A 57,671-nucleotide genomic window follows, 5' to 3' on the forward strand; every position below is an offset into this window, starting at 1 on the left:
TCGCTTTTTTTGTGAGTCTACAGATTAAAGCTAAACAATATCATCCATATCTTTACTGGCTCACTATTATTACCACAACAACATTAGGCACAACCATTGCAGATTTTGTCGATCGGTCACTAGGTATTGGGTACTTCGGTGGAAGCCTGATGTTGCTTTCACTGTTATTGTGCTCACTTGCAATCTGGTATTACAGTGATCGTTCTCTTTCCGTGCAAAATATTCAATCCACGAAAACCGAGATGTTTTACTGGGTTACCATTATGTTTTCACAAACGCTGGGAACAGCTTTGGGAGACTGGGTTGCAGACACTCAAGGCTTAGGCTATTTATATTCTGCGATTATTTTTGGCAGCGTGTTATTGCTGCTAACACTGAGCTACTTTTGGACAAAGATCTCACACACCTTTCTATTTTGGAGTGCCTTCATTCTTACTCGCCCATTAGGCGCAGTTTTAGGTGATTTTCTAGATAAACCTATTTCTCATGGTGGTTTAGACCTAAGTCGTTTTGGAGCATCATTCGTTCTTATTTTATTTATTTTTATCTTTATTGTCATTTCCACACGTACTTCAAAAGCAAACTCATAAATCAAAAATAAATAAGGAGATCACACTGATTTGATCTCCTTGATTCTAAAATCGCTGGGAGTGAAGTCAACGACAGTCCAGTTGCAGAGCATTTGATAAGGACTTATATCGCTTAAGGCATTTAACTAAAAATGCCTTTGCGAAATTAAAACTGTTTAGTGCAATAGCAACCCGATTTGATAAGCTTTCGCGAAATTATCAGTCTGAGAACAAGCTCTCATAATTCTCTAAATCGAAATAAAGATGACTTAGAAAAATTAAGGTGTGTAAGTCTCTATTTTCATCGGCGTTAATAGAAAACTCATTAAGTCTCGACCCACGACTAAAGGACCTTGATAATTGACCTTAGTCCGTTGGATTAACACATCATCAGGAATACCGATAATTTTAGATGAAACTCCATTTACGATGTGACTATATACTGCCAGTTTAGGTTTGGTTTGATTAAAAATTTCACCTGCCTCTCGAGGATTGGTATGGTGAGCATACACTTGTGGCACGGCATGCGTATCTTGAAACTCAGCGACTTCATGGATCAATAAATCAACGCCCTTGCCGTATTTAAGTATATTCGCAGTGGGAATCGTATCGCCACTTATCACGACTGAACGTCCAGCATAATCCACTCTATAACCTAGCGCAGGTCGAATAGCACCATGATGGTCATGTTCAACTTTAAAGGCTGTAACGACTACGCCATTTTGATTAAAAACAACACCACCTTCTTCAGGAAATTCATGAGCAACAATATTAGTCGTCTCTTTTTTTAGCTCGCCATCTGCTACCCTGACTCGAATGTCATCCGCATGGGCTATCTTCAACCCTTCTACTAAAGCACGGACGCCAGTTGGTCCATATACTTTAAAATCACCTTGACGACCTCCAAAAGCAGGTATGTAGCCTGTCATCCACATATCACTAAGGCCATTGACATGGTCGGAATGATAATGGGTTAAAAAAACACCATCTATCTTTCCTAACGGTATACCTGCCTGGGTTAAACGAACGACTGCCCCTCGCCCTGCATCAAAAACAAGATTATATCCTCCAGCTTGTACCAATGTGGACATACCAAAACGTTGTTCACTTGGGACAGGACTACCTGTTCCCAATAAAGTTACACGCATTTCATCTTTATTTGGAGCAATATGGGCAGGATGAGTACTGGCAAGGTGCAAATATTCATTATTACTCGTTACTGCTTTAACTCTGTCTTGTGAAACGAATGTATAGGTATGAGCACAAGCAGTAAATAGTAAAGGTAGAGTGAGACCATAAACTGCTGTTACTATTGTTTTTTTATTCATAACTTTTCCTTGTTTAGCTCTTAAATACAGAGTCTGAAATCTTATATCCTTAATGGTATGACTTACTCAGAAATAGATTGTCACTTGAATAGCCACCAAAATTCTATACACATATAATCATCTTTTGATGGATCTTTTCATAATCTAATGGAGAACATTAAGCATTGGAACCATGCCTACGTTTTGAATTGTAGAACATATCAGTATATTCAAAGACATCAGATCTGGCTTCAGTTCTTGATGCGTATATTTTCTTCTTGATTCTTTCTCTCTTTAACAAATGCGGGCTTTAAGCTCATATTTTGACGTCGTATAACCTATATGATGTTAATTTACAGTTAGCCCACTTAAATGAACTAACTGATGCCATTTTGCACCGTCTTCTATTTAAAATAATACTAACCTCTAAGAGAATAGAGCATAAATTAGTGAAAAAATTATAAAAGATGTATTCTAAACACATTTAATAGTTATACAGAACTGATGCTATATGGTAACTCTATTTTTAGCGGTGGTAACACTATACTAAATAGATCTACTGCGTCGCATCCATTAAACCGTAGAGCTTGTATATTAAAAGGAATTATATGATGAATAATAATGAACTTGCTGAATTGATTATAGAACAAACTAGTGATGCAGTCATTTATGCAGATAATCATGGCAATATTCAGCGTTGGAATGATGCTGCTAGCCGATTATTTGGATTTTCTAAAGCAGAAATACTTGGGCAAAGCCTTGATGCGATAATTCCTGAGCGTTCACGTAACGCTCATTGGCAAGGCTTTAATATGGCCATCCAAAATGGAAATCTTAAATTATCAGGCAAACCTACTTTAACCCGAGCAGTTCATAAAGATGTAGATAAAAAACTCTATGTAGAAATGAGTTTTTCTTTAGTTAAAGATAATGATGGTCATGTGCAAGGAAGTGTTGCTATAGCTCGCGATGTGACAGAATCCGTTGAACAAAAAAATTTGAAGTAAAAGCTTTCATAAATTAAGTAAATTGTAATGAAAGTGGGCTGCCACCACTCTCCTAGACAAATTTCGTCTAGTCTTTTTGCATAGGAGAGAACACTATAAATGGACAACGATATACCCTCAAATTTAAAAGATGAAGCTGTTAAATTGATACTGAACACGGATATTCTGTTATTGATGTAGCAGAGCGTTTAATTGTTCGACTCAAACCTAGCTTTCCATAATAAGATATAGGGACAGAAAAATAATGAAATCGAGTCAGGATGTTGCCATCAAGTGTTCTGGTGTCACCAAGGATTATGGTATCGGTGATGCAAAAGTGACCGCATTGCGTGGTATCAATCTTGATGTTTACCGAGGTGAGTTACTCATTCTGGCTGGCCCTTCAGGCTGCGGAAAAACAACTTTGATTTCAATTATTGGCGGTATATTGAAACGCGATGCAGGCAACTGCACGATACTCGGCAAAGACTTGGAAAACATGAATACAGCCGAGCGAGCACGTTTTCGTGGAACTTCGATCGGTTTTGTTTTTCAGAATTTCAACTTACTCTCTTCATTGACCATCGCTGAAAATGTTGCTGTACCGCTATTAATCAGCGGTGAAGATCGCAAGTTTGCCCTTCAACGTGCTGGGGTCGTTCTTGAGCAGGTTGGACTTTCGGAACGCGAAGATGCACTTCCTAGCCAACTCAGTGGTGGACAACAGCAGCGTGTGGCAATCGCGCGTGCGCTTGTGCATGAGCCTAAAATCATTATTTGTGACGAACCGACGAGTAATCTGGACCACGCCACTGGGCATGCCATGATGGAGATCCTGCGAAATGTGGCGCAAGCTCCAGACCGCGCACTTGTAGTCGTAACACATGACACTCGCATTTATGAGTTCGCAGACCGCATTGCCTACATGGATGATGGGAAGATTGCCAAAGTCACGATTGAAACTGAAGAGGTGCAAGCGAAATGATGCGTAAATATTTGCTCCCGATACTCGCACTGATTGGTCTACTCCTTGCCGTCGCGGTAGTACTGATAGGTAATAGGCAATCGTCTACAACATCTCAACCGGTAGTACAGCCGCCAAAATCACCGTTTGAACGCTTTGTTGCTGGAGCTGGTATTATCGAAGCAAGCACTGGAAATATTGTTGTCGGCACGCCTGTATCAGGTGTTGTGGTTGAGCTCTATGTACATGAAGGTAGCCCAGTGGAAGTTGGTGATAAGTTGTTTAAGATTGACGATCGCGAACAGCAAGCACAACTTATCCCCGCAGTGGCGAAAATCTCAGAAATTGCTGCGCGTTTGGCACAAGCCAAGAGCCAATTTGGACTTGCGAACAGCTTATCGGACAAACGTGCAATCAGTGTTGAAGAGCTAAACAATCGGCGCTTTGCAGTCATGCTTGCCAAAGCTGAGCTGGCATCAGCTCAAGCGCAGGTCAAGCAAATTCAGATGGATATTGACCGATATACCGTACGTGCGTTAGTCCGTGGCCGAGTATTGCAAAACAAGATACGGATCGGCGCATTCATGCAAGGTGGTGCTCCGAGTGACTCTTCAATGTTGCTCGGGAATGATAATCGACTATTCGTACGTGCTGACATCGATGAGAATGATGCATGGCGGATTCAACCAGGCGCACGTGCTGTGGCATTTGTACGTGGTAATCCAACGCTACACACCGCACTGAAATTTGAACGAGTAGATCCGTATGTGTTGCCCAAAACCTCGCTGACGGGTGATAACACCGAGCGGGTCGATACCCGTGCCTTGCAGGTTATTTATAGTTTTGATCACACCACTTTGCCGATCTACGTTGGGCAGCAAGTCGATGTGTTCATTGAGGCGAAAGCGAGTAAACTTTCGAATGGCACGTATCCTCAATCCACGCCAAATCCATCTTCCATGAAGATATCGTGATGATACTGTCAGCCTGCATGCATGAAGGAGTACCAAAATGTTACGTATCGCCTTAAAAATGCTGCTCGGTGATCGTGCCAAATACGTGGGTTTAATCTTTGGAATTACCTTCACATCATTCTTGGTGACATTTGCTGCATCGTACTTCGCAGGAATTATGACGCGCGGTTACGCACCGATTGCTGAAAATAGTACAGTCGATATATGGGTGATGGATCCTGCCGTCACTTCTGTTGAGCAAACGACCAATATGTCGCTACAATCATTGGCAAGAGTCCGCAGTGTTGCAGGGGTACAGTCAGCGGTACCGCTCATGTTTGCCACAGCAGATATCCGTTTCCCAGACGGGCGTTACCAACCCTTTCAGGTTATTGGTGTCGATGACGCAACCTTGATCGGCATGCCATCCATCCAAAATGATGTGATGCCTAGCTTGCTGCGAGTACCTGATGCCGTGGTGATTGATGCGGGGGGAACTAGTGGTAAGCTAGAAACCTCATTTCAAAGTTCAGATCAATCGCCACATGGAAAATTGGATTTTGATGCGCCAACCCGTGAACTGGCAACAGGTGATGAATTACTTGTCAATGATCACAGCGTGCGGATTCTCGGTCAATCGCAAGGGCTTCCCCGATTCCCACCGCGCCCACTGCTATATACGACTTTTTCGAACGCGACTCGAATTTTACCACCAGAACGGCGTCGGCTCACATTCGTGCTTGTCACCGCTGCACCGAAGGTGAGCCCCAAAGACTTGGCGATTCGCATTGAGTCGGCAACGGGTTTGCGTGCGCGTACGTCTGCAGATTTTAAATCCGATACGGTTCATTGGTTTCTGGTTAACTCTGAAGATGTGGGTGACATCGCAGCAATGCTTACTTTGGCTATGTCAGTCGGCTTTGGCGTAACAGGAGTAATGCTCTATATGTTCACCAATGAAAACCTGCGTAACTATGCCGTACTCAGTGCAATGGGTGCCACACCGAGGCTTCTTTTAACGATGGTGTTCGCTCAGGCTGGTTTATGCGGACTGCTTGGAACTGGTCTCGGGCTTGGACTCTGTGCCATTATCGGGCAGTTGGCAATCATGGCTGGGTATCCGTTTCGAATGATGTGGTTCACGCCTTTGCTGGGTGCGATGACTGTTGTACTGGTTTGCTTGGTTGCTGCTGCGTTGAGCGTGCGCCCAGTATTAAAGCTGGAACCAAGCCAGGTATTTTCTGGACGCTGAGTGGATTTTGTTAAATATCCATGATTAGGTAGATATAAAAGATATCTATTAGCAAACAAGGTTGGAATTAAATTTATTCAGATGCAGCCATTCGCAGGCCACATCTGTTGTAACAATCAAACGGATTTCACGTTTTTTGACTGTTGTAGATTTAATCACTTCAGAATTAATACTATTGAATTGTTAATCTCTAAATAGCCAACTTTTACCAACACCTGCATCGTCTTTTTCAGATTCAAGAAGTAAGCGAAGCACTCTTTCTTTGATTTCAGGGCTATATGGAGAATGTTGGTCATTGTAGAACATCTCGATTGTACTAGCGTAACCCTGAATTGGTTTAAATCACTTGCACTACAATCTTACCAACATGCTCGCCAGTATCCATGGCCATGTGTGCCTGTTGAATTTCTGCAAACTTGAAAGTTTTGTAGATCATTGGCAAACATTGCCCTTGCGTCAATAACGGCCATACATGCTGTTGCAAACCTTGTGCAATTTCAGCTTTTTCTGCGGTATTCCGCGCACGCATGGTCGAACCAGTAATGGTCAGGCGCTTCATCATGATAGGTCCCAGTTTGGCATCTTTGACCTTGGCACCGCCCAAGAACGCGATATACACCAAGCGGCCATCCTTACGCAGTAAATTGAGATTACGCTCCCAATACGGCGCCCCCACAATATCGAGGATCACATCAACACCGTGATTGTCGGTTTTTTCATTGATATAGCTTTCAAAATCCTGAGTTTTATAGTTAATTGCATCAGTCAAATGGGCAATCGCCTGAACTTTGTCTTGTGAACCTACTGTGGCAAAGGTCTTGATACCCAAAGCCTGACATAACATCAAAGCAGTGGTACCAATACCACTATTCCCCCCATGAATCAACACAGTTTCACCCACTTTGGCCTTGCCCATCTGGAACAGGTTCGCCCAAACCGTAAAGAAGGTTTCCGGAATCGCTGCGGCCTGAGTAAAGCTGACGCCTGTCGGAATGCTCAAGGTTTGGCTGGCTGGCACCACGCAATATTCGGCATAGCCACCACCATTGGTCAAACCACAGACCTTATCTCCCACTTTAAACTCGGTTACTTCACTGCCTACTGCTTCCACGACCCCCGCCACTTCCAGCCCTGGCACTGGTGTTACACCTTTCGGCATTGGGTATAAACCTTGACGTTGCAGAATATCCGGACGGTTCAGACCAAAAGCATGGACTTTAACCAAGACTTCATTGGCTGAAGGTACTGGAATATCTGTGGTTTGTATTGCAAGTTTTTCCGGACCACCCGGTTCAGTAATAACAACCTGTTGCATTTGTGTCTGTGCCATTCACTCGATTCCTTGTTTGCTCTATTTTTTCAACCTTGATTTAAACATAAACACTAGCAGGAAAAAACACATCAGAACCCGTTATAATCCACAATCAGATCTCGGCACCATTTGGTCATCAGGAGTAATGCATGACAAGCATCGTAGAATACAACGAAAATAATTTTTCTGACTTTGAACGTTATGAAGGCATTGCCATGATTGGTTTTTATGCACCTTGGTGCGAGTCTTGTGGGCTATTAAATTTACGTCTGCAGCAGTTGGCTGCACAATTTGACGACGTTAAATTTGGTCAGGTGAATGTCGATCAGGCACCCATTGTGACCCTACGCTACAATGTATATGGTTTGCCAACGGTTCTACTTTTTAAGAATGGTGTGATTATTGAACGAATCGCGGGGTTGCAATCCCTAGCACGCTATGCAAAAGCCACCCGCACTGCACTGGCTGACAAGTAAATCCTACTCATCCACAGCCTAAAGTGTGGTTAAAAGTTTCAGGAATTATTAGGGCCTATCATCATTTAAAAAAGTAGTTTTAAAGGTTTAAAAGAGCTCTTTAAACTCTTTCATTTGTATATTTTTCAATGGTATGAATTCTAATCACAGATGATATTTGGCAACAGATTCAATGCACAATACTGTTTCATGGTTGTTACTGTTCAAAGAACAGTAGGAATATAATGAAAGCGATCTTATGGAAATTACGTACAGTTACAACATGGCATGATATTCCTGAAGAGTTTTGTCCTTGGCAAACAGCATATAATTGGTTTAATCATTAAGCAGTTAAGGAATGTTTATAATTATTGAAGCGATCTACGGTCATAGGTTGATGCAACATAAGCCAAATTCAGTCAAGAAATTCAGAAATTTCTTCAGCAGTTGTTCTCGCTGTTCTTGAAACACCAACCAGTGTTGCTGAACCTAGCCCAGTCCATTCGCCATATCCGACTAACCACAGATTAGGTTGTTTGACTGACCTTGTTCCATCAACCAGTATCGTATTGTTTTCCTCTAAGATCCCAAGAGATTTTAAATGCTCTAAGGCCGCTTTAAATCCAGTACACCAGATCACTGCATCAATCTGTTGAGAAGAGCCATCTTCCCAACTTACACCATTTTCAGTAAACGTAGAAAATGGAGGCTTGCTATGCAAAACTCCTCGTGCGCGAGCCTCTTTAACTGAGTCAATCATAACAATATCGCCCAATCCTCCAATTGGCTGATCTACTGTACGACCTTCTAGTTGAGCCTTTAAACGTTCTGTTGCACGTAAAAATAGTACACGCCCATCCACATCATCTGCTAAAAATTGAGGAGGTGTTGGGGTAATCCAAAGTGTATTTGCCACTTTAGACACCTCAGCCAAAATTTGTGCACCAGAATTTCCACCACCGACAATCATCACGTTCTTATTTTTGAAGGTTTCGGCATTCTGGTAATAGGCAGAATGTAATTGTAGTCCTTTAAAATTTTCCTGACCTGGATATGATGGAATATAAGGGTGACTCCATGTACCAGTTGTACTCACTACAGCCTTGGCTCGCCATAATCGTTTACCTGCGTAAACTCCTAAGAAGTCTCCTTCAACCTCGACACGATCAACATGCACAGGGCGAATCACAGGGAAATGATAACGTTGTTCATATTGTCTTAGATATTCAATGACTTCATTACGAGTCGGATAGGTTTGTTCGGTCTCTGGCATCATCCAGCCTGGTAAGGAACTCCAGCTATTTGGTGAAAACAGTCTCAAAGAATCCCATGTATGTAACCATGCACCACCCGCCTGCGCCTGCTCATCTAAAATGATAAAAGACACACCTTTGCGCTTTAAAAAATAAGCTGTAGCTAGTGCTGCCTGCCCCCCGCCAATGATGATAACGTCTGTTTCTGTTGTTATTGACATTTTTTCTTTCCCATAACTTCATTATTATCAAAAGTATATATCTATCTTGGTAGTTCTGCCTAAAAAACCAATATCAAGATGAACTGATATTGGGCATGTACAGCATTACCCTCTCTATTCGATTCGAGAGCAGAAAAAAGAGGTTACTTCTATTTTCTCGGCATCTAAAGCTATCATGTAGCTAAATATAGCATTTCATAACTCAAACATACTGGTGTTTGGCTTATGATCAATGGGTGTGTATTCAAACTGACTTCTTTATTATAGTTATAGACCAGTTCAATACCCATTCAATTGATTGTAGCCAATTGATCGCCGACTTGCATAACAGCAATCGGCGATGGTTTTAGTTGGCAGATGCTGATTACCGCTGCACCATAATCAGCAGAACCCAAAGAACCTAACTGAAATGATAAGTTTTGAATGGCATGCTGAGGTTTTTATATTCTCTAACAGATTAAATGTTACGTTGATTGACGCGTTTAGATAACTCTTCAGCCGATTCCTTACGTTCCGAATAACGATTGGTTAAGTAGGCACTTTGACCGCGCGTTAACAAGGTGAATTTATACAACTCTTCCATGACATCTACGATACGGTCATAGTAAGCAGATGGTTTCATCCGATCGTCTTCGTCAAACTCCAGAAATGCTTTGGCTACGGATGACTGGTTCGGAATTGTGATCATGCGCATCCAACGCCCCAAAATACGCATTTGATTCACCGCATTAAAGGATTGTGAACCACCACAGACCTGCATCAAGGCCAAGGTTTTTCCTTGAGTGGCACGAATCGCACCAGCTGCGAGTGGAATCCAGTCAATCTGTGCTTTTAAAATGGAACTCATCGAACCATGACGCTCTGGAGATGACCAAACCATGCCTTCAGCCCAAGCCAGTAGCTCATGTAATTCCTTCACTTTCGGATGGTTCATATCCGCATCTTCAGGTAACGGCAAGCCTTTCGGATGAAATATTTTCACTTCCGCACCAAAGTATTCCAGAATACGTCCCGCTTCTTGAACAGCTAAACGGCTATAAGAGCGTTCACGGTTTGAACCGTAAAGTAAAAGAATACGCGGTGGATGATCAAGTTGCTTGGCTTGTACCTGTTCAAAGGTTGGCTTTTCCAGCAAATCAAGATCAATATTTAACAGTGTCATTCGCTTTCCTTTCCCATAATTTAAGCAAAATATTTTTTCAGCCAGAAAGATACACCGATCAAAGAAATCAGCACTGGCGCTTCACCAAAAGATCAATCATGGTGATCATAAGCCTGTCCAAAAGTTGCAATCGCTACAGCCAGTGCAAACTCAAAGTTATTACCCGCGACAGTAAATGAAATCGCGGTAGTTTTGGGTAATCATGTCCCCATTGACTTTGATTGGCAATTATTTAACAAGCCATTGAACTCAATAGAGCTAGATGATGTGAAATTTTTAGTTGACTCACTTGCAGTTTATCTATGATATCAAAACACATTACTCATTACTTTCTGCGATCAGCAGAACAATACTGAGATCTATCCCACCCGATAAACATATAAAAACCTAAACGGGATTCATAGCCATTTCCCGCTTATTATTTAAATATGTGTATATCCGTATATATAGTAAAGAGTATAGCTTATAAGATGTTGATTTAAAAAATCGTCTGTTTTTCTCAGTTGTATTATCAATAAAATGCAACCATAGATAAAAGCATTTTTTGATGATGCCTGCCGCAATGCCACAGATGCTTTAGCAAAAGCAGAGAAATTACGTATAAATCTAAGTACAAATGAAGTTGAAATCAGGCTCATTAAAGCCGAAGTCTTAGCCCAAGCCATTACAAAAGTTGCTGAACAATCAAAAGTGAGCCTGATTATTATGGGATCGCATGGTAGAAAAGACATATAAAAATTAGTGCTGGGAAGTGTCGCAAAACAGGGTTTAAAATTGTCACAAGTACCCGTATTAATCGTTAAGTAATAACCAATAGATTGCGATTTATAAGATAAAGAACCAATAGTTAAGACTTCTGGTTCTTTATCAATCAAAGTGAGTGGCTTAAATTACTTATTTTTTTCAATCAGTTCAACCACCGCCTGAGCTTCCAACACTTTACCGCTCGACACAATTTTATTATCAATAATGAGACCCGGTGTACTTAACAGCCCTGTTTCCGCGATTTTCATCATATCGGTCACGTATTCAATTTCAGCTTGCACACCACTGCTCTTCACGGCTTCTTCTGTTGCTGCCAAAAGTGCCTTGCATTTACGGCAACCTGTACCAACGACTTTAATTTGCATGTTGTATTCTCCAATTTTTTATATAAGCCAGTAACCCATCATATTTAAACTATAACCAATAATTAAAATTCCGACGAATATAATCGCAACAAATAAGCTGAGTAAGGGAAGTTTCACAACCTGCTTTAACAGGATCATGGAAGGTAGGGAAAGTGCTGTGACAGCCATCATAAAAGCCAATACCGTACCTAATCCTACTCCTTTCGCTACCAATGCTTCCGCGATGGGCAAAGTACCAAAAATATCCGCATACATCGGCATGCCTACGATGGTCGCAATCAGTACTGAATACCAATGTTCTTGACCGAGAAGAGCTGTAATCCACTGTTCTGGAATCCAGTTATGTATCGCTGCGCCAATTCCTACCCCAATCAATACATAGAGCCAAACCTTACTGAAAATTTCGGCCACCTGCTCCCAAGCAAATGCTCGTCGCTCTTTGGAAGTCATGGTGAAATCTTCTTCACTTTGTATAACATGCTGCTGAGTCACAAATTCAGCTACATACTTTTCCATTTTTAAATAACTAATCAAGGAACCGCCCAGCACCGCTAGCACCAAACCCAGCAATACATAGACCATTGCAATTTTCCAGTTAAAAATACTGGCCAACAAAATAATTGAGGCTAAATCGACCAATGGCGAGGAGATTAAAAATGAAAAAGTTACACCAACAGGTAACCCCGCACGGGTAAAGCCAATAAACAGCGGAATTGAAGAACAGGAACAAAACGGCGTAATCGTTCCAAGTAATGCACCCATGATATTGGCTTTCATTCCAGTCATTTGGCCTAGAATCTGTCGGGTACGTTCAGGTGGGAAATAACTCTGAATATAAGATAGTGAATAAATGAGTACTGACAGTAGAATAAAAATCTTAAAAACATCATAGATAAAAAAATGAATACTGCCACCTAGCCAGGTTGCGACCGATAAACCAAATACATTTTCGACCAGCCAGCGCACCCCCTCTGACAACCATGTCATTTTGAGCAGGGCGTTATTCAACCAAGCAAAGAGGGCAATTATTTGATCCATTTAAATCTCCTAGTCTTGGGGAAATATAATGCTCGTGTAAATAAATATAGTTCTTAGGCACGTACAGGATAAGTGTATTAGCCCCGAATTAAAACGGACATTTCAAAATCAAGATCTAGTCATAGCACTAGGGTTAAGGAGTGTCTTATGGAACGTATTGAAGTTATTACAACAACTCAACGTCGTCGACGTTATTCAGGTCAAGAAAAAGCTCAGTTTGTTGCTTTAGCCATGCAAGCAGGCTCATCGGTTTCTTCTGTTGCCAGACAGTATGGTATTGCACCAAGTTTACTGTTTAAATGGAAAAGACTAATGCAAGATGGTGGAGTAACTGCCGTGGAAGCCAATGATCAAGTGGTCAGTGTATCTGACTATAACGTGCTCTTAAAAAAGGTCAAACAGCTAGAGCAAATGCTTGGGCGTAAAACCGTAGAAGCTGAAATTCTCAAAGATGCCTTAGAGATTGCTCAAGCAAAAAAGTACATATCGCATATACCCTTGTTACCACCCAACGATACCCAACACAACAAATAGCCCAAACCTTAAGGGTATCCAGATCCAATCTATATCGGCGACTAAAGCATCCTGAAGCAGTTTCTCGTCCACGATATTGTAAGGCGGATGATCTGATTTTATTGCCGATCATCCGAGAAATCTGTGATGAACGACCTAGCAATGGCTATCGACGGGTTACCGCCCATTTAAACCGTTATCTCAAACAGCATGGAATGCAATTGACTCAAGTTAACCCTAAACGTATTTACCGTATTATGAAGCAGAGCCAGTTACTTCTTACGCGAGCTGAACCATTAAAGAATGATCGGACGCACGATGGTCAGGTTGCAGTGTCAGTATCCAACAGCCGTTGGTGTTCAGACGGATTTGAAATTAAGTGTTGGAATGGTGAGAAAGTACGGGTGATCTTCAGTCTAGATTGTTGCGACCGTGAAGTGATGAGTTATGTTGCAACAACCACAGGCATCAGTAGTGACATGGTCTGTGATGTGCTTGTGCAGAGCATGGAAAAACGATTTGGTGTTGTGAATGGTTTACCACATCCTATTGAATGGCTGACAGATAATGGGAGTTGTTATATTGCGAAATCGACACGGCAATTTGCCCATGCACTTGGCTTTCGCATCTGTACCACGCCGATCAGAAGTCCACAGAGTAATGGCATGGCAGAAGCTTTTGTAAAAACATTCAAACGTGATTATGTCTATTTAAATGATGTACCTGATGCTGAAACTGTATTGAATGCTTTACCTGTATGGATGAATGATTACAATTGCAATCATCCACATAGTGGATTAAAAATGAAATCCCCTCGGGAATTCAGGTCGCTAAAATTAGCGAGTTAACTGTCCGTTTTAACGGGGGCTAATACAATAAGTGAATAATGTATCTAGCAACTATCTTTTCTTACCTTGACCAGACCGATTCAGTCAAGCATTTCATGTAATGCGATAAAGTAGACCGTATGGTAGCCAGATTCTGCAGCAATTCGTATGCGCAATATTCCCCTTCCGACTCTCTGATAACCTTATCCGCCTGGTAAATTTTTCTCTCACATATTTGCACTACATCTCACGATGTATAAGCACTATGTCTCATATTCTAGCCTAGCCAAATTTCTTATTCTGAGTACATTTAGGAATAATAAGAGGTTCACAACATCAAATAAGAATAATCAATTCGAAGATCAGAATGTAAGGGATGATCGGAGTTGGGGCTATGTGAATATGCTCTTGTCGCAGCAATAATCAATACAGTGCAGTTCAATCTATCTTTCAGCTAGTCAAACCATTCAATGGCATTGAAAATTAATGGAATCAAGCAAAAAGAATTTTAAGAAAACACAATGGACTTCTTAAAAAATCTTTTTACTTGTTTCTGAAATATGTAAGTTTAAATTTAAGTATGGCAGTTTAAAACATCAGTTAAAACCTTTACGAATTTAGGCTGGAATTTATAAACCTGATCTGGCACAACTCTTAAAACTTTTACTGTATGTCCGTAAGTTTCTTTTTCTTATAACCAATTTGCGCTCGGGTTATGCCCAAAGTACGAGCAGCTGCACATAAGTTCCCTTCCGAACGCTTGATTGCAGCATCAACCAGAATAGATTCCACATCCTCTAAAGTAATTGATTCATTAAAAAAATGGTCTATAAATAAATCCACGGCTTGGCTATTTGATTTATTTTCAACTTTGCCAATTGTATTTAATACTCTATTTTGTTCTTTATCAGCAAAATTGAGGCTAAATGAAAATAATGTTGATGCATCTATAAGTTCATCCTGACCAGTCAAAATCATACCGCGTTCAATCACATTTTCTAATTCTCTGACATTCCCAGGCCAATTGTAATTTAGCATCATATCAATTGCTTTATCTGTAAAACCTTTGATTCTTTTACCTTCTCGAGCAGTAAATTTTTCTACAAAACGCTGTGCAAGAATTAAAATATCTTCTTTACGTTCACGTAAAGGTGGAATAAATACAGGAAAAATATTAAGACGATAATATAAATCTTTACGAAAAGTACCCTTCTCTACAGCCTCAGCCAAGTCGACATTAGTTGCCGCAATGACACGTACATTCACTTTACGTGTTGTGGTATCACCTAAGCGATCAATCTCACCAGATTGTAAAGCTCTTAATAACCGAGTTTGTGCGCTTAAGCTTAATTCACCGATCTCATCTAAAAACAATGTACCGCCATCAGCGCGCTCAAAACGCCCAGCACGTGAACTCTGCGCTCCCGTATAAGCGCCTTTTTCTATGCCAAATAACTCTGACTCAATTAAGTCATTCGGCAAAGCACCACAATTTACAGCAATAAATGCTTTATCTGCTCGTAGGCTAGCCTGATGAATTGCGCGAGCAAAAACATCTTTCCCTGCGCCCGTTTCACCCTGTAGCAATACAGTTGTTGATGTTTGTGCAGCCTTTTCTGCCAGCTGCCATGTCTGTTTAAAACGCACAGATTTACCCACCATATCGGCGGGAACTAAACGTTCCTTTAAAGATGCTCTGAGATCATCGACCTGATGCTGCAACGATAATAACTGTTCAAAGATAGAATCAGTTTGATAATATTTTAGGTCATTCTCGAAATCATCCCACTCTTCAATTGGCTTGCCAATAAAGTTACAACTGGCTCTTGAGCAGGAAATTTCTTTATGCAAAATGAATTTTCCCATAATTGCACTAACATAGCCTGTTGCGTGACCAACCTCAGTCCAGCAGACAGGGTCTTCATTTACACCATATAAATTATGATGGATATAGCTTTCAATCGAGTTTTCCCAAGTACCGTCTAGAAAATATTGACCTTTTTGAATATCAATCTTCACCTGATTAAAAGTTACCTTTACAATCCCCTCTAAAGAGTGAAATAAGGGACCTTTTTCTAATAGCTCAAGGTCAGATAAGTTTTTATAGGTTTTACGTACAATTTCCGCATCTCGCACACCAGAAGCATAACCGAACCGCGTGAAAATTCCTCGTGCACGATCAAATCCAACAGAATCAATTAATTCTTTACGTAAAGTAGCCATAGCAGATGAATGCATCAACATCATCCGCTCTTCATCGAGCCATATTTGTCCAGTTTTAAAAGAAAATCCTAAACGAGAAGCAACTTCCTGTATTCCCAACAAATCCCGATCCATGAGATCTTTCCTCTATCTATTCGTCTAATCATCTAAATAAATGAGTAGCAGCCGACCATCAGCAATATTTTAAATTTTTAGCTCTCAGACTAGAGTATCTCGTTCTTTCATTTCAAAGTGAAGAATTTTTCTTTTAGATTTAGAAATTGTTTAGTTTTTAATAAAAATCTTTTGAAATAATAGATTTAGTTTTTATAAATTCGGATTCATCCCTACTCAAAAATCATTTTGAAGTAGGGATAAATAGATCTAATGCTATGCCTATGTATTAAGACGCAGCTTTGACTTGATTTAACATGTCTAGGGCAACATCAACAATCATGTCTTCTTGCCCACCGACCATGCGTCGTTTACCCAGTTCAACCAATATATCAAAAGCGGAAATGCCATATTTTGCAGCTGCAGCTTCAGTATGACGCAAAAAGCTCGAATAAACCCCAGCATAGCCCAAAGCCAGTGTTTCACGATCGACTCGTACTGCGCGCTCTTGTAACGGACGTACAATATCTTCAGCGGCATCAATCAGTTTTTTTACATCACAGCCATGCTTGAGTCCCATGCGGTCTGCTGCCGCAATAAAGACTTCGAGTGGGGCGTTACCTGCACCTGCTCCCATGCCAGTAAGGCTAGCATCAATCCGGTCACAACCATGCTCTAGCGCGACTAAGCTGTTTGCCACACCTAAACTTAAATTATGATGGGCATGCATGCCAGTTTCCGTTGCAGGATCAAGCCTGTCTTTAAGTGCTTTAAACCGTTCGGCAATATCATACATATTCATGGCGCCGCCTGAGTCAACCACATACACACACTGAGCACCGTAACTTTCCATCAGTTTGCCCTGTTCAGCAAGCTGTTGTGGCGTGGTCATATGACTCATCATCAGGAAACCCACTGTATTCATGCCTAACTCGCGGGCATATTCAATATGCTGTTTAGAAACATCAGCTTCTGTACAATGGGTCGCCACTCGGACAATACGTGCACCTGCATCATATGCAGATTTTAAATCATGTACAGTTCCGATTCCGGGTAGCAGCAAGGTCGCAACCTGAGCATGTTTCAACTGACTGGAAACCGCTTCGATCCATTCCAGATCACTATGCGCACCAAAACCATAATTGAAACTTGAGCCTCGTAGACCATCACCATGAGCTACCTCAATGCTATCCACTCCCGCCTCATCTAAAGCACGTGCAATGGTTTTCACTTGTTCCAGGCTATATTGATGGCGAACCGCATGCATTCCATCGCGTAACGTAACATCTGAAACGTATATTTTCTTTTTATAATCAAACATCTGTTAGATCTCCATAGCTGTTTTTGCTAAGATTTTAATTTCAGCAATCTGCTCTGCTGCTGCCAAAGCTGCGCTGGTCATAATGTCCAGATTACCCGCATAAGCAGGCAAATAATGAGCCGCACCTTCTACTTCCAGAAAAATCGATACCTTTAAACCTGATTTCTTTCCAAGATCAGGAATATGAACTGCATGATCCTGAGTGAGAAGTTCAAACTGCACATCCTGTTTTAAACGGTAACCTGGCACATAACGTTGTACTTTGTGTGCCATCTGCTCTACAGATTGACGAATCGCCTGCGGGTTTGCATGTTCATCCACCAGACAGTAAACCGTGTCACGCATAATTAAGGGTGGCTCCGCAGGATTCAGAACAATAATCGCCTTGCCTTTTTTCGCCCCGCCAACCTGCTCAATTGCGGTAGACGTTGTTTCGGTAAATTCATCAATATTGGCACGTGTACCTGGTCCTGCGGACTTACTGGCAATCGAAGCCACAATTTCTGCATAATGCACTTGTGCAACTTGAGACACGGCATACACCATTGGAATTGTGGCCTGTCCACCACAAGTCACCATGTTGATATTCGGCGCATCCAGATGTTCTTCCAGATTGACCACTGGAATGACATAAGGCCCAATCGCAGCAGGCGTGAGGTCAATAACCTGTATGCCATACTGTTGTAAAATGGCATTATGTTTTGAATGGGCATTTGCTGAAGTTGCGTCAAAAGCAATTCGGATATCTGCAAAATTCGGGAGGTTAATAAGACCTTCGATCCCGTCGGCAGTAATTTCTACACCCAAACGTGCTGCACGCGCCAAACCATCAGATGCAGGGTCAATTCCGACCATTGCTGCAACTTTAAGATGTTTGGAATAACGCATAATTTTAATCATGAGGTCGGTGCCGATATTTCCAGACCCAATAATAGCCACGGCAATTTTTTGTTGTTTCATATTCAAGTCTCTTATTGGGTAAAATGGATGCAAACTTGGCCCAAGCCTTCAACAATCGCATGATAGGTTGCACCCGCTTTTGCAGGCACCATTGGCCCAAGCGCACCTGTGAGTACGATATCTCCAGCACGTAAAGGTGTGCCAAGTTCTACCATTCGATCAGCCAACCAACAGGCCGCAATCAATGGATTACCGAGACACGCTTTGCCTTGCCCATGTGAAACTGGAATATCATTTTCAAATAACTGCATATTGCAGTTAATTAAATCTAATTCACTTAAGGGCTTAGGTTGACTGCCCAAAACAAACAAACCACAGGATGCGTTATCGGCAATCGTATCGACCAAAGAAATGTCCCAGTTTTGAATGCGGCTATCGACAATTTCTAAAGCAGCCACTGCATAATCGGTAGCACTTAGAATATCAGCCAGAGTATGTTGCTGATGCGTCAGATCCTGTTTGAGCACTAATGCAATTTCTGCTTCGATTTTAGGCTGCAATAAGTTCTGGATCTGAATTTCATCATTATCTGCATAGGCCATGTGTGCAAAAAGGCAGCCATAATCTGGCGAATCGACACCCAGCTGTTGCTGAACACTGCGTGATGTCAGGCCAATTTTACGCCCGACGATACGTGCACCCTGACTCAACTGCTGCTGAATATTATGTTGCTGAATCGCATATGCCAGTTGAATACGATCGTCTCCTTGCAGCGTTGAAGATTCACGTAAAGGGGGGCAGGTCAGCATATTTTGAGCAGCTAAACGTAGCTGTTCGGCATGAGAATGAATAGTAGCTTGTTGCATAATAGGTTTCCTAAAAAGTCCAGACCAGTTTTAACCAAGTGCTGTCGCCTTCTGGGCGGTTTTCTACATTCGTTTCTTTTAAGTATTTCGCTTCAATTGACCAGCCTTTCTGCTGATAATGAATCGCTGGACCATAAGCAAGGCTTTGACCTTTAAATGCGATCTTTTCACCATTCACCTCATCACTACTCAGCTGCTTAAATGCATAACCTTCAACGCCTAGCGTTAAACCGGGATATAATTGATAACCAATTGCATAGTCAGCCGCAAAATAATTACCTGACTGATAATGCGTGTCTTTATTTTCACTATTTATACTGTAAGAAATTTTGGTCGAAATATCCCAACCTTGAGGTTGATGGTAGGTGTAGGCTAAAATCGGGCGTACGGTATAGTAATTTTTGCCGATATTCGCCATGCGACTGGCTTTATAATCTCCTGTAGGAAAAACCCCTTCTATTGCAGCCGCCCAATGTTGATTGCCCTGATGCCAACCCAGCATCGGCGCAAAAATAAAATCTCCTAACCCTGCCTCACTCGCCTTCTGACCATTAATTTTCAAATCTACATTAACTAGAGGTTGTACTGCATAAAACCCGAGTTGCCCGTTAAAAACTTTTTGTTCTGTCATCCAGACGAAACGGGGCACTACAGCATTTGCTTCAAGATTAAAGTTCGGAATGATGCTTTGCCCTTTTGAGCCTACAAACTCTAAAGCCTGATAATGCTGATAGTAAGACAGCAAATACAGACCTGGTGGTGGCAATGCGCCTGCGAGTAAGCCTTCAGCACCTAAAGCGAAAGTATCAGTTCCATTTTCTGTCGCGTTTACTACACTAGAAAAAAGTGCCAGCCCACTCGCTAAAATGAGTTTTTTATTCATGTCACATCCTTTATGTCGTCATGGTCGGTCTAAGGCGATCCTGCCTTAGACCAAAAGCCGCTTATTCTTCGTTGAAGAAATCGCTGACTAATCGATTAAAACGGACATTGTGTTCAATTTGCGCCCAATGACCGCATTGACCAAAGACATGCAATTGAGAACGTGGAATGAGTTTTAATAATGTCAATGATGTTTGTAACGGAATGACCTGATCATCGCGCCCATGAATAATGAGGGTTGGCTGTTGCAACGACTCAATCTGTTCTGCTGGACTCTCCAGAGCATCGACCCAACGTTGACGCGGTGCAGGGAACATGGCAGAAAATGACTCCTGAAAACCTGGACGAATACTGGCTTGATAACGTAATTCAGCGAGCTCATCAGTGATCAGTTCACGACTATAGGCAAAAACATCCATCAGCTTGCGCATATTCTGGAAAGAAGGTTCATAACCCCAAACATTATCAAGACCTCGAGTGATCTGGAATGGCACACCTACACTACCCATCAATACCAGACGTCGTACACGTTTCGGATAAGCGATCGTAAATGCCAGCGCAATACTGCCACCAAATGAATTTCCGACCAGATCGACCTGATCAATATCCAGTGCATCCAGTAGATCTTTGACCTGTTGAACCCAGACCGCCTTGTTATAGCTCACGCCCTCAGGACGTTCGGTATAACCAAAACCGAGCATATCTGGCGCAATAACACGTGCCTGTTTGGACAATTCAGGCATGACCAGACGCCAGTTAGCCCATGCCGTCACTCCAGGCCCCGAACCATGAATCATGAGGATGGTACGCTTACCACTGCCCATATCATGGTAATTTGTTGAAAAACCACCAGTTAAAATCGAATTAGCAATTTCCGGATTTACACTTACATTCATTTTCTATCTTCCTGATTCATTATTTCTGCGGTTGTTTTTAGGTCATGACATTAAAGAACGTTTCATTCAGCTTGCGCTCATGAAAGAAAATCGCTTTAGGCAGTTCATCTGCAGTCCAGGTCAACGCAGGACGATCGGAATACCAGATATATCCGCCACTAAAAACTTCATTGCGGTTACCTGACGGATCAAAGAAATACAGCGTTTCACCGCGGGTAATACCGTGACGGGTTGGGCCAATTTCATGTGGCACATCATGATTGGCAATGGTATCGGCAGCAGATAGCACCTGTGCCCAAGAATCGACAAAGAAAGACATATGATGGATCTTGCCTTTGTCTGGTGTGAAGATAAAAGCCACATCATGCGGCTTATTGCTGCAGGACAAAAACGCAGCCATCATGGTATCGCCATCCACCACCTGTTCAGTCAGGTCAAAGCCCAATACTTCGGTAAATAGATGATAACTACCAGCAACGTCATCACCCATTAAGGCACAGTGATCAAGTCGGCTTGGGTGAATTCCTTTCAGGTTCTGCGCCTGAACACCAGGATTAGTGGTTGGCATGCCATTACCATAGATTTCTTTATTCGCATAAAGTTCAATTACATGGCCAGTTGGCGTGATAAAACGGGCACGCTCTCCAGTTGCCAGATTTTCACCTGCTGGTCGCCATTCAATACTGACGCCATAATCCTGCAATGCCTGAGCTAAGCGTTTTAATTCTGTTTCATTCACAACCTTAAAAGCCATGCATTCCAGCCCAGGGCTTTCTGCTTCACGCAAAATCAGCGAATGGTGATCATGCTCATCCCATGCTTTTAAATAAACGCGACCCTGCTCATCCCGTGCTGTTTCAATTAAACCAAGCACATTGGTGTAATGATTGACTGCATCTTGCAAGTCCAACACACGAAGTTCTACATGACCTGGACGTGAAACTGATTTTTTGCTCATTGTGTTCTTCCCTATTGTGTATTTCCATTTTTTTTACTGTTTTTAAGCCCCAGAAAGGTGACATCCAAATCACTTTTCGGGTAAATACGGCAAGCCAAGGCAATTCCTGTCTGTTGTTCAAGTTCACTCACCTGTTCACGGCTCATGCGCTTGCATTGGTAATTGCCTTGCAGAACCTGCACACGGCAGATGCCACACCCGCCGCCACGGCACCCCACTGGAATGCCTTTACGTGCCAGACTTTTCATGCCGTCCAGCAAACTCAGACCAGAATGACAGTGAAACTGTTCATCACTGCTATGTAATCGAATCAGGTGCATTACTCAGCTCCTTATTCAAATATTCTTGAATAGCGGACTGCGCGTTGCCTGATTGGCAGCATCGGCAGCGCTCAGGAATTTTTCCATGTGAATATCACGTTCATATAAACGGCCACGCATCAGACTGCGGATTGATGCTTCAATCATGGGTGGTGGCCCACACAAATAGGCTTTGTGATCGCGGAAATCTTCGTTAAAAGCGCGCCCAGCAGCTTCATGGACAAAACCACGTTCACCCTGCCAATCACTGCCGTCAGTTTCATCAGAAAGCACCGGAATATAATGAAATTGTGGATACTGATTTTCCAGTTCAGTGAAAAAGTCGTAATAATACAATTCGGCCAAATTACGAGCGCCTTGCAGCAGGGTAATCTTGCGTTGATCACCCACTTCCAGCAGTTCCAGAATCATAGATTTCGGGCTAGATAAGCCTGAACCACCGGCAATAAAAATGACTGGCTTTGGATCAGAATGACGTAGATAGAAACGCCCCAGTGGGCCACTGAATTTAAGTGTTTGACCAACACTCAAGTCATCATGTAACCAACCTGTTCCAATACCGCCTGGCACTTTACGCACATTCAGTTCGATTAAATTTGCTTGCGATGGCGCACTGGCAATTGAAAAGGCACGAGGTTCTGGCAAGCCAGGAATATATAAGTTGATATATTGACCGGCCTGAAAATCCACATCTTCTGCAACCCGCAAGAAGATGCCACGAATGGTCGGCGTCAGTTCCACAATTGACTCAACAGTCGCTTCAAAGTCACGCAGTGGAATGGCTCTGGCATCTGGGTCTTCGTCCATTTCCACTTCAATGGTCAGATCAGACTGTGGAATGGCACAGCAGGCCAGCGCCTTACCTTCTGCGCGCTCCATATCCATGAGAGCAAACGGAGAAGCCTCGCCTAAATCCACCTCACCATCCACCACATCAATTTTGCAGGTGGCACACAGACCATGCCCGCAGGCATGTGGCAACCACACACCTGCACGTAACGCAGCATCTAAAATAGTCTGGCCTTCTTCCACTTCAATCACTTGGCCTAAAGGCTCAATCGTTACTTCATAGCTCATCATTTTTCTCCTTAAATTCCGTTTAAATCAGGAGTGCGTAAACGCAGATAGCTTTTATGGTTAATACCCAGATTTTCAAAAGTTGAATCTTGATCGTAAGTTAAGGTTTGTCCTTCAAAGAGCCACTGCACCTTTAACCAGTCAATTTTTGCCCAATCCGGATGGCTGGCAAACACGGTCTGCCCCATGACCTGCTCAATAAAATCGCTGAAACGTTGATGAGCATCGACTAAAATGGCAATCGGGGCGCTGATGCTAAGATGACCAAGCCATTCAATAAACAATACTTGCTGACCGTTAAACTGATCTTTGGCATCACGTACGACACCGACATAATTTGGCTTTAAAGCAACTACAGACATAAAATTCTCCTTTGGCGATGTCTATTCCTTGACATCACCCTATTGTTATTGGATCTAGAGATTGGCGATTAAATCGGTTGACTATGAACCGTTCTGTTTCCATTTCGCCCAGTTGGCAGCATCAGGTGATGTTTCATAAGCACCGGAATCTACACCCGGCTCGACATATGACCAGCGCACCACATCTTCAATCCCTGGTCCACCTGCTTTGCCTTTGAGGATTTGCTGTACTGGCAACCATGCCTGTACATATTTTTCTGGTTCATTATCAAAAATATCTTTACAGCCATCCGAGCAGAATTGATATTTTTCATCTTTATAAATGCTTTCACGCTGGCGACGAGTAAGCGGATCATCCACTTCAGTAAAGATCATTGGAATCTGACAGGTTTGGCATAAACAAGGCAGACTGGTGTTGTACCAACGTTTTCCTGCATCTTCCTGCTGTTTCCAATGCTCAAAACGTGGCTTATAGATTGCATCAAAACTGTTTGGATATTCTTTCGATAACCAAGCCTGTTCTTCTTCGGTTGGCAACCAGGCATGCAAGCCAGTTCCCCAGCAGTATTGATAGAACATGGCCCAAGCCTGATGGGTAATATGGTCTTTTTCCTTGACTGAATCTTCCCAGTATTTCGGCTTGCGAATACCGTAACGCTCAAGGTCAGCAAATAATGCACCGCCACTTTGCTCGAAATAAATTTCCCAGCCTTCACGCCATGACATGATTTTCTTCGGCAGCATGTAATCCATCATCATGCCCACCAAAGTCAACAAGCGGTAGCCGCGCCAGAACCATTTATCAATCCACTTTTGTACAATCGGTACGTTTTCCGGATCCTGTTCAAGAATAAATTTGATGACTTCAAGACCTAGCGTCATATGACGGGCTTCATCAGACTGTGCCGAGAAACCAAAGGTTACGGTCGCCATATCACCATTAAAAGCAGCACCAGACATAAATGGCATAAACAGCAAATTGGTCAGCACATACTCAAAGGAAAAGGAAATTGAAACCAGATATTCAAATGGTCCAGCGGTCATGGCATCGTTAATAAATGACTTCGGTACAGACAGATACCACAAACGGTCAAAATTCTGTGGCCATGAATGGAAGCCATTAAAATAACGGTTGTAATGGCTTAAGGTATGTACTTGAGTTTGACAATGACGCAATTCATCAATCGCCTGCATCTGGCAAGCAACACGCGAACCTACACCGCGTAACTGGCGTCCTGCCATGGCAAAGCCACGATGAGCATTGTATTCAATAGGTGTTACGCCCGTTAAAAACAGTTTAATGGCATTGATATAACGTGCATCCGTCACATTTAAATGACCATTATTTTGCGAGAAAGCATCAATAATGGCATACAGTTTACGTTCTTTTTCTGCCTGATATTTCCAGTAAGCATCCATGGTTAAACGGAACGGATCTTCCCATTTATCCCAGTCATGAATTTTAATGCCTTCGAATTTGTCATAAGGAAAGACTTCGTCCATATCGACATAACTGGTTTCCCAACCTAAACCGCGTGTCATCAATCCATATTTATCTTTGAGACTTAATTTTCGTGTGGTATCTGTTACTTTGTTAGCTTGCACATTCATGTGACAACTCCATTTTTATTTATTGCTATCCATACGTGATTGTTGGTGTTCTGACGGTTTATCTGAACCAGCCCACGGTAAAACTGTCCTCAGTTTCTTCAATATTTCCGGAAATACTGATCAGGTTGATATGGATTTCCTGCAAGTCCCAAGCACGTCCCAACAACTCTTCCACTGAATCCCGACGAATGACCAGTTGCCCTGGAGCATCAATTTTCACCATTGCCGGAAAATATTCGATTTTGGCCTGTGGGTTATCCTGTTCAATCGCTTCAATAATTGGACGGGTATCGTCATTTGTTTGAAAAGCCATAAATACATTGGTGCTCATGCTGCAACCTCCACCAGATTCAGTCCGATTTTGCTTAGACGTTTAGCAAAAAGATCATCTAACAATTCAAGATCAGTTTCGTCACCATCGAAGGCTTGTAGTAAAGCCAGCACTGCGCTACGTGCCTGTCCCTGCCAGTTCGCAATCCAGCTTATAAGCTGTTGACGATTGTGTTCCGATTCCGCAGCAGTGGTTTTCAGTACTGAATTCACCCAAGGCTGTGTTTCTTCAAACCATTCATTCATAAAAGCAGTGAGCAGGCTAATTGCCGCAGCACCATGTGCCACCAAGTCACGGTCAACAATCAATTTAACCAACGGATAGAAATAACCATCAAAAACCAGATTTTGCGCAATAAACAGTTCATACCAGTCTTTTACGACAAACATCTGTTCCATACTTTGACGTAGCGGTTGCCAGCATGCACAACCCAGCCAGTCCTGCTTGGCTTGTTCTAGAGATGTGCCTTGATTGCCATCTAGCAATAAACCAATTCGACTCAAATACTGGGCTGAACCCAGACGATCCATCGTGGCAAACATGGTGGCATTGGTTAGCGTTGCACCGTAGGCATAGCCAGTAATAAAACTGTTGTTCATATTGGCACCCCACTCATAGTGACGTAGCGGCAATAACAGTTTTTCTGCTTTTTCCAATAAAGCTGCGGGAATATTGACAAGCAGGTGATTCTTTTCAACAAACGTAAAATTACTTTCTAGCACTTCCTGCTGGCGCGCACGTGTTTGGGTATAGCTACCGTAATACAGTTGGCGTGGATCTTTCAGTACATACCAGTCTTGCATTTTGATCACAGTACGTGAGGTATCAAAGATCTCGTGTTCTGGTTGCCATAACGGACGATAGTGAAAATTAATTTCTTCCTGAATATCGTAGCTGGCTTCCTGATAACGCGAAGCGACTTTATCGCCAAAACGCTTCTCAATATATTTATAGGTATTTCGAATGGGTTTTACATTCGAGGTTTTAATATCAATTTGCATGCAAGATCTCCCTGATCATTTACATTTGTTTTATTCATTAATTCCAGGCAATCCAAAGCGCCATTTCATCCGTTCATATTCAAGCTGTGCAATTTCATCATGACTCAGGTTTTTCACCTGATGCCGCTGACAAAACTCCTCAAAGGCAGCAAAAGGCATAATCATTTCCACTGCAAGCTCCGGATCACCAATTGAAAACTCGAACTCGACAAAGCGATCTCGTTGTGTTCCGGTAATATGTACATAGCACTGGGACTCTTCCTGATTGAGTAGTGGCATAACTGCATCCTCACCTTTCCCTGCTTAATAGTTTGCAAAGGCTATGCCAACTTACCAATATTATTATTTATCAAATACTTGTTATTATTTTTAAACATTTAAGAGTTTTATTTCTTTATAAAATTATCAAGTTCATCTTTGGACTTTCGAAAATTCTTAAGTCAAACCTATAAATTAAAAAATATTAGGATAAATAATGTACTACCAATGACTAAACATAAGTGTTACTCGGTAATTAGGGGAGCTAGTGCGATTAACCAAACAGATCACTATAAGAGTGATGTAGAATTGCTTGAAGAATGAGCATATTTTAAAGTTAGTCTTAAACAGAATGAATGTTGTTCAGCAGTACTGCGCTTTCTTGTAAATACTTAAAAAATATCTACTATTCAACATATCAAACTCATTTTTAAATTAGATTTTAAGGTTTAAAAGATTTTTTTAACTCTTTTCATTTGTATATTTTTCAATGGTACGCACTTTACCCACAGATGATATTTGGCAACAAACTCAATCTACAATGCGGTTTCACGGTTGTTATTGTTCAAAAAACAGTAGGAATATTATGAAAATGACGTACAGGTGCTACATGCGTGATATTCCTGAAGCGTTTTGTCCTCTTGCAACTAGCACGCATGGATTAACGATTGATTTTAAATACACAATAGCACTACAGCAAAAATAGAAAAACAGATGCCTGACAGATAATAAATATGTGGCGTATAACGCTGTAGATATTGCAACCATTGCAGTTGGGTCAGCCATGTCACCACACTTATATTCCAGATCAAAACCACCATCACCATCCAGATACTTACGGAAATTTTATAAACAACACTAGTCTGCTGTGGGAGTAAAATCATTAAGCTACTATAAAACATCCAGTTTTTAGGATTGAGTAAACTTGATTGCAGCCCCATTCCAAGCAAAGATCGCCAACTCACATCAACACTCATCTGCTGATGTGCTGGCTGTTCTAACTTCAAATGATGGTGAGCGTAGCGAATACAGACACCAGAAAGGTAAAGTAAATACAGCGCTCCCACATAGCGTAAACCGAACAAGAAAACTGAACTCAACTGCCCAAGAGTATTAAGTAGCAGTATCAACACCCCAAGAATGAAAGCATTACCCAATGCAATACCCCAAGCAACTCGATAAGCTGCCCGATGTGAATAACGCAGTAATGTCATTAATAACAGGAAAAAATCGGGGCCTGGAGAAAGCAAAGCAAGAAAATGCGTAACAGCAATAACAACAACAAAATTCATAGCACACTCAAATACTGAAGTGGCTTAAGCTTAGGAAATTACTGAATAATTTTATTGTAAAAAAGTGCGAGAAAAACCTTGCTGATACTGTTTCGGAGTCACACCAGCATGTGCCTTAAAGACTTTATGAAAGTGACTCTGATCACTAAAACCCAGATCGGTTGCGAGTGTACTAATTTTCGCACCTGTTTTTAATGCTTGGCGAGCTTGATGAATTTTAAGATTAATCTGGAACAAATGCGGAGTTAAACCAAGATTAGCTTTAAATAAGCGAATAACCACATAACGACTAACACCTATCTTCTCTGCAAGTTGCTGTAAAGATAAAAAACCTTGTGCGTTTTGGCAAAGGGTTATCAGCATTTGTAAATGTTGATGAAAATAAGCATGTTGAGGTAATTGCTGCCAGTCGATATATGGAAATAAAAGCTGTGTGAGGCACTCGATTAATAGTTGTTCTTTTTCTGCAATTAATACATCTGGATCAAACAATGTCTGATTCATCTGACAAAAAGCTTGATAAGCTACAGAGTCATGTAGCACAAAAGGCTTGAGCTGCGGCATAGGAATTTTTTCGAGCAATAAAAAATGCACTTCACTCGATAAGTGTTCTAACCAAGTTGCATCAATATGCAACATTTGGTAACTCCAGTGCTGATGCTGCAATGGATTACAAGAGTGCTCAATATATGCAGGAATAACAACAAGGCTTCCTTGCTGAATGACCACTTCATCGGTAAAAGCACTATAAAAAATGCTTTGCCCTGCCTCCACTGCACCAATTGACAACGTTGGATGGCTATGTGCTTTATAGCAAATACGACTTTCACATGCCCGCCGTGTTTCCACATAGGGCATGCGACGATCTGACCAGAACTCAAGCAAATTGGGTAACAGCAAGTGCGCGTTCAATATCCTGCTCTAAACTTTCAGGTTTGGTCGCTGGTGCATAGCGATTAAGAACCTCTCCATTTCTCCCAATCAAGAATTTAGTGAAATTCCACTTAATACTTTGACTACCTAAAATTCCCTTAGCTTCACGGGTGAGCAGGCGAAAAATCGCATGTGCTTCAGGGCCTTTTACATCGACTTTAGCAAACATTGGAAAACTGACACCATAATTACGCTTACAAAAGCTATCTATTTCTTCATTGCTTCCTGGGTCTTGCCCACCAAACTGATTACATGGAAAGCCCAATACAACCAGCCCCTGATCCCGATACTTTTGATAAAGCTTTTCTAGGCCCGAAAACTGTGGAGTGAAACCACACTTACTGGCAGTATTGACGACCAGCAGTACCTTGCCTTCATAATCAGCCATAGACTGAATATGACCGTCTAGGCGTTCTGCTTCAAATTGATAAATTTTAGTCATGGATAAGTTTCCTCATCGCCTTTTTCTTGTGTTTTTAGTTCCAGAGATGCCGAATTTACACAGTAACGTAGACCTGTTGGCTGTGGGCCATCTTCAAAAACATGCCCCAAATGTGCATCGCAGTGATGGCAAACAATTTCGACACGTACCATTCCGTGGCTCAAATCATCATGTTCTTCTATTGCAGTATTATTAATCGGCTTATAAAAACTTGGCCAACCACAACCACTGTCAAATTTGGCATCTGACTCAAATAATGGCGCGCCGCAACAACGACACACATAAGTTCCTGACTGTTTGGTATTCCAGTATTTCCCTGTAAATGGAGCTTCAGTGCCTGCTTGGCGTGTAATTCTATATTCTTCTGGCGATAACTCTCTTTGCCATTCTCTTGGTGTTTTATTCAATTTTCCCATGATTCTATCCCTGTCTATTTTGCTGTTTAAAATAGGATAATCCTATATTTACGTTATTCATTCTAAAATTTCTAGTCTTTAATTCACAAATTACAAAACATGTATAAACAATAAAAAAGCAAAAAGTAAGCAATTTTAACAATAAAGGTGAGCAATTTTATTTAGTAAGTGCTTTTTTGTGAGCAACATTAGTGTTACTCTTAGAACCATTCTTGCTTAGGATTAAAAAATGTCGCAAAAAAAGAGCGTTATTTTTAAAAATCTACTGCCCGTGATTAAACAATATCAACAGGCAGGATTTACGCATGAAAAAATTGTTACATTACTTAGAGATCAACATGACCTTGACCTAGTAACAACTGAAACATTTAAAAGTTATTTATATCGTTATGCAAAAGTGAACCCCACTCCTTCCGAGACCATCAAAATGACGAACACCATCCAAACCCCACGTGAAATTAAAAAGTCATCAAAACTTGAGCATGTTTGCTATGACATTCGTGGACCAGTGTTACGAGCGGCGAATGAGATGGAAGAACAAGGGCATAAGATTATCAAGCTCAATATTGGCAACCCTGCCACGTTTGGCTTTGAAGCACCACAAGAAATTATTAACGACGTTGCTTTAAACTTACCGAATGCGATTGGTTATACAGACTCGCGCGGTATTTTCCCCGCACGTAAAGCAATTTGCCAGTATTATCAGCAAAAAGGCATTCTCAACATGCATGTCAATGACGTGTACATTGGTAATGGCGTATCTGAACTGATTGTCATGGCAATGCAAGGCTTGCTTGATGACGGCGATGAAATGCTGGTTCCAATGCCAGACTATCCGCTTTGGACCGCTGCAGTCAATTTATCAGGTGGTACAGCAATTCACTATAAATGTGATGAGGAAAATAGCTGGTATCCAGATATTGCGGATATGGAAAGCAAAATCACTGCAAATACACGCGGGATTGTGGTCATTAACCCGAACAACCCAACGGGTTCAGTTTATCCGCGCCATATTTTGGAACAGATTGTTGCCCTTGCAAAAAAATATGATCTAATTTTGTTTGCTGATGAAATTTACGACAAAATCATTTATGATGGAATTGAACATGTTGCTTTAGCGTCTTTAGCAGGCAATCATCTGTGCATTTCCTTCAATGGATTATCTAAAGCCTATCGTATCGCAGGTTTCCGTGCAGGCTGGATGGCAATCACAGGCGACAAGTCTCGTGCAACTGATTATATCGAAGGCTTGGACATGTTGGCATCAATGCGTCTTTGTGCAAACCATCAGGCACAATATGCGATTCAAACCGCACTGGGTGGCTATCAGTCAATTAATGATTTGATTCGCCCAGGTGGTCGTCTGTATGAACAACGCAATATTGCATGGCAAATGCTCAACGAAATTCCTGGTGTGAGTTGCGTCAAACCTGAAGGTGCAATGTATTGCTTCCCTCGCCTTGACCCAACAGTATATCCAATTCAGGACGATGAAAAGTTAATGCTTGACCTGTTACGCGCTGAGAAAGTCTTACTGGTACAAGGCACAGGTTTTAACTGGCCAACACCAGATCATTTCCGTGTCGTGTTCTTGCCTGCAGAAAATGAACTGAGAGAAGCAATCACTCGAATGGGACGTTTCTTAGCCACTTTACGTTAAGTTAAATGATGCAATTAAAAAAGCAGCGGTTATTTTAGACGCTGCTTTTTTTTCATATGAAACCCAAGCCAATTTCTTCGAATATAAATTAAAACTAACCAAACTATTTACTCAATTAAAAGCAAAGAATAAAATAAATTATATATTTATCAAAAATATACAAAATAAAAATCGTTTATTATCCCTATTATTCCCCATATTTAATTTTTACTATTTATTAAAATTTTTAATCTATTTCATATCATAGGCAATAAATACTATGTAAAAAATGCATACTACTTTCTTTTTTTGCATTTAACACTGCTTCAAAATCGAGCAACAATGCCAACCTGCACAATAACATTACGACACCCAAATTCGGTCAGAGCAGATACAGATTCAGGAATAGAATCTGTAAAACTGACCGAACTTACAAGGAAAGCTTTCAATCATTCCTAGGCCGCTACTCTCTAGAAAGTGATTGAATCAAATGGATAGAGGTTCGCATGAATCAAAAAAAGCTGCTCAAGTATATTGTATTTGCTATTTTGCTTGGAATTTTGACAGGCTGGATCTGCCATCATTTTTTCAATCAAGGTGAGCAACTTAAGCAAATCGCGTCTTACTTCAATATCATCACAGATGTGTTCTTACGCTTGATCAAAATGATCATTGCACCATTGGTATTTGCGACCATTATTTCAGGTATTGTATCAATGGGAAAATCTGCTTCTCTAGGCAGTATTACCTTTAAATCCATGACTTGGTTTATTACCGCATCATTCGTTTCACTGGCCATTGGTATGGGACTTGCCAATTTTCTCCAACCAGGTGCAGGGTTACATTTAGTCTTGCCGACAGCACAACAAGTCAGTAATGCCGCTCTCCCAGCGACAACAGGATTTACCCTACAATCATTTATGACGCATGTATTTCCTCGCAGTATTGCAGAGGCGATGGCAAATAATGATATTTTACAAGTACTTGTTTTTTCAATCTTCTTTGGTTCTGCGCTTGCCTATGTTAGCCATGGTAAAGAATCAACGATTATCCGTTTAACAGAAGAACTCAGCAAAGTGATGTTCCGCATCACGGATTATGTCATGTCATTTGCTCCAGTTGCAGTCTTTGCTGCAATGGCATCTGCAATTACGTTACAAGGTTTAGGTCTCATTGTTGATTATGGCGTTTTGATTGCCGAATTCTATTTCGGTTTATTCCTACTTTGGATTGTATTGTTCACTGTGGGCGCAATCGTGCTTAAAAAAGATATCTTTCGCTTAGGCAAACTTATTCGTGAACCCGTCACACTTGCTTTTGCAACAGCATCAAGCGAGTCAGCGTATCCAAAAGTCATGGATGCACTCACCAAGTTTGGTGTACCAAAGAAAATTACCAGCTTTGTTCTACCTTTAGGCTATTCATTTAACCTTGATGGTTCAATGATGTACACCACCTTTGCAGTACTGTTTATTGCTCAGGCTTATCATATTGAATTGAGTTTTACCCAACAAATTTTAATCTTGTTGACACTCATGGTTACAAGTAAAGGGATTGCGGGTGTTTCTCGAGCATCTATTGTTGTCATTTCAGCAACACTCACCATGTTCCACTTGCCAGAAGCAGGCATCTTGTTACTACTCGGTATTGACCAATTCCTTGATATGGGACGTACTGCAACCAATGTTGTCGGAAATAGTATTGCTACTGCTGTTGTCGCAAAACTTGAAGGTGACAAGGTAGCCGAAACTGAAGAAGCTCCAGAGCAAGCATTAATTAACCCAAAACAAGAACAAAATATCGCTTAATTTATTTTACTCCTTAACAGAGCAATTTTATTATGGTTATATAAAATTGCTCTTTTTTTACATTTTCAATTAATATTAAAATTTATAATTTTTATATTTATGTCTCAAAAATTAAAACCCCATCATTAAACAACTTTATATAAATAATATAATTCAACCAACCCGTTTCATTTATTTCTATGATAAAAAAAATAAAGATGATACAAATATCATAGTGTAAGATTTTTAATAAAATAATTTTTCAAAAAAATTTACGCCCTGTATTACTTATTTCAAAATTTATTGGCTACTCATGGCTTCATAAACACTATTCACTACAATAGATTTTATTAAAAATCAATAATATAAACAATTAAAAATATACAAAATATCATTTTATGTGTTTTACAAATTACTTTTATGTATTTCTATACAAAAATAATGATATAAAAAATGATCAATCACACAGTATTAAAAAACATAAATCATCATTTATTATTTTTTACCGTTTAAAATTAAATCAAAAGCTGATTATTTTTACAACACTTAGAAAAAATTAATAGATTTTTTTATTATTCCATGTTATTTATTAATCGCAAATAAAAGCAATGACACAGTCATTTTGTTAAAACAAAATATTATTCAATACTGCTTTTTATTAGCTAATGTTTAAACATGCTAAATATGGTATGTATTTCGCTTAAATGCAAGGATGTTTGAACACCATTTACTTTCGTCACTTCATAAGGATATTTTCGATGTTGACTAAAACCGTTAAATCTTTAGGTTTAGCAATGGGCTTACTTGCCTGCTCTCTTCCAATTTATGCCAAAAACAGTGTTGTTGTAGTTGCAACAGGCGGTACGATTGCAGGTGCAGGTGCCAGTTCAACCAACAGCGCAACTTATACGGCAGCAAAAGTTCCTGTCGATGCACTGATTAACGCCGTTCCTCAAGTTCAGGATTTGGCAAATGTGCGTGGTGTACAAGCTTTACAGATTGCATCGGAAAGCATTACCGATAAGGAATTATTAAATCTTGCGCGACAAGTCAATGATTTAGTTAAAAAATCAGATGTAAATGGTATTGTGATCACACATGGTACAGACACCATGGAGGAAACTGCATTTTTCCTGAATTTGGTCGTACATACAGATAAACCGATTGTACTCGTAGGATCGATGCGTCCAAGTACCGCAATGTCTGCCGATGGCCCACTGAACCTGTATAGTGCAGTCGCGTTAGCATCTTCAGAGTCAGCCAAAGGCAAAGGCGTCATGGTGATGATGAATGATAGTATTTTTGCTGCGCGCGACGTCAGCAAAACCATCAACATTCATACCAACGCTTTTGCAAGCCAATGGGGTGCTTTAGGCACGGTCGTTGAAGGTAAACCTTACTGGTTCCGCGAAACCCCTAAGCGCCACAACAGTTCTTCTGAATTCAACATTGAATCTATCAAAGGTGACAGCTTGCCTTTAGTTGGTATTGTCTATGGTTCAGATAACATGTTGCCACAATCATACCTTGCACTTCAGCAAGCAGGGGCAAAAGCGATTATTCATGCAGGTACAGGAAATGGTTCAGTTGCCAACTACATCGTACCAACCTTGAATAAATTACAATCTGAAGGTGTGCAAATCGTGCGTTCATCTCGTGTGCCTCAAGGTTTTGTGTTACGTAACGCAGAACAACCTGATGATAAATACGGCTGGGTTGCAGCACATGATTTAAACCCTCAAAAGGCGCGTATTTTGACTGCTTTAGCACTCACAAAAACCAAAGATGCCAAAGAAATTCAGCGTATGTTCTATGAATATTAATTTATAAACAGCTGCATAGATCCCGAGGCCTTTGACTTCGGGATTTTTTTATCAAAACTGCATAGATTTTCCACAAAGAAAAATTACAGGCTTATATTGTAGAAATAGCATGTTAAAATAAACGTTGCTTTCGCGAAGGACGTTTTTATGCAGCAGTTTGTACATCTTGGTATCCATACAGAGTTTTCGATTACCGAATCGATTGTTCGTATACCTGATCTGATTAAAACTGCGGTAAAACAAGAAATGCCCGCCTTGGCATTGACTGACTTGTCGAACCTGCATGCTGCGGTCAAATTCTATAAATCCTGCTTGGGCAAAGGCATCAAGCCGATTTTAGGTAGTACCATTCGCCTAAACGATGCTGAACATAAAGCTACCCTACTCGCAATCGATAACCACGGTTGGCGCAGTATTACCGAACTGGTTTCTCAAGGTTATATCGAAGGGCAACAACTCGACATTCCTTGCATCAAAAAAGAATGGATCCTTAATCAGAACGAAGGCATTATTGTCCTGCTTGGCATTCACAGCGATGTCGGTCAACTGCTCTGCTCGTCCAATCCGCAAAAAGCTGAGCCACTGTTTCAAGAATGGCATGAAAAGTTTGGCAATCGGGTTTACTTCGCACTTACCCGCACCAACCGTCCTAACGAAGAAATTTTTATTTCTGAAGCAATTAAACTTGCCGCCAAATATCAGGTTGGTGTTGTCGCACACAATGACGTGCACTTTATTACTGAAGAAGATTTTGAAGCTCACGAAGCCCGCGTCTGCATTGCCGAGGGTTATGTTTTGGCAGATGATCGCCGCCCACGTCTATACAGCCCTGAGCAGTACTTTAAAACTGCTGAGCAAATGATTGAGCTGTTTGCAGATATTCCAAGCGCGATTGACAATACCGTCCAGATTGCTAAACGTTGTAATGTCAGTTTACGTCTAGGCAAATACTTCTTGCCTGACTATCCGATTCCTGAAGGCTTCACCATCGACACCTATTTTGAGCATTTAGCCAAAGAAGGTCTGGAAGAACGCCTTGAACAGCTTTATCCAAGCGCAAAACGCGATGAAGACTGGACAGAAATACGTCAACCTTACGACGAACGCCTACGTTACGAAATCGATATTATTCTTAAAATGGGGTTTCCAGGCTACTTCCTCATCGTGATGGACTTCATTCAATGGTCGAAAAGTAACGGCGTCCCTGTAGGACCTGGGCGCGGTTCAGGTGCAGGCTCACTGGTTGCGTTTAGTCTAAAAATTACCGACCTTGATCCTCTGCGTTATGATTTGCTGTTCGAACGTTTCTTAAACCCTGAACGTGTGTCCATGCCCGACTTTGACGTCGATTTTTGTATTGCAGGGCGTGACCGCGTGATTGACTATGTTGCACGTCACTATGGACGCGATGCAGTATCACAAATTGCGACTTTTGGTACGATGGCAGCGAAAGGTGCAATTCGTGACGTAGCGCGGGTACTGGGTAAGTCTTATGGTTTGGCAGATCGTATTTCTAAAATGGTTCCGACCAAACCTCTCGGTGTGGACTTAGTCACAGCCATTGAAATGGAACCGCAGCTCAAAGATATAGTGACCAATCCATCTAACCCAGACTATGACGATGCGTCAGAAATCTGGGAAATGGCGCTGAAACTCGAAGGCATCACCCGAAATACAGGTAAACACGCAGGTGGTGTGGTGATTGCACCAACCAAAATTACCGACTTTTCTGCGGTGATTTGTGATGCAGATGGTACCAACCGCGTTGCCCAATACGATAAAGACGATGTTGAATCAGCAGGTCTGGTCAAATTCGACTTCTTGGGTCTGCGTAACCTGACCGTCATTGAAGATGCTATCCAAAACATCAATAAGCGCCGTGCGGCAGATGAGCAATTGCTCATTTCCAATGTTGCCTTAGATGACCCTCACGCCTATAAAATCTTTGCTGAAGCCAACACCACGGCGGTATTCCAGTTTGAATCCGTTGGTATGAAGCGCATGCTCAAAGAAGCACGCCCGAGCAAGTTTGAAGAGATTATTGCGTTTGTATCTTTGTACCGCCCAGGCCCAATGGATCTGATTCCTGACTTTATTCACCGTATGCACGGTGGCGAGTTTGAGTATTTACATCCACTGTTAGAAGGTGTCCTCGAACCAACGTACGGCATTATGGTGTATCAGGAACAGGTAATGCAGGCGGCGCAGTACTGCGCGGGCTATACCCTCGGTGGTGCGGACTTACTGCGTCGTGCCATGGGTAAAAAGAAACCCGAAGAAATGGTCAAGCAGCGCCAAATCTTTATTGAAGGTGCGGCTAAAAAAGATATTGATGAAGCCACAGCCAACCATATCTTTGACTATATGGAAAAGTTCGCAGGCTACGGTTTTAACAAATCGCACGCCGCAGCCTATGCACTGGTTGCCTATCATACTGCATGGCTAAAAGCACACTACCCTGCTGAATTTATGGCGGCGGTGATGTCTTCGGAAATGCAGAACACAGACAACGTGGTATTCTTGATCGATGACTGCCGTAGCAATGGACTAGAGGTCTTTCCACCATCGGTCAACATGTCACTGTATCATTTCCATGCCAGTGCTGAACGTACTATTGTTTATGGTTTGGGAGCGATTAAAGGCGTCGGTGAGCAAGCCATGCAATCTGTGATCGAGTCTCGCGAAAAGGATGGTCCTTATCAGGATTTATTTGATTTCTGCCACCGCATTGACCTGAAAAAAATCAATAAGCGTACCCTCGAAGCCCTGATTCGCGCGGGTGCGCTTGACTGCTTAGGTATTGAACGTGCAAGCCTGATGGCACAGCTTCCTGAAGCAGTGCAAGCAGCCGAACAGGCACGTCAAAACCGTGAAACAGGCATTATGGATCTGTTTGGTGAAGTCGAAGAAGTTCAGCGTAAGCCTGCAAAACCTGTTAAACCGTGGTCAGATGAAGTACGCTTAAAAGGTGAAAAGGATACGCTGGGCTTATACCTGACGGGTCACCCGATTGATGTGTATCGCTCAGAACTCAAAGCATTTATTCCAAGTAAAATTAGCGAATTGAGTCCGACCCGCCGAGGACAAACCACTGTATTTGCAGGTTTAGTGATGGATGTTGCCAACTTCCCGAACCGTATGATGATCACGCTTGATGATGGCACAGCCCGTATTGAAGTCAGTTGCAACCATGAACGCTTCCAGCGCTTTAAAGAAATCATTCAAAATGAGCGTGTGGTGATCATTGAAGGTGAAATTTATGAGCGTGAAGGCTTTGAACGCCCGATGGCGCGTTTAACCAAAGCCTTTGACCTCAACGAAATTCGTCAAAAACGTGCACAGAATATTCAGATCAAACTTGATCAGCACAATTTTAGCCCAAGCCTATCGACAGATTTACAGCAACTGTTACAACCCTTTAAGCAATTGCCCGAGTATCAACATATTCCTGTGGTCTTAAAACTCGATTTTAGCTATGCACAGGCAGAACTGCATTTTGCTGATCACTGGAAAATCGCACCTACAGATGATGCTTTGCGTAAACTGCGGGATTATTTCGGTAAAGATGCACTGTATGTGGAATACCACGTCAAGTCCAAAGCGGCTAAATCCATCAATCTTGAAGAAGCTCAGGTGGCAAATGTACCTCCTCCGCCTGCCGACATGAGCATGGATGAAGCACTTGATTTATATCAAGCTGAAGTCAGTCAGTATTCGTAACATTTTGGAATAACTATGAAAACTTTTGATAATGCGATGGTGTCATCGCATTTAAACCATGTACGTATTGTCATGGTCAACACCACTTTACCTGCCAATATTGGCAGTGCCTTGCGTGCCATGAAAACCATGGGGCTCAGCAAACTGGTACTGGTTGCACCAAAAACTTACCCACATCCAGATATTGATGCTTTAGCTGCAGGCGCAACCGATCTGATCGAACAGATTGAAATTGTAGAAACGCTTGAGCAAGCAATTGCTGATTGTCACTTGGTGTTTGGCACCAGTGCACGTAGCCGTACCATTCCTTGGCCTCTGCTGGATGTGCGTCCTGCCAGTGAAAAAGCCTTGCAAGCTGTGGTACAGCAGCAACAGGAAGTTGCGATTATTTTTGGGCGTGAAGATCGCGGTTTGACTAATGAAGAACTGGCGCTTGCCAACTACCATGTGACTATTCCAGTCAATACAGAATATGGCGTGTTAAACGTTGCTCAGGCGATTCAGATTATTTGCTATGAACTACGGATGGCAACGCTCGCATACGAACAACAAGACAATAACAACGATGTGCAAAGCATGCCTGTAAATAACCAGATTGACATGCACTGGGATGAACCACTGGTGACTCAGGAACAGATGCAACAATTTTATCCGCATTTAGAAAAAATGCTTGAAGAAATTGAATTTTTAGATCTAAATAATCCAAGACTACTGCCACTACGTTTACGCCGTTTATTCGGCAGAATTCAGCTTGACCGTATGGAATATAATTTATTACGCGGTATCTTTACCCGTGTACAGGCGCTCAGCCAAGGCAAATGGAAAAAATCAACAGATAAGGAGGATCAGCCCCATGTTTAAGCAGCTCAAAGAAGATATCAATGCTGTTTTTGCTCGAGATCCAGCCGCACGCAACACTTTGGAAGTTTTAACAACGTATCCTGGGATTCATGCTTTGATCATGCACCGCATGGCACATGAACTGTGGAAGAAGAACTGTAAAGGAAGTGCGCGTGCCTTATCCTCTTTTAGCCGTTTTGTGACAGGGATTGAGATTCACCCAGGTGCAAAAATTGGTAAGCGTTTTTTCATTGACCACGGTATGGGTGTGGTGATTGGTGAAACCGCAGAAATTGGCGATGATGTGACGTTATATCATGGCGTGACACTCGGAGGCACGACATGGAATAAAGGCAAACGCCACCCAACCCTTGAAGATGGCGTAATTGTCGGTGCGGGTGCCAAAATCTTAGGGCCATTTACCGTACATAAAAATGCCAAAGTCGGTTCAAATGCTGTTGTGACTAAAGAAGTTCCTGAAGGTGTAACTGCTGTGGGCAACCCTGCTCGCTACATCTTTAAAGATAAAGATAAAAATGCTGAAGAGGCGCGCCGCCGTGACTATGCTGAACAAATCGGCTTCCAACCGTATGCAGCATCTCAGGATCAAACTGATCCAATTTTAGAAGGTATTCGTGTTTTACTTGATCGCATGCAAAACAATGAGCAACGCATGAATACACTATGCCAACGCTTGTCTTTGCTTGACCCGACCTTTAAAAAGCAACAAACTGAACAGCAACCGTATAGTGAAGAAGAGCTGAAAATTATTGAGGAAGTGCGTCGCGAGTGTGAATCTCAGACTCGTCAGTCAAAAATCTAAAACCGTGAATAGCATACTGTTACACGCTTGTGCTTGTATGCAGTTTTGCTTTTTTTTAGACTTCTGAAATATCGTTTGCCATCAACCACATTGGAAACCAAGATGAGATTACAATCTATAGCAACTATGCTGATGACAGCAACATTTCTTTCAGCATGTAGCCCTGTTGCTGTAAAAAATAATAATAATTCTCAAAATACCCCGATTGTTTTTACTGAACCAGAGGTCAGCCCGCCATTTTATGCGTTGAACCCATTTAACTATACTGCGCCACCTGCCTTTGAAATTGACTTAAAAAATGCAAATACCAACAAGCTTATTATACCAACCATTGGTAATAAGCAAGCCAACATGAAATATGCGGCGTCAGCAGGTCAAAATGAACTAGATGTCACACATATTGATGACTTTTTACAGCTCGTTGAAGGTAAAGCACGCCACTATCCACCACAGTTTACAAATCGTAATGAACGCCGTGGTTATGAAGCAAAATTACGTGAAATCAGCGTTCAGCTTGATGCTTTAGCTAGCAATGACAATGCATCTTATGATGTTTTAGTTCGTGCATTTAAAGTCAGCGTCATGGCGCGTAATTTGGATATGGGAACACAGTACACCACCAAATCACTCAAATATGCACAACGCCTTATCAAGATGAATCCAAATGATCCAACCACAAACTTCTGGTTTGGTTTTTCTTTATCTGAAGGTGGCGGTCAGCATGAAGCTGTTCCTTATTTAGACAAAGCCATGAAAGGTGGTGTTCAAGAGGCTTATTTGTCTGCGGTCAATAATTATTTATTCCTTGAACAACGCAAAAATGCGCTTGCAACTTTGTCAACTTATAAAGCTAAATACCCTGAAGAACGTCAAGTTGCTGATCGTTTATTGATGGAAATTCAAAAACAAGGTCGCACCAATGTTTGGGAAAACCTAACTGCCATGAAACAAGGCCGATACTAAAACATTCTCTAAGTTTTAAATCTTGTCATGACCTGAAATAGACTGGCAGTTTCATATAAAACCGAGTTAAGCAATTGACTCGGTTTTTTATTTTCTCAGCAGATTTAAACTCAAATCTAAGCAGTAAATGAATCAAATCAGTTTCCTATATAAATTGAAGCATTTACGGATACGAATAAAATAAGATTCAAAAATATAAGCCGATTTCAAAGCATGAGTAGAATTTAATAAAAAAGCCCAATCATCTAATTGGGCTTTTTCGTTTATTCAGTTGATATATCAACTGAAACTAAAACTTAGAGTTGTACAAGCTCTTGGATATATTGAACCGCAGCATCAAACTCGGTCAATGTAACAGTCGAATCGGCCTGTTCAGCATCATCAACAATCACAACCACACCTGTTTCACGTAACAAACTGATTTGTTCAGCAGTTAAGCCTGCTTTAGCTACTGCAACCACACCTGTTTCAAGCAATGCACGTTCAAGCTGTTGCGCCTGAGCAAACACTTCAGCAGTCACAGCCAATACCGCAGGTTTTTGACCTAAACGTGCAGCACGCTCTTCAGAAGTCACAGGGCTTGTATGTGCAGTCCACTCAACAGACTCTTCCACCATACCAGCGCCAACAGTGACGTTGTTCAAACGGTCGATGAAGATGAATGAACCTGTGTAACGGCTGTCTTGATAACGATCAAATACCACTGGCGCATCAAACTCGATGGTGACATTAGCAATTGCGTTCAATTCCAATGCTTCAACCTGAACATGCTCAAGTGTGTTGACATTGGTACGGAAGTTAATCGCAGTCACTTTTGCAGGAACAGTTTGTGTACCCACTTTCAAGTTATACAGCTTACCGACCACCAACGAATGATCAGCCATCCACACCACAGTTGCTTTCACTGAACGAGAAATCGTTGGAGCCGCTTGATCTGCACGTACCAGCATGTTACCGCGTGATACATCGATCTCGTCATTTAACGTCAACGTCACTGCTTGACCTGCAAATGCGTGTTGCAAATTGCCGTCAAAAGTTACGATTTCTTTCACAGTTGAAGACTTACCTGATGGTAAAGCCACAACTTTATCGCCTACGTTGATTTCACCCAGCGCAATTGTGCCTGCGAAACCACGGAAATCGAGGTTAGGACGGTTAACATACTGCACAGGGAAGCGGAAATCGTGTTTTTCAGTATTACGATTAATCTGAACCGATTCCAGCGTACCCATCAAGGTTTCGCCTGTATACCACGGCGTGTTTGCAGATTTATTCACCACGTTATCGCCATTCAATGCAGAGATTGGCGTAAAGATGATGTTGCTTGGCTTACGGTCACCCAACTGGTTCACGAAGTTTGCATAGTCCGCTTGAATCTCATTGAAGCGTGCTTCAGAGAATTCCACCAAGTCCATTTTGTTGATCGCAACAATAATGTTCTTAATGCCGAGCAAGCTCGCAATATACGTGTGACGACGAGTCTGGGTTTGTACACCATAACGCGCATCGATCAAGATGATCGCAAGGTCACAAGTAGACGCGCCTGTTGCCATGTTACGCGTATATTGTTCATGCCCTGGAGTATCCGCAATGATGAACTTACGTTTTTCAGTTGAGAAATAACGGTAAGCCACATCAATGGTAATACCCTGCTCACGCTCTGCTTGCAGACCATCTACAAGAAGTGCCAAGTCAGGTGCATCGCCTGTTGTGCCGACTTTTTTACTGTCACGGGTAACCGCTTGTAATTGATCTTCATAAATCAATTTTGAATCATACAGTAGACGACCAATTAAGGTACTTTTACCGTCATCGACATTACCACAGGTTAAAAAACGCAGTAAGTCTTTGTTTTCATGTTGTTTCAAATACGCCAAAATATCTTGGCTAATTAGATCTGATTGATGCGACATCGCTCAAACTCCACAAATTCGTTATAAATCAGTATTTGCTTAGAAATAGCCTTCTTGCTTTTTCTTTTCCATCGAGCCTGCTTCATCATGGTCAATCATACGACCTTGACGCTCAGAGCTTGTAGCTAAAAGCATTTCTTGAATAATTTCCGGCAAGGTATCCGCAGTTGACTCAACTGCGCCTGTTAACGGATAACAGCCAAGCGTACGGAAACGTACCGATTTCATTTGTGGAACTTCACCTTCACGTAGTGGGAAGCGCTCATCATCGATCATGATCAGTGTGCCATCACGTTCAACCACAGGGCGTTCTGCAGCCAAATACAATGGAACCAATGGAATATTTTCCAAATAAATATATTGCCAGATGTCTAGCTCAGTCCAGTTAGACAATGGGAAAACACGGATGCTTTCGCCCTTGTTGACTTTACCGTTATAGATATTCCAAAGCTCTGGGCGTTGGTTTTTCGGATCCCAACGGTGTTTGCTGTCACGGAACGAATACACACGCTCTTTGGCACGTGATTTTTCTTCGTCACGGCGCGCGCCGCCAAAAGCAGCATCGAACTTGTATTTATCCAACGCTTGTTTTAAACCTTGCGTTTTCATGATGTCAGTATATTTTGAACTACCGTGATCGAACGGGTTAATATTCTGCGCGATACCTTCCAGATTTTTATGTTCAATCAATTCAAGACCAAGTCGCTTAACCATTTCATCACGGAAAGTGATCATGTCCTTGAATTTCCACCCAGTATTCACATGCAATAATGGAAATGGCAATTTTGCAGGATAAAAAGCCTTCATTGCCAAATGCAACATTACTGCTGAGTCTTTACCAATCGAGTAAAGCATGACGGGATTTTCAAATTCCGCAGCGACTTCTCGAATAATATGAATACTTTCAGCCTCAAGCTGTTTAAGGTGAGTTAATCTTTCCTCAGTCATTGATATACCCAGCTACACGGAGATTTTGCGCTTTATGTTAGCATGTCTGAAGCATAATAGTGCGGCTCTAAATCATTACGATTTCTGAATACCTAAATCATTTTTTCTACTTTAGAAGTTTTATTTTTCAAAGGTTTGCTGATTAAGCATTTAGCTCATTTGCAGTTTTATTCATAAGCTATGCATTATATTTCATATAGACCAACCACGCTAAAGCATCGTGTATTTTTATATCAAAAGATCATCTTCTGTTGCATACATTACACAAATATAAACTTTGATTTAAAACTTTCATCAATCGACTTGTTTCATAATTGCCTACACCCTCTTTATTTTTCTCCCTGAGTGAAATTGAAATATATTCCAATACAGCGCAAGAGAAATAAACAGGGCTTATGCAAGAAGTCTAATCTAACCGATTGTTACTTCTAAAAGGGATTTAAAAATATTGGAATGGTTAAAATACCGAATTAAAACTTGGTGCAATCTAGGATATTTGACAGATCACAACTTTTCTCCCTATGATCAAAACAAATCATCATAAAAATTAATGTAACAAGCGATGCCTATCAACAATAAATATCTATCTCACTATCATTTTATAGAAACCCATTCGATAAAAATCGCAGCATCTCAAGCGGATGTAATGCATGCTGTGCTCAATTACCAAGGTGATGATGACGCTTTTTTCAAATTTGCAATTGGCTTAAGAGAGCTACCCATCAGACTTCTTGACAAAATCACGGGGCAACAACGCATTTCTAAACAAGCCTTCGGTTTAGATAATTTCACAAAATTAGAACACATCGAACAGCAAGAACTGATGATGGGGTTGGCGGGAAAATTTTGGAAACTTAATTATGGGCAAGAGCCTATTCTTGATGCAGCATCTTTTTTAGCATTTTCAGAATCAGGCTCGGCCAAACTGACGTTGCATTTTTGGGCTGAAAAAATCAGTGACACGCACACACTACTCACGACTGAAACACGTGTATTTTGTGTAGATCACAAAGCATTGTCTAGCTTTCGACCCTATTGGTATCTGATTCGGCCTGTGAGTGGCTTAATTCGCAAACGCATCTTAATGAAAATCCAAAAGAATTGTCAGGTTCAACATACCTAATTCATTAGACCTCTTTCATCAGTACCTTTTATTTCTCGCTATAGGAAAAATAAATAATTGTATTAGCCCCCGCTAAAATGGACAGATAACTCGCTAATTTTAGCGACCTGAACTACCAAAGTCTTGTTATCTAAGTTCAGTTTTCTTGGGGATGTGATTCTTATTTAAAAATGCATGACTCTTTAGGAGCTAAAAATGGGTTTTGTTTTTGAAGAAATTTCTCAATCCGATAAAAATAAATATAGATTGGAAGATAGCGTTAAATACTGGTCAATAGATAGAGAACGACGTTTATTTATTTGTGGTGGAGGAACTGCCAATAGGTTTATGCAACAAGTTATGGATGAGATTGATTTTATTAATGATTATTTATTTTTTCTGGGACAGGATAATGAACGCTATGCAGTCCATCTATCTAAAGGCAAAGGAACAACTAATAAAGCAGAATTGAGAAATGATGAACCTTGGGTTTATGTTTGGGATAAATTTATTAAAATAACGGATTTAGAAGGTAAGGTTATAGATGACACATCTATTTTTTATGATTCTATAAAAAATGGTTTAAAGTCTTTTGGCGGCGGATTTAGAAATATTTTTACACCAAACTTTGTTGTCAATTTCAATTTTTAAAAATTAGAGAACATCATGGGATATCTTATAGCAAAGTAAGCAAATGATTTATGAAAGAAGTCTAAAAGAGATATTTCACACAGTTTCACGCATTCTCTTACGGTAATTTTGTTGTGTTTTGAGAGAATGTCCACATATTATCACATGATGAGTTAAACCCGAATTTGATCATAATTAGGATAGCATATGGATCTTTTAGCCCTTGCCCAACAACGCTACACCACCAAAGCATACGACCCAAATAAAAAAATCCCGCAAGACCAGATTGATCTTCTCCTTGAAGTACTACGTTTAGCTCCTTCATCGATTAACATCCAGCCTTGGCATTTTTTGGTGATACAAAGCCCTGAAGCGAAACAACGCATAACCAAAGCCATGACTGGAAAATATGCCTACAATGCGCCTAAAGTACTCGACTCTTCACATACCATTGTGTTGTGTACAAGTAATGACGCTACTGAAGCCTATTTGGAACAACTGGTTGAGCGCGATGATGAATTAGGTCGTTTCAAAGATGCAGCAACTAAACAGGCACAACGTGAAACCCGTGCAGGCTATATCGACTACTATCGCAACGAAAAAGGCAATATTAAGCACTGGATGGAAACCCAGACCTTTATTGCACTTGGCGAATTGCTTTTGGCTGCACCGATTTTAGGAATTGATGCTACTCCAATTGGCGGCTTTGATGATGCTGTGATGAATCAAGAATTTGATTTAGTTAATCAGGGTTATCATAGTTCAGTCGTGTTAACTTTGGGCTATCGCAGCGAGCAAGACTTTAATGCCAAATTACCAAAATCACGCTTAAGTAAAGAAGAGCTATTTACTATTCTTTGATTTTATTCATTTCGTTTTACAGTACAGTATAGCTTAGGCTATTTTAGCTTAAGCCATACTCATCGCTAAACATGCCACGCCAACAAGGCTCAACAGCAAGCCCACAACAGTCATTAGATTTGGCTTTTCCTTGAAGTACAGTAAACCGCTCAGTACGCCCAATGTCACCACACTGACATTCATTACCACAAAAACTACCGCAGGTGCATCTTTGAGTAATTGATGAGCTTGGACATATAAGGCAATATTGGCAAAGTTCAGTACACCAAGTAACACGCCCGCTGGTAAGTTTTTGCGTTGCCATTGCTGCTTAGAGAAACTCACAAAAACTGCTGAAGTAATGCCTGCCAGCATAAACATCAGATTTAGACTCAAGGCAAACTGCTGACCCAGACTGCTATTGTATTTCAATAAAATATCAATCAGTGCGTAACCCACCCAGACACTGGCAAGAAACAGCCCTGCTTTGCTAGATTGTGCTTGTGGCATCACCTGTGTTTTCGCAGCGATCAAACTCAGTACCGCCACAATACCCAGTACCACACCCCATAGTTTCAGGTTAGAAAATTGCTCATGAAAGACAAAATATGCCGCCAGTAACGACAGAACTACTGATAAACGCTGAGCAACTTCGGTTTTGATAATGCCTGCATGTTGCAAAGATTTGGCCAAGCAGAAAAAAATTGTTGGCAATAACATTCCCAATAAGCCAATCAACCACCACGGTGTTGCCTGTAAACTCAAATGCATAAAGTCAGGTTTAAACCACAACCAGCATAAAATACTCGCCGTAACATAATTCCAGACAATCATTTGTAAGGCTGAGTAATCTCGTTGCTTAAATTGTTTCAACACAATAGACACCGCAACGCTACACAGTGCAGCGAAAAAAATGAAGCTCATGTATACACATCCGGGTTTTGATACATTGGACGAAAAATATTGGTGTGGTTTGCTGAATGATCCAAGATAAAAAATCATGATTACAATCGTTAATTTTTCACTTTAAATCACTGTGTATCGAGAATGATCAACCGATGTAACAATAAAACATTAAGTTTTTACTTGCGGCTTTTTGCATCGGTTTTGTTTAATTGCCAATTCATCAGTGTATACAGCATATGGATCAAAGCCAGTGCACTTTAAAATAAAAAACCGCCCTTTCAGACGGTTTTTTAAAATCAAGTCAACGACTCAATTAATAACGTTCAACCATTTTCTCTAAAGAAATTGGGCGAATTTTGTCAGCATTACCCGAAGTACCAAATGCTTCATAACGGTCGATACATACTTGTTTCATTGCATCAACAGTTTTCGCGAAGTATTTACGTGGGTCAAATTCAGCAGGGTTTTCTGCCAAGAAACGGCGGATCGCACCTGTAGATGCCAAACGCAAGTCAGTGTCGATGTTGATTTTACGTACACCGTGCTTGATCGCTTCAACCAACTGCTCTACTGGCACACCGTAAGTCTCGCCAATGTTACCGCCAAATTCGTTGATGACTTTCAACCATTCTTGAGGAACTGAGCTTGAACCGTGCATCACAAGATGTGTGTTTGGTAATGCTGCATGAATTTCTTTAATGCGGTCAATCGCCAAAATGTCACCTGTAGGTGGGCGAGTAAATTTGTACGCACCGTGTGAAGTGCCGACTGCAATTGCCAAGGCATCTACGTTAGTGTCAGCAACGAACTGAGTCGCTTCTTCAACTGAAGTTAACAATTGAGAATGGTCAAGTACGCCTTCTGCACCCACACCATCTTCTTCGCCTGCCATACCTGTTTCAAGGCTACCCAAACAACCGATTTCACCTTCAACAGAAACGCCACACGCATGTGCCATTGCAACAACACGACGAGTCACATCAACGTTGTAGTCATAGCTAGTTGGTGTTTTACCATCAGTTCCCAAAGAACCATCCATCATGACTGAGCTAAAGCCCAACTGGATTGAACGTTGGCACACGTCAGGGCTAGTTCCGTGGTCTTGGTGCATTACCACTGGAATATGTGGCCATTCTTCAACTGCTGCCAAAATCAGGTGACGCAAGAATGGTGCGCCTGCATATTTACGAGCACCCGCAGATGCTTGCACAATAACAGGTGAGTTAGTTGCATCTGCAGCTAACATAATTGCACGCATTTGTTCTAGATTGTTTACGTTAAATGCTGGTACGCCGTAGTTATGTTCTGCAGCGTGATCCAAGAGCTGGCGCAACGAAATAAGTGCCATAGTATCCTCCCAGGTAGTGGGCCTTATTCTACATGTTGCTGAATAGCAATTCAGCATCAAAAAACATCATTTAAAAAAAAATCCCTGCATAGGCAGGGACTTTTATTAAAAAATCAACAAATCATTGGACTTTTGCTTCGGAAACTGGCGCATCAGCATCTTTGACATCTGTATTTTTTTCGTCCAGTACAGGTTTATCTAAAGCATTGATTTGCGCTTGCTGTTCAGGTGTCGTTGGTTTGTCATCTTCTGATACAATCACAGATGCCTGCTCAGTTTTGGCTTCCTCTGACTTTTTTGAACATGCAGTGAACGCAAGAGATGCAAGACACGCCAATGCAATGATCAGTTGTTTTTTCATAAAACGCTCCTAATCGGCTTAGGCGCGCTCAAGTAAAACTGCAACTGCTGGCAAAGTTTTACCTTCTACAAATTCTAAAAATGCACCGCCACCCGTTGAAATATAACTGATTTGAGATGCAACGTTATATTTGTCAATCGCAGCCAATGTGTCACCACCACCCGCAATTGAGAAGCCTTCACTTTCTGCAATCGCCAATGATAAGGCTTTTGTGCCTTCGCCAAATTGATCGACTTCAAACACCCCAACAGGTCCATTCCATAAAATAGTTTTGGATTGTTTCAATAATGTTGCAAAAGTTGCTGCTGTTTCTGGCCCGACATCCAAAATCATGTCGTTTTCAGTAACATCTTCAACTTTTTTCACAACCGCAGGTGTATTGGCTAAAGAACCCAAGAAGTCTTCGAAGTTGATTTGAGTTGCATCAGCAACCACAACGTCAGTTGGTAAAGGTACAGATACTTTTGCAGCAATCGCTTTTGCAGTGTCAATCAAGTCTGCTTCGTACAATGATTTACCCACATTGAAGCCTGCCGCTGCAAGGAAGGTATTGGCAATACCACCACCAACAATCAACTGATCACAAAGGGTTGAAAGTGAAGTCAATACATCTAGCTTAGTAGATACTTTAGAACCTGCAACAATCGCCACCATCGGTTTCGCTGGAGTTTGTAAAGCGCGACCCAAAGCATCAAGTTCAGCAGCAAGCAAAGGACCTGCGGCAGCAACAGGAGCAAAACGTGCTACACCTTCAGTTGACGCTTCTGCACGGTGTGCTGTACCAAAAGCATCCATCACAAATACATCACAAAGTGCAGCGTATTTTTGTGCAAGCTCAGGGTTATTTTTCTTTTCGCCATGATTAAAACGAACATTTTCAAGCAATACTACCTGACCTGCTTGAACTTCAACGCCATCTAGATATTCAGTGATGAGTTGTACATTTTGACCGAGTGCTTCAGTTAAATATGCTGCAACAGGCGCTAAAGATTGTTCTGGTTTTGGCTCGCCTTCCACTGGTCGACCAAGGTGTGAACACACCATGACCGCAGCACCTTTTTCAAGTGCAGCTTTAATTGTTGGAAGCGCAGCACGTAAGCGTGCATCACTGGTAATCACACCATTTTTTACAGGCACGTTTAAATCTTCACGAATAAGGACGCGTTTCTCCGTTAAATCAAGGTCTGTCATGCGCTGAAAATTCATGGAATGCTCTCTTTTGCGTTTGTGGAAATTAAAAATCGCGCCATTTTAAATGATTATGCAAAAAAAAATTAGCTTCTTTAGTAGAAAAGCTGTAGAAATATGTGGTTTTGATTATGATAAAGCATCTTTAAAAAAAATTAACATGTATGTTTATTCATCCAGATCCAAAAATCAACCGCCTGAACGTCTTTGGTGATGCACTGGCAAGTTGCTGTTTTGACCCGATTACGGGCTATTTTCGTAATGGTTTTTGCCATACAGCAACGACCGACTTAGGGCAACATACGGTATGCGCTAAAATGAGCGCGGACTTTCTGAATTTTTCACAAAAAATTGGCAATGATTTGATTACACCACTGCCCGAAATTGGTTTCCCTGGGCTTAAACCTGGTGATTTTTGGTGTATCTGTGTCACCCGCTGGGTGGAAGCCTATGAAGCAGGTCATGCACCCAAGCTCAAACTACAGGCTTGCCATCAATCTGTGCTGAGTTATGTTCCACTCGACATACTCATGGACTTTGCCGTCTAATGAAACAACATCAGATTATTTTGGCATCAAGCAGTCAGACCCGAAAAGCATTGATGGATCGTTTGGGATTGGATTATCTCGCCATTGCTCCCGATATTGATGAATCGAGCCAGCAAGAAACCCATGCCGATGATTTGGCAAAACGTCTGGCTTTTGAAAAGGCCCGTGTGATTGCCGAGCAATATCCTGATGCGATTATAATTGGCTCAGATCAGGTGGCATGGCGTGAAACTGCACCACAAGACTTTATCGGTAAACCCCTGAGCCTTGAAAATGCCATTCAGCAGTTACAGCTCAATTCGGGCAAAACGGTTTACTTTAGTACAGGTTTGAGTGTGCAACATCTGGCTTCAGGTTTTCAGCACACACTGATTGAACGTTACCAAGTGCAGTTCCGAGAACTCAGCCTCACTGAAATTCAGCGCTATATTGAAAAAGATCAACCCCTGTACTGTGCAGGTAGTTTTAAATGTGAAAGTCTAGGAATTAGCCTATTTGCCAGCATGACTGGACAGGATCAAACTACTTTGATGGGGCTACCAATGATTCAACTGTGTAAACTACTGCGTCAACTCAATATTCAAATTCCTTAATTTTTTAAAGGTACTCGCATGTCTCAACCTTTAACCATCTTAGGCGGTATTACCGCAGAACAATTTCTCAATGAATACTGGCAGAAAAAACCACTGCTGGTACGTCGTGCATTGCCTGAAATTACTAACATTTTAGAACCAGATGATGTTTTGGAACTGGCACTCGAAGAGAATGTCAGCGCACGTTTGATTAAACAAAAAGATCGTGATCCAAACCAGTGGTCGGTGAAATCCTCGCCTTTAGCCAAAAGCGATTTCCAGAAAATGCCAAAATTATGGACCCTGCTGGTTCAGGCTGTTGACCATTATTCAATGGATTTAGCGGGACTTTGGCAACAATTCAACTTTATTCCACAGTGGCGTCGCGATGACATTATGGTGTCTTATGCACCTAAAGGCGGTTCAGTCGGCAAACACTTCGACTTTTATGATGTGTTCCTGGTACAAGGTTATGGTCATCGCCGTTGGCAGCTTGGACAAATGTGCGATGCAAATACGGCTTTTGTACCTAATCAGCCGCTGAAACTGTTGCCAGATATGGACATCAATTTTGATGAAGTGCTTGCACCAGGTGACTTGTTATATGTACCACCAGGTTTGTCTCACTATGGTGTCGCAGAAGATGATTGCTTAACATTCTCATTTGGTTTCCGTATGCCAAATGTCGCGAATATGATGGATCGCGTCAGTGACCAGTTTGCCGACAATGCACTACTCAAAAGCCCATTGGCAGATATTCAGCGCACACTCCCTCACCGAGTCGGTCAAATTGATGCAGAAGAACTCAACTACCTTAAGCAACAAGTTCTCTCCCAATTACAAGATTCGCCTCTGCTCGATGCAGCAATTATGTCGCTGATGAGCGAACCTAAATACCCAGACAATGTGCCTGAACCTGACGAAATTGAAGTGGCTGATTTAGAAGCTGTGCTTGATCAAGGCTATTTGCTACAACTCGAACCTGCTTCACGCTTACTCTACAAACAACAGGACGATGAAACGCTGTTTTGGGGCAATGGTGAAGCATTGTGTATTTCACCTGAATTTGCTGAAACTCTGGCAGCAATTGCCGATGGTCAATGTTTTGAACTGAATCAACAATTTGCTTCAGAAGAAATTTTGGTGGATTTAACACAATTGCTGAATGATTCAATTTTGATGCTACTACCACCTGACGAAGACGCTGAATAAGTCAGGCGTGTGACCTAAATTTACTTTAGGTCACACTAAATCAATCAGCGATTGAGTATGCGATAGATCGGTAATAATGCCATCATCAAAACTACAAAAAATCCTGCGTAGCGTACCCATGAATATTGTGAACCTTTGCCCTGCCAGACTTGTAGCTGTATAGAGTCCACTACTAGATTTTCACGTTCTGTGAGTTCCGCCAGCGCTGTATAGTGTACATTGAAATTTTCTTTAGCAATCGAAAATGGATCTGAACTGATCACCAGCAATACTGGCTCATTGACTTTATAACGATGATCATCTTCATCACCAAAAACTTGAGGATGGTATTGAGCACTTTCACTGGGGCGAATTCCACCAAACCAACGCATATTCACTTTGCCTTGTTGCAATGCATGTCCTTTCACTACAATAACAAAACGATAAGGATTTTCTTGACTGATTGGAAAGTCAATTGCAATATTCGGGCGTTTAAATGCGTCCTGTATTCGAGGCATTTCACTACGATTAATCGCTGCAATCTGTTCAGATGTCAACTGAATAGAATTCACTAAAGTCTGACCATATTCTCCAGCATGTGGCTCATGATCGACTCGAACACATCCCGAAAGTAATACAGAAAAAATCATACATAACCATAAGCGAATTGGTATTTTTATAATATTGAGATTCATATTGTTACTCTTAATTTTTCATCGTTCAATCAAAATACAGCCACACTAATATGCCTACCTAACAACCAACGTAATACTTTGCCACGTTCTTGTTCGGGTAGAGACAAGCTATATTCAAAGGCTCGAATCACCACATCACATTGCTTGCGTTTATCTGTAGCCACTTCACCCTGATTAATCATGTCTGCGTCTGCACCATATTCTTGACGCAAATGCTGAGCAATACCCAGCCATGCCGCTGGAGCTTGCATACGCTCAACCACAGACCGTGACCCTGAATGAGTCAATATATAAGTCAAAGCATCAGCAGACTGCTTTTGGGTTGATTCTGCAAGAAATTCATGCAATTGCTGTGGTGTATTTTTGCTATACAAAGGAAATGATATCGCAAAGCAACGATCTGCTTGTCGAGCATCATATAACTGCTGTATATAGGCTTGTGCCCAAAGATATTGACCCTGATCATCTGCCTGTTGCTCAATCACACGACGTAACGACCACCATAATGAACTCGCCACCGCCGTATCGACTTCATTTGGCTGTGCCGAATTAGCAATTTGCAAGGCTTCGTCATAATACTTGGCATCATGCTGCTTCAATGGTTGTAACAGCACCAACTGACCGAGCTTTTGTTCACGTTGTGCAATCGGGTTATTTTGAGGTATTTGACCTGAGTTTGATTGTGAAAAGCGATTTACTCCATAAAAAATCGCAAAAATCACACCGACAATTAAAAATAAATTTCGCATAAATCAATGAATATATAATAGTGTTATTTTTGGTTACAAAACATTAACATAAATAAAAATATAAAAATACAAGATATAAAGTATTAATTTCAAGTGGTTTAGAAATTTCCTCATCAATAATCAGTTAGAGTTTATCCCCTGCGCTTATTGGCAAGTTAACTGATATTTTCACTGATTTAAAACAGCAATCGCAAACACAGTTCAAACCATTCGACAGTGTTGCCTCAACAGCTTTTTCTGTCGCCATTTAACTTGATTGCTATATTTATTTGCTTTTATCTTATTAAGTTGTTTCCAACACTATATCCCTCCAAATTGACAGAATCTTTTAAACATTCCTGTTCTTTATAATCGATAATTCATGAATGCCTTATCGGCTAACTTGGCATTTACCATTTACTGCAAAATCGCCATTCGATTTTAAGAAGCTATCTAATGATAGAACATGTTGGTTTCTTCATGAAAAATGCCGAGTCCTTTTTAGAACTCAGCATTTTACAAAAATATTAGTCACTTTTGATTATTCAAAATAAAGTTGACTATGACTGGCATGTAAAAATGCAGGAATTAATCCTGTGAGCGCAGCACGAATATCAGCACGCTCATTGATTAACTGATGCGAACCTTCTTCAAGCATCAATAAAGTCTGTAGGCGGAATTTTTTACGAACAAATTCAATATTGTATTTCCAGTCTACTGTCTGATCAAGTGCACCTTGTGCCAGCCATACAGGAATACGGCAGGCTGGGCGATCTTCCATTTCCTGCATCCATTTCGACATCGCTAAAATCCAGTCCATACCCATGATGCGTGGTTGCAATGGATCAGTTAAACGGATAAAGCGCAAGAATTCAGGGTTATGGTTATTGCGGCGAAAATGACGCGGCACTTGACGGCGCACGCGGCGAATAATCCCTAACCCAACAGGGTTATGCCACCATGCCGTTTTAGCAGGTCGAACCAATGGCGACAGCAACAGGACTCGATCAACAAACGGGTTTTTGCGCTGCTCAGCATATACCAGTAAGTGATGCATAAAAATTGCACCGCCCGTGCTTTGCCCAATACCCAACCATGGTTTCGGAAGTTGATCAGCATTTTTTACATAATGATAAACAGCGCTGAGTACATCCTGATAATGATCAAAGTTTTGAATACTGGCAGGTGAACCACTACTTAAGCCATGACCAGGTAAGTCAAACACCAGAACACTAAAGCCCTGCGATAAAATTTCCTGAATAATTGGCTGATAAATTCCACTATGTTCCAAATAACCATGTAGCAAAAATACCGTACCGCGTACAGGTGTTATTTTGGGTTCAAAAACCTGAGTATGTAATTTAAACAAAGGCATTTCAATATACCCTTGCCAGTGATTACATTGTAATTGATCTAAACCATACAGTTTCTGATAAGCCAACAAATCATCCGAAGGCTCATAAGGACGATTTAAATTGAGTACAGGCAATAAGCTAGATGTAACTTCCCGACTCGGTACAGGCAGTTTGAGCTGTTTTAAAATTGATGGCGTTAAGAATGGAATATCAGCCATTTAAGGCACCTCCCGACAATCACTCACACCAAACATTGCATCACGAATGGTGGCAAGTAATTCATAGTTGGCGCGGCGGCTATGGTCATAGTTTTGTACCGATGGTTTCCACGTGGTCAGTGGCATCGGCATGGGTGCATTGACTGGAATCGTTGCAATCCCATTCATGGCAAATAAACGCCGAGTTCGCGGCATATGATATTCATCGGTGACTAGCATCACTTTGGGTGCTCCGCCTTTCTTTTGTAATAATAATGAACTAAACCGAGTGTTTTCGCAGGTATTCATACTACGATTTTCTAACAATTTCGCAGAAACACCATGCTGATTAAGCCAGGTTTGCATATAAGGAGCTTCTACACCACTGAGTACAATCGGTAAATTGTTTTGTTTTTCTAATGCTAAAGTTGTTTCTAAACGCAACCGCGTATAATCATTCACCACAATATTTTTACGGTTTTTTGCTAAAGTCAGACCACCACCCAAAACAACAATTGCCGAGGGCCGCGTTGTATCTATACGGCGAGACTGGCTGTTATTTTCCTGCTGTAATTCACTATACATCTGTTGATTTACAGCTTGACTCACTTGGTTGGTATTGACAGGAAAAGTTTTTAAAAAATGAATATATTTGTCCATGAGTGCCAAATTATCAGGCATATCCAAACTCGCTATTTCACTGGCAAGCTTTGTATTATCCGCCTCAAGCTCCTGACGTAACTCATGTTTTTTATGTTTGATGACCTGCTCAATCTGCTGGTCAGACTGCAAACTGTCTTCGTGTTCCTGATTATGTTTAATCTCTGACTGCAATAGATCATAGCGTGCCTGAATCAAATTCAGACTTGCCGCATCTTGCCGTCGTGCAGCTTCTTGCATGACTTTTAAATACGCTTGTCGAGCCACCCACAAGTCAGAACCAGGTTCTAAATCATCATGCTCACTTAAAGCCGCCATTTGCTGACTGCGCGCTGCTACAGTATTGACTTCAACAGGGGTAAACCGATTCAACAAGAAAACAATAAATTTGGAATAAAATGGGGTATATACCAACACTGTCAGACATGCCAGCAAAGCGAATAGCACAGCAGCCATTCGCACAAAGCTGATCATCCAATGTTGTTTATCAGTCATCGCTACACGCTCACATGCGATTGAATTAAACCAGATTCATTAAACAATACAGGCTCTGGCTCAAGAACAATATTAAATTTTTGTTGGACTGCTGCCTGAACAGCACGATAAGTCTGTTGTACATCAGTCAAGTTAGCCGATTCATAATTGACTAAAACCAGTGCCTGACGGGCAAACATACCAACAGCCCCCAAACGCTTACCTTTCCAACCCGCCTGATCAATCAGCCAGCCTGCTGCAATTTTAACTGCACCATTTTTTTGCAGATAATGGGG

Annotated in this window: 57 protein-coding genes and 4 pseudogenes (2 of these 61 running past the window's edge); 24 read left to right on the forward strand and 37 right to left on the reverse strand. The window is 41.4% G+C overall.

The window, feature by feature from the left end; all coding sequences use genetic code 11:
* Window positions 1-590: the 3' portion of a COG4705 family protein gene (locus tag F975_RS08415; RefSeq protein ID WP_004752263.1), read on the forward strand. 145 nt of this gene lie to the left of the window's left edge; only the last 590 of its 735 coding nucleotides appear in the window; its start codon lies beyond the left edge, outside the window; the stop codon is at window positions 588-590.
* A gap of 94 nt (window positions 591-684) precedes the next feature.
* Window positions 685-813, forward strand: a pseudogene (locus F975_RS15705) (IS5/IS1182 family transposase); the annotation flags it as partial.
* A gap of 34 nt (window positions 814-847) precedes the next feature.
* On the opposite strand, the gene F975_RS08420 reads toward F975_RS15705, so the two are convergent.
* A complete protein-coding gene (locus F975_RS08420; protein WP_004752265.1) occupies window positions 848-1,897 on the reverse strand; it encodes an MBL fold metallo-hydrolase in 1,050 nt (349 codons plus the stop codon).
* Window positions 1,898-2,054: 157 nt separating this feature from the next.
* Window positions 2,055-2,177 (reverse strand): annotated as a pseudogene (locus F975_RS15475) (IS3 family transposase); the annotation flags it as partial.
* Between the two features lie 310 nt (window positions 2,178-2,487).
* On the opposite strand from F975_RS15475, the gene F975_RS08425 reads away from it, so the two are divergent.
* The 4 genes from F975_RS08425 (at window position 2,488) to F975_RS08440 (ending at window position 6,031) form a co-directional block, all read left to right on the forward strand.
* The gene (locus F975_RS08425; protein ID WP_212749271.1) at window positions 2,488-2,883 is read left to right on the forward strand and encodes a PAS domain-containing protein; all 396 of its coding nucleotides are present in this window, start codon (window positions 2,488-2,490) and stop codon (window positions 2,881-2,883) included.
* 244 nt (window positions 2,884-3,127) lie between these two features.
* Window positions 3,128-3,847, forward strand: a complete 720-nt coding sequence (locus tag F975_RS08430; RefSeq protein ID WP_004752269.1) for an ABC transporter ATP-binding protein — start codon at window positions 3,128-3,130, stop codon at window positions 3,845-3,847.
* Entirely contained in the window at window positions 3,844-4,800 is a 957-nt protein-coding gene (locus tag F975_RS08435; RefSeq protein ID WP_004752270.1) for an efflux RND transporter periplasmic adaptor subunit, read from the forward strand. Before F975_RS08430 ends, F975_RS08435 begins: the two co-directional genes overlap by 4 nt.
* Window positions 4,801-4,837: 37 nt before the next feature.
* Window positions 4,838-6,031 (forward strand): FtsX-like permease family protein, encoded by a 1,194-nt coding sequence (locus F975_RS08440; protein WP_004752272.1) that lies wholly within the window; start codon window positions 4,838-4,840, stop codon window positions 6,029-6,031.
* A gap of 337 nt (window positions 6,032-6,368) precedes the next feature.
* On the opposite strand, the gene F975_RS08445 is transcribed toward F975_RS08440, so the two are convergent.
* The gene (locus F975_RS08445) at window positions 6,369-7,361 is read right to left on the reverse strand and encodes an NAD(P)H-quinone oxidoreductase (protein ID WP_004752274.1); all 993 of its coding nucleotides are present in this window, start codon (window positions 7,359-7,361) and stop codon (window positions 6,369-6,371) included.
* A 131-nt stretch (window positions 7,362-7,492) separates the two neighbouring features.
* On the opposite strand from F975_RS08445, the gene F975_RS08450 reads away from it, so the two are divergent.
* Together F975_RS08450 and F975_RS15480 are read left to right on the forward strand one after the other, a co-directional pair.
* Window positions 7,493-7,819: a thioredoxin family protein gene (locus F975_RS08450; RefSeq protein WP_004752276.1), complete on the forward strand. Its 327-nt coding sequence runs from the start codon at window positions 7,493-7,495 to the stop codon at window positions 7,817-7,819.
* A gap of 182 nt (window positions 7,820-8,001) precedes the next feature.
* Window positions 8,002-8,145, forward strand: coding sequence for a transposase (locus F975_RS15480; protein WP_265596618.1), 144 nt, complete (start codon window positions 8,002-8,004; stop codon window positions 8,143-8,145).
* A gap of 68 nt (window positions 8,146-8,213) precedes the next feature.
* Here the strand turns inward: F975_RS15480 and F975_RS08455 are convergent, their stop codons facing one another.
* The 3 genes and pseudogenes from F975_RS08455 to F975_RS16005 form a co-directional block, all read right to left on the reverse strand.
* Complete coding sequence (locus F975_RS08455) at window positions 8,214-9,272, reverse strand: ArsO family NAD(P)H-dependent flavin-containing monooxygenase (protein WP_004752281.1); 1,059 nt, start codon at window positions 9,270-9,272, stop codon at window positions 8,214-8,216.
* Between the two features lie 457 nt (window positions 9,273-9,729).
* Window positions 9,730-10,434 carry an arsenical resistance protein ArsH gene (arsH, locus tag F975_RS08460; RefSeq protein ID WP_004752283.1) on the reverse strand — a complete coding sequence of 235 codons (705 nt, stop codon included), beginning with the start codon at window positions 10,432-10,434 and terminating at the stop codon, window positions 9,730-9,732.
* A 20-nt stretch (window positions 10,435-10,454) separates the two neighbouring features.
* Window positions 10,455-10,631, reverse strand: a pseudogene (locus F975_RS16005) (arsenical-resistance protein); the annotation flags it as partial.
* 403 nt (window positions 10,632-11,034) lie between these two features.
* Here F975_RS16005 and F975_RS16180 point away from each other — a divergent pair.
* Window positions 11,035-11,169, forward strand: coding sequence for a hypothetical protein (locus F975_RS16180; protein WP_416201881.1), 135 nt, complete (start codon window positions 11,035-11,037; stop codon window positions 11,167-11,169).
* A gap of 155 nt (window positions 11,170-11,324) precedes the next feature.
* On the opposite strand, the gene F975_RS08465 is transcribed toward F975_RS16180, so the two are convergent.
* Both F975_RS08465 and F975_RS08470 read right to left on the reverse strand, forming a co-directional pair.
* Window positions 11,325-11,564: a thioredoxin family protein gene (locus tag F975_RS08465; RefSeq protein ID WP_004752284.1), complete on the reverse strand. Its 240-nt coding sequence runs from the start codon at window positions 11,562-11,564 to the stop codon at window positions 11,325-11,327.
* An 18-nt stretch (window positions 11,565-11,582) separates the two neighbouring features.
* On the reverse strand, window positions 11,583-12,602 hold the full coding sequence (locus tag F975_RS08470) for a permease (protein ID WP_004752286.1): 1,020 nt from the start codon (window positions 12,600-12,602) through the stop codon (window positions 11,583-11,585).
* 147 nt (window positions 12,603-12,749) lie between these two features.
* Here F975_RS08470 and F975_RS08480 point away from each other — a divergent pair.
* Both F975_RS08480 and F975_RS15825 read left to right on the forward strand, forming a co-directional pair.
* A protein-coding gene (locus F975_RS08480; protein ID WP_155757289.1) for an IS3 family transposase occupies window positions 12,750-13,963 on the forward strand; the annotation gives its coding sequence in 2 pieces (ribosomal slippage) (window positions 12,750-13,077 and window positions 13,077-13,963; 1,215 coding nt in all).
* 448 nt (window positions 13,964-14,411) lie between these two features.
* Window positions 14,412-14,563 (forward strand): annotated as a pseudogene (locus F975_RS15825) (IS1595 family transposase); the annotation flags it as partial.
* Window positions 14,564-14,605: 42 nt separating this feature from the next.
* On the opposite strand, the gene F975_RS08485 reads toward F975_RS15825, so the two are convergent.
* The 18 genes from F975_RS08485 to msrB form a co-directional block, all read right to left on the reverse strand.
* Complete coding sequence (locus F975_RS08485) at window positions 14,606-16,279, reverse strand: sigma-54-dependent Fis family transcriptional regulator (protein WP_004752291.1); 1,674 nt, start codon at window positions 16,277-16,279, stop codon at window positions 14,606-14,608.
* 268 nt (window positions 16,280-16,547) lie between these two features.
* A complete protein-coding gene (gene dmpG, locus F975_RS08490) occupies window positions 16,548-17,579 on the reverse strand; it encodes a 4-hydroxy-2-oxovalerate aldolase (RefSeq protein WP_004752294.1) in 1,032 nt (343 codons plus the stop codon).
* A gap of 3 nt (window positions 17,580-17,582) precedes the next feature.
* Window positions 17,583-18,539, reverse strand: coding sequence for an acetaldehyde dehydrogenase (acetylating) (locus tag F975_RS08495; RefSeq protein ID WP_004752296.1), 957 nt, complete (start codon window positions 18,537-18,539; stop codon window positions 17,583-17,585).
* A gap of 11 nt (window positions 18,540-18,550) precedes the next feature.
* Window positions 18,551-19,348, reverse strand: a complete 798-nt coding sequence (locus F975_RS08500) for a 2-keto-4-pentenoate hydratase (protein WP_416201882.1) — start codon at window positions 19,346-19,348, stop codon at window positions 18,551-18,553.
* Between the two features lie 7 nt (window positions 19,349-19,355).
* The gene (locus tag F975_RS08505; protein ID WP_004752300.1) at window positions 19,356-20,228 is read right to left on the reverse strand and encodes a SphA family protein; all 873 of its coding nucleotides are present in this window, start codon (window positions 20,226-20,228) and stop codon (window positions 19,356-19,358) included.
* A 61-nt stretch (window positions 20,229-20,289) separates the two neighbouring features.
* The gene (locus F975_RS08510; RefSeq protein ID WP_004752302.1) at window positions 20,290-21,123 is read right to left on the reverse strand and encodes an alpha/beta fold hydrolase; all 834 of its coding nucleotides are present in this window, start codon (window positions 21,121-21,123) and stop codon (window positions 20,290-20,292) included.
* 37 nt (window positions 21,124-21,160) lie between these two features.
* On the reverse strand, window positions 21,161-22,081 hold the full coding sequence (locus F975_RS08515) for a catechol 2,3-dioxygenase (protein ID WP_004752304.1): 921 nt from the start codon (window positions 22,079-22,081) through the stop codon (window positions 21,161-21,163).
* A gap of 11 nt (window positions 22,082-22,092) precedes the next feature.
* Window positions 22,093-22,401, reverse strand: a complete 309-nt coding sequence (locus tag F975_RS08520; protein ID WP_004752306.1) for a 2Fe-2S iron-sulfur cluster-binding protein — start codon at window positions 22,399-22,401, stop codon at window positions 22,093-22,095.
* Window positions 22,402-22,416: 15 nt separating this feature from the next.
* Complete coding sequence (locus F975_RS08525) at window positions 22,417-23,478, reverse strand: NADH:ubiquinone reductase (Na(+)-transporting) subunit F (RefSeq protein ID WP_004752307.1); 1,062 nt, start codon at window positions 23,476-23,478, stop codon at window positions 22,417-22,419.
* An 11-nt stretch (window positions 23,479-23,489) separates the two neighbouring features.
* Window positions 23,490-23,840, reverse strand: a complete 351-nt coding sequence (locus F975_RS08530; RefSeq protein ID WP_004752308.1) for a phenol hydroxylase subunit P4 — start codon at window positions 23,838-23,840, stop codon at window positions 23,490-23,492.
* An 81-nt stretch (window positions 23,841-23,921) separates the two neighbouring features.
* Window positions 23,922-25,451 (reverse strand): aromatic/alkene/methane monooxygenase hydroxylase/oxygenase subunit alpha, encoded by a 1,530-nt coding sequence (locus F975_RS08535; protein WP_004752311.1) that lies wholly within the window; start codon window positions 25,449-25,451, stop codon window positions 23,922-23,924.
* 58 nt (window positions 25,452-25,509) lie between these two features.
* The gene (locus F975_RS08540) at window positions 25,510-25,782 is read right to left on the reverse strand and encodes an MmoB/DmpM family protein (protein ID WP_004752315.1); all 273 of its coding nucleotides are present in this window, start codon (window positions 25,780-25,782) and stop codon (window positions 25,510-25,512) included.
* Window positions 25,779-26,783, reverse strand: coding sequence for an aromatic/alkene monooxygenase hydroxylase subunit beta (locus F975_RS08545; RefSeq protein ID WP_004752317.1), 1,005 nt, complete (start codon window positions 26,781-26,783; stop codon window positions 25,779-25,781). Before F975_RS08545 ends, F975_RS08540 begins: the two co-directional genes overlap by 4 nt.
* Before the next feature lie 30 nt (window positions 26,784-26,813).
* Window positions 26,814-27,062 (reverse strand): phenol hydroxylase subunit, encoded by a 249-nt coding sequence (locus F975_RS08550; protein WP_004752319.1) that lies wholly within the window; start codon window positions 27,060-27,062, stop codon window positions 26,814-26,816.
* Between the two features lie 653 nt (window positions 27,063-27,715).
* Window positions 27,716-28,333, reverse strand: coding sequence for a LysE family translocator (locus F975_RS08555; RefSeq protein WP_004752323.1), 618 nt, complete (start codon window positions 28,331-28,333; stop codon window positions 27,716-27,718).
* 51 nt (window positions 28,334-28,384) lie between these two features.
* Window positions 28,385-29,191 (reverse strand): helix-turn-helix transcriptional regulator, encoded by an 807-nt coding sequence (locus tag F975_RS08560; RefSeq protein WP_171063173.1) that lies wholly within the window; start codon window positions 29,189-29,191, stop codon window positions 28,385-28,387.
* Between the two features lie 19 nt (window positions 29,192-29,210).
* Complete coding sequence (locus F975_RS08565; RefSeq protein WP_004752327.1) at window positions 29,211-29,708, reverse strand: glutathione peroxidase; 498 nt, start codon at window positions 29,706-29,708, stop codon at window positions 29,211-29,213.
* Window positions 29,705-30,124, reverse strand: coding sequence for a peptide-methionine (R)-S-oxide reductase MsrB (msrB, locus tag F975_RS08570; protein WP_004752329.1), 420 nt, complete (start codon window positions 30,122-30,124; stop codon window positions 29,705-29,707). Before msrB ends, F975_RS08565 begins: the two co-directional genes overlap by 4 nt.
* A 229-nt stretch (window positions 30,125-30,353) precedes the next feature.
* Here msrB and F975_RS08575 point away from each other — a divergent pair, with 229 nt between their 5' ends.
* The 7 genes from F975_RS08575 (at window position 30,354) to F975_RS08605 (ending at window position 41,719) form a co-directional block, all read left to right on the forward strand.
* Window positions 30,354-31,784 (forward strand): pyridoxal phosphate-dependent aminotransferase, encoded by a 1,431-nt coding sequence (locus tag F975_RS08575; RefSeq protein WP_004752330.1) that lies wholly within the window; start codon window positions 30,354-30,356, stop codon window positions 31,782-31,784.
* Window positions 31,785-32,269: 485 nt separating this feature from the next.
* Entirely contained in the window at window positions 32,270-33,571 is a 1,302-nt protein-coding gene (locus tag F975_RS08580) for a dicarboxylate/amino acid:cation symporter (protein ID WP_004752332.1), read from the forward strand.
* A 737-nt stretch (window positions 33,572-34,308) separates the two neighbouring features.
* The gene (locus F975_RS08585; protein WP_004752334.1) at window positions 34,309-35,373 is read left to right on the forward strand and encodes a type II asparaginase; all 1,065 of its coding nucleotides are present in this window, start codon (window positions 34,309-34,311) and stop codon (window positions 35,371-35,373) included.
* A gap of 147 nt (window positions 35,374-35,520) precedes the next feature.
* The gene (gene dnaE, locus F975_RS08590; protein WP_004752335.1) at window positions 35,521-39,093 is read left to right on the forward strand and encodes a DNA polymerase III subunit alpha; all 3,573 of its coding nucleotides are present in this window, start codon (window positions 35,521-35,523) and stop codon (window positions 39,091-39,093) included.
* A 15-nt stretch (window positions 39,094-39,108) separates the two neighbouring features.
* Window positions 39,109-39,954: an RNA methyltransferase gene (locus F975_RS08595; protein WP_004752337.1), complete on the forward strand. Its 846-nt coding sequence runs from the start codon at window positions 39,109-39,111 to the stop codon at window positions 39,952-39,954.
* Window positions 39,947-40,756, forward strand: coding sequence for a serine O-acetyltransferase (gene cysE, locus F975_RS08600; RefSeq protein WP_004752340.1), 810 nt, complete (start codon window positions 39,947-39,949; stop codon window positions 40,754-40,756). The genes F975_RS08595 and cysE overlap by 8 nt, the downstream gene beginning before the upstream one ends.
* Before the next feature lie 102 nt (window positions 40,757-40,858).
* On the forward strand, window positions 40,859-41,719 hold the full coding sequence (locus tag F975_RS08605; RefSeq protein WP_004752342.1) for an ABUW_2363 family tetratricopeptide repeat lipoprotein: 861 nt from the start codon (window positions 40,859-40,861) through the stop codon (window positions 41,717-41,719).
* A gap of 296 nt (window positions 41,720-42,015) precedes the next feature.
* Here the strand turns inward: F975_RS08605 and cysN are convergent, their stop codons facing one another.
* Both cysN and cysD read right to left on the reverse strand, forming a co-directional pair.
* On the reverse strand, window positions 42,016-43,632 hold the full coding sequence (gene cysN / locus F975_RS08610; protein ID WP_004752344.1) for a sulfate adenylyltransferase subunit CysN: 1,617 nt from the start codon (window positions 43,630-43,632) through the stop codon (window positions 42,016-42,018).
* A gap of 39 nt (window positions 43,633-43,671) precedes the next feature.
* Complete coding sequence (cysD, locus tag F975_RS08615; protein ID WP_004752346.1) at window positions 43,672-44,580, reverse strand: sulfate adenylyltransferase subunit CysD; 909 nt, start codon at window positions 44,578-44,580, stop codon at window positions 43,672-43,674.
* A 562-nt stretch (window positions 44,581-45,142) separates the two neighbouring features.
* Between cysD and F975_RS08620 the strand changes: the two genes are divergently transcribed.
* The 3 genes from F975_RS08620 (at window position 45,143) to nfsB (ending at window position 47,173) form a co-directional block, all read left to right on the forward strand.
* A complete protein-coding gene (locus F975_RS08620; protein WP_004752348.1) occupies window positions 45,143-45,703 on the forward strand; it encodes a hypothetical protein in 561 nt (186 codons plus the stop codon).
* A 195-nt stretch (window positions 45,704-45,898) separates the two neighbouring features.
* Window positions 45,899-46,333 (forward strand): hypothetical protein, encoded by a 435-nt coding sequence (locus F975_RS08625; RefSeq protein WP_004752351.1) that lies wholly within the window; start codon window positions 45,899-45,901, stop codon window positions 46,331-46,333.
* Window positions 46,334-46,519: 186 nt separating this feature from the next.
* Window positions 46,520-47,173: an oxygen-insensitive NAD(P)H nitroreductase gene (nfsB, locus tag F975_RS08630; RefSeq protein WP_004752353.1), complete on the forward strand. Its 654-nt coding sequence runs from the start codon at window positions 46,520-46,522 to the stop codon at window positions 47,171-47,173.
* Between the two features lie 48 nt (window positions 47,174-47,221).
* Here the strand turns inward: nfsB and F975_RS08635 are convergent, their stop codons facing one another.
* The 4 genes from F975_RS08635 to F975_RS08650 form a co-directional block, all read right to left on the reverse strand.
* Window positions 47,222-48,076, reverse strand: coding sequence for an EamA family transporter (locus F975_RS08635; RefSeq protein ID WP_004752356.1), 855 nt, complete (start codon window positions 48,074-48,076; stop codon window positions 47,222-47,224).
* Between the two features lie 295 nt (window positions 48,077-48,371).
* Complete coding sequence (gene fba, locus F975_RS08640) at window positions 48,372-49,406, reverse strand: class II fructose-bisphosphate aldolase (protein ID WP_004752357.1); 1,035 nt, start codon at window positions 49,404-49,406, stop codon at window positions 48,372-48,374.
* Window positions 49,407-49,527: 121 nt separating this feature from the next.
* A complete protein-coding gene (locus F975_RS08645) occupies window positions 49,528-49,767 on the reverse strand; it encodes a hypothetical protein (protein WP_004752360.1) in 240 nt (79 codons plus the stop codon).
* Between the two features lie 18 nt (window positions 49,768-49,785).
* Window positions 49,786-50,973: a phosphoglycerate kinase gene (locus tag F975_RS08650; protein ID WP_004752362.1), complete on the reverse strand. Its 1,188-nt coding sequence runs from the start codon at window positions 50,971-50,973 to the stop codon at window positions 49,786-49,788.
* 146 nt (window positions 50,974-51,119) lie between these two features.
* Here F975_RS08650 and F975_RS08655 point away from each other — a divergent pair, with 146 nt between their 5' ends.
* Genes F975_RS08655 through F975_RS08665 form a run of 3 tightly spaced genes read left to right on the forward strand, consistent with a single transcriptional unit; the run spans window position 51,120 to window position 53,287 of the window.
* Window positions 51,120-51,503 carry a DUF2237 family protein gene (locus F975_RS08655; protein ID WP_004752364.1) on the forward strand — a complete coding sequence of 128 codons (384 nt, stop codon included), beginning with the start codon at window positions 51,120-51,122 and terminating at the stop codon, window positions 51,501-51,503.
* On the forward strand, window positions 51,503-52,096 hold the full coding sequence (locus F975_RS08660; protein WP_004752367.1) for a Maf family protein: 594 nt from the start codon (window positions 51,503-51,505) through the stop codon (window positions 52,094-52,096). The genes F975_RS08655 and F975_RS08660 overlap by 1 nt, the downstream gene beginning before the upstream one ends.
* Before the next feature lie 18 nt (window positions 52,097-52,114).
* Window positions 52,115-53,287, forward strand: a complete 1,173-nt coding sequence (locus F975_RS08665) for a ribosomal protein uL16 3-hydroxylase (protein ID WP_004752368.1) — start codon at window positions 52,115-52,117, stop codon at window positions 53,285-53,287.
* 44 nt (window positions 53,288-53,331) lie between these two features.
* Here F975_RS08665 and F975_RS08670 read toward each other — a convergent pair whose 3' ends face one another.
* The 5 genes from F975_RS08670 to murB form a co-directional block, all read right to left on the reverse strand.
* Complete coding sequence (locus tag F975_RS08670; protein WP_004752370.1) at window positions 53,332-53,961, reverse strand: hypothetical protein; 630 nt, start codon at window positions 53,959-53,961, stop codon at window positions 53,332-53,334.
* 29 nt (window positions 53,962-53,990) lie between these two features.
* Entirely contained in the window at window positions 53,991-54,710 is a 720-nt protein-coding gene (locus tag F975_RS08675; RefSeq protein ID WP_004752372.1) for a hypothetical protein, read from the reverse strand.
* Between the two features lie 520 nt (window positions 54,711-55,230).
* Window positions 55,231-56,262: an alpha/beta hydrolase gene (locus F975_RS08680; RefSeq protein ID WP_004752373.1), complete on the reverse strand. Its 1,032-nt coding sequence runs from the start codon at window positions 56,260-56,262 to the stop codon at window positions 55,231-55,233.
* Complete coding sequence (locus F975_RS08685) at window positions 56,263-57,396, reverse strand: YdcF family protein (RefSeq protein WP_004752375.1); 1,134 nt, start codon at window positions 57,394-57,396, stop codon at window positions 56,263-56,265.
* Between the two features lie 2 nt (window positions 57,397-57,398).
* On the reverse strand, window positions 57,399-57,671 hold the end of the coding sequence (murB, locus tag F975_RS08690; RefSeq protein WP_171063174.1) for a UDP-N-acetylmuramate dehydrogenase. The gene runs 765 nt beyond the window's last position; 273 of the gene's 1,038 nt are visible here — the last part of the coding sequence; the start codon falls outside the window, past its right edge; it ends in the stop codon at window positions 57,399-57,401.

The organism is Acinetobacter brisouisimilis, from assembly GCF_000368265.1.
Lineage (GTDB): Bacteria > Pseudomonadota > Gammaproteobacteria > Pseudomonadales > Moraxellaceae > Acinetobacter.

Coding starts and splice junctions, on each gene's coding strand:
- F975_RS08420 (WP_004752265.1), bottom strand. CDS start 1,897: ATGAATAAAAAAACAATAGTAACAGCAGTTTATGGTCTCACTCTACCT.
- F975_RS08425 (WP_212749271.1), top strand. CDS start 2,488: ATGAATAATAATGAACTTGCTGAATTGATTATAGAACAAACTAGTGAT.
- F975_RS08430 (WP_004752269.1), top strand. CDS start 3,128: ATGAAATCGAGTCAGGATGTTGCCATCAAGTGTTCTGGTGTCACCAAG.
- F975_RS08435 (WP_004752270.1), top strand. CDS start 3,844: ATGATGCGTAAATATTTGCTCCCGATACTCGCACTGATTGGTCTACTC.
- F975_RS08440 (WP_004752272.1), top strand. CDS start 4,838: ATGTTACGTATCGCCTTAAAAATGCTGCTCGGTGATCGTGCCAAATAC.
- F975_RS08445 (WP_004752274.1), bottom strand. CDS start 7,361: ATGGCACAGACACAAATGCAACAGGTTGTTATTACTGAACCGGGTGGT.
- F975_RS08450 (WP_004752276.1), top strand. CDS start 7,493: ATGACAAGCATCGTAGAATACAACGAAAATAATTTTTCTGACTTTGAA.
- F975_RS08455 (WP_004752281.1), bottom strand. CDS start 9,272: ATGTCAATAACAACAGAAACAGACGTTATCATCATTGGCGGGGGGCAG.
- arsH (WP_004752283.1), bottom strand. CDS start 10,434: ATGACACTGTTAAATATTGATCTTGATTTGCTGGAAAAGCCAACCTTT.
- F975_RS08465 (WP_004752284.1), bottom strand. CDS start 11,564: ATGCAAATTAAAGTCGTTGGTACAGGTTGCCGTAAATGCAAGGCACTT.
- F975_RS08470 (WP_004752286.1), bottom strand. CDS start 12,602: ATGGATCAAATAATTGCCCTCTTTGCTTGGTTGAATAACGCCCTGCTC.
- F975_RS08485 (WP_004752291.1), bottom strand. CDS start 16,279: ATGGATCGGGATTTGTTGGGAATACAGGAAGTTGCTTCTCGTTTAGGA.
- dmpG (WP_004752294.1), bottom strand. CDS start 17,579: ATGTTTGATTATAAAAAGAAAATATACGTTTCAGATGTTACGTTACGC.
- F975_RS08495 (WP_004752296.1), bottom strand. CDS start 18,539: ATGAAACAACAAAAAATTGCCGTGGCTATTATTGGGTCTGGAAATATC.
- F975_RS08505 (WP_004752300.1), bottom strand. CDS start 20,228: ATGAATAAAAAACTCATTTTAGCGAGTGGGCTGGCACTTTTTTCTAGT.
- F975_RS08510 (WP_004752302.1), bottom strand. CDS start 21,123: ATGAATGTAAGTGTAAATCCGGAAATTGCTAATTCGATTTTAACTGGT.
- F975_RS08515 (WP_004752304.1), bottom strand. CDS start 22,081: ATGAGCAAAAAATCAGTTTCACGTCCAGGTCATGTAGAACTTCGTGTG.
- F975_RS08520 (WP_004752306.1), bottom strand. CDS start 22,401: ATGCACCTGATTCGATTACATAGCAGTGATGAACAGTTTCACTGTCAT.
- F975_RS08525 (WP_004752307.1), bottom strand. CDS start 23,478: ATGAGCTATGAAGTAACGATTGAGCCTTTAGGCCAAGTGATTGAAGTG.
- F975_RS08530 (WP_004752308.1), bottom strand. CDS start 23,840: ATGTCTGTAGTTGCTTTAAAGCCAAATTATGTCGGTGTCGTACGTGAT.
- F975_RS08535 (WP_004752311.1), bottom strand. CDS start 25,451: ATGAATGTGCAAGCTAACAAAGTAACAGATACCACACGAAAATTAAGT.
- F975_RS08540 (WP_004752315.1), bottom strand. CDS start 25,782: ATGAGCACCAATGTATTTATGGCTTTTCAAACAAATGACGATACCCGT.
- F975_RS08545 (WP_004752317.1), bottom strand. CDS start 26,783: ATGCAAATTGATATTAAAACCTCGAATGTAAAACCCATTCGAAATACC.
- F975_RS08550 (WP_004752319.1), bottom strand. CDS start 27,062: ATGCCACTACTCAATCAGGAAGAGTCCCAGTGCTATGTACATATTACC.
- F975_RS08555 (WP_004752323.1), bottom strand. CDS start 28,333: ATGAATTTTGTTGTTGTTATTGCTGTTACGCATTTTCTTGCTTTGCTT.
- F975_RS08560 (WP_171063173.1), bottom strand. CDS start 29,191: ATGCCCTATGTGGAAACACGGCGGGCATGTGAAAGTCGTATTTGCTAT.
- F975_RS08565 (WP_004752327.1), bottom strand. CDS start 29,708: ATGACTAAAATTTATCAATTTGAAGCAGAACGCCTAGACGGTCATATT.
- msrB (WP_004752329.1), bottom strand. CDS start 30,124: ATGGGAAAATTGAATAAAACACCAAGAGAATGGCAAAGAGAGTTATCG.
- F975_RS08575 (WP_004752330.1), top strand. CDS start 30,354: ATGTCGCAAAAAAAGAGCGTTATTTTTAAAAATCTACTGCCCGTGATT.
- F975_RS08580 (WP_004752332.1), top strand. CDS start 32,270: ATGAATCAAAAAAAGCTGCTCAAGTATATTGTATTTGCTATTTTGCTT.
- F975_RS08585 (WP_004752334.1), top strand. CDS start 34,309: ATGTTGACTAAAACCGTTAAATCTTTAGGTTTAGCAATGGGCTTACTT.
- dnaE (WP_004752335.1), top strand. CDS start 35,521: ATGCAGCAGTTTGTACATCTTGGTATCCATACAGAGTTTTCGATTACC.
- F975_RS08595 (WP_004752337.1), top strand. CDS start 39,109: ATGAAAACTTTTGATAATGCGATGGTGTCATCGCATTTAAACCATGTA.
- cysE (WP_004752340.1), top strand. CDS start 39,947: ATGTTTAAGCAGCTCAAAGAAGATATCAATGCTGTTTTTGCTCGAGAT.
- F975_RS08605 (WP_004752342.1), top strand. CDS start 40,859: ATGAGATTACAATCTATAGCAACTATGCTGATGACAGCAACATTTCTT.
- cysN (WP_004752344.1), bottom strand. CDS start 43,632: ATGTCGCATCAATCAGATCTAATTAGCCAAGATATTTTGGCGTATTTG.
- cysD (WP_004752346.1), bottom strand. CDS start 44,580: ATGACTGAGGAAAGATTAACTCACCTTAAACAGCTTGAGGCTGAAAGT.
- F975_RS08620 (WP_004752348.1), top strand. CDS start 45,143: ATGCCTATCAACAATAAATATCTATCTCACTATCATTTTATAGAAACC.
- F975_RS08625 (WP_004752351.1), top strand. CDS start 45,899: ATGGGTTTTGTTTTTGAAGAAATTTCTCAATCCGATAAAAATAAATAT.
- nfsB (WP_004752353.1), top strand. CDS start 46,520: ATGGATCTTTTAGCCCTTGCCCAACAACGCTACACCACCAAAGCATAC.
- F975_RS08635 (WP_004752356.1), bottom strand. CDS start 48,076: ATGAGCTTCATTTTTTTCGCTGCACTGTGTAGCGTTGCGGTGTCTATT.
- fba (WP_004752357.1), bottom strand. CDS start 49,406: ATGGCACTTATTTCGTTGCGCCAGCTCTTGGATCACGCTGCAGAACAT.
- F975_RS08645 (WP_004752360.1), bottom strand. CDS start 49,767: ATGAAAAAACAACTGATCATTGCATTGGCGTGTCTTGCATCTCTTGCG.
- F975_RS08650 (WP_004752362.1), bottom strand. CDS start 50,973: ATGAATTTTCAGCGCATGACAGACCTTGATTTAACGGAGAAACGCGTC.
- F975_RS08655 (WP_004752364.1), top strand. CDS start 51,120: ATGTTTATTCATCCAGATCCAAAAATCAACCGCCTGAACGTCTTTGGT.
- F975_RS08660 (WP_004752367.1), top strand. CDS start 51,503: ATGAAACAACATCAGATTATTTTGGCATCAAGCAGTCAGACCCGAAAA.
- F975_RS08665 (WP_004752368.1), top strand. CDS start 52,115: ATGTCTCAACCTTTAACCATCTTAGGCGGTATTACCGCAGAACAATTT.
- F975_RS08670 (WP_004752370.1), bottom strand. CDS start 53,961: ATGAATCTCAATATTATAAAAATACCAATTCGCTTATGGTTATGTATG.
- F975_RS08675 (WP_004752372.1), bottom strand. CDS start 54,710: ATGCGAAATTTATTTTTAATTGTCGGTGTGATTTTTGCGATTTTTTAT.
- F975_RS08680 (WP_004752373.1), bottom strand. CDS start 56,262: ATGGCTGATATTCCATTCTTAACGCCATCAATTTTAAAACAGCTCAAA.
- F975_RS08685 (WP_004752375.1), bottom strand. CDS start 57,396: ATGACTGATAAACAACATTGGATGATCAGCTTTGTGCGAATGGCTGCT.